General features: G+C 71.0%; 57 protein-coding genes (1 of these 57 running past the window's edge). 28 read left to right on the top strand and 29 right to left on the bottom strand.

All coding sequences use genetic code 11. The annotated features are described in order from the left end of the window. Positions 1-26 precede the first annotated feature (26 nt). A complete protein-coding gene (locus ACWD04_RS02615) occupies positions 27-743 on the bottom strand; it encodes a L,D-transpeptidase (RefSeq protein WP_451127279.1) in 717 nt (238 codons plus the stop codon). 90 nt (positions 744-833) lie between these two features. Next, positions 834-2,141, bottom strand: coding sequence for an MFS transporter (locus ACWD04_RS02610; protein WP_451127277.1), 1,308 nt, complete (start codon positions 2,139-2,141; stop codon positions 834-836). A 62-nt stretch (positions 2,142-2,203) separates the two neighbouring features. On the opposite strand from ACWD04_RS02610, the gene ACWD04_RS02605 reads away from it, so the two are divergent. Continuing rightward, positions 2,204-3,157 carry a LysR family transcriptional regulator gene (locus tag ACWD04_RS02605; protein ID WP_451127275.1) on the top strand — a complete coding sequence of 318 codons (954 nt, stop codon included), beginning with the start codon at positions 2,204-2,206 and terminating at the stop codon, positions 3,155-3,157. Between the two features lie 23 nt (positions 3,158-3,180). Here the strand turns inward: ACWD04_RS02605 and ACWD04_RS02600 are convergent, their stop codons facing one another. Next, positions 3,181-3,939, bottom strand: coding sequence for an alpha/beta hydrolase family protein (locus ACWD04_RS02600; RefSeq protein WP_451127273.1), 759 nt, complete (start codon positions 3,937-3,939; stop codon positions 3,181-3,183). A 103-nt stretch (positions 3,940-4,042) separates the two neighbouring features. Here ACWD04_RS02600 and ACWD04_RS02595 point away from each other — a divergent pair, with 103 nt between their 5' ends. Together ACWD04_RS02595 and ACWD04_RS02590 are read left to right on the top strand one after the other, a co-directional pair. Next, positions 4,043-5,197, top strand: a complete 1,155-nt coding sequence (locus tag ACWD04_RS02595) for an adenosine deaminase (RefSeq protein ID WP_451127271.1) — start codon at positions 4,043-4,045, stop codon at positions 5,195-5,197. 134 nt (positions 5,198-5,331) lie between these two features. Next, positions 5,332-5,628, top strand: a complete 297-nt coding sequence (locus ACWD04_RS02590) for a hypothetical protein (RefSeq protein WP_451127269.1) — start codon at positions 5,332-5,334, stop codon at positions 5,626-5,628. A gap of 74 nt (positions 5,629-5,702) precedes the next feature. On the opposite strand, the gene ACWD04_RS02585 is transcribed toward ACWD04_RS02590, so the two are convergent. The 5 genes from ACWD04_RS02585 to afsQ1 form a co-directional block, all read right to left on the bottom strand. Then, the gene (locus ACWD04_RS02585) at positions 5,703-5,906 is read right to left on the bottom strand and encodes a PspC domain-containing protein (protein ID WP_451127267.1); all 204 of its coding nucleotides are present in this window, start codon (positions 5,904-5,906) and stop codon (positions 5,703-5,705) included. 92 nt (positions 5,907-5,998) lie between these two features. Continuing rightward, positions 5,999-6,583 (bottom strand): VanZ family protein, encoded by a 585-nt coding sequence (locus ACWD04_RS02580; RefSeq protein ID WP_451127265.1) that lies wholly within the window; start codon positions 6,581-6,583, stop codon positions 5,999-6,001. A gap of 97 nt (positions 6,584-6,680) precedes the next feature. Continuing rightward, positions 6,681-7,331, bottom strand: a complete 651-nt coding sequence (locus ACWD04_RS02575) for a hypothetical protein (RefSeq protein WP_451127263.1) — start codon at positions 7,329-7,331, stop codon at positions 6,681-6,683. After that, positions 7,328-8,860 carry an ATP-binding protein gene (locus ACWD04_RS02570; RefSeq protein WP_451127261.1) on the bottom strand — a complete coding sequence of 511 codons (1,533 nt, stop codon included), beginning with the start codon at positions 8,858-8,860 and terminating at the stop codon, positions 7,328-7,330. The genes ACWD04_RS02575 and ACWD04_RS02570 overlap by 4 nt, the downstream gene beginning before the upstream one ends. Further along, a complete protein-coding gene (gene afsQ1 / locus ACWD04_RS02565; protein ID WP_015578482.1) occupies positions 8,857-9,534 on the bottom strand; it encodes a two-component system response regulator AfsQ1 in 678 nt (225 codons plus the stop codon). Before afsQ1 ends, ACWD04_RS02570 begins: the two co-directional genes overlap by 4 nt. A 181-nt stretch (positions 9,535-9,715) precedes the next feature. Here afsQ1 and ACWD04_RS02560 point away from each other — a divergent pair, with 181 nt between their 5' ends. After that, a complete protein-coding gene (locus tag ACWD04_RS02560; RefSeq protein WP_451127259.1) occupies positions 9,716-10,462 on the top strand; it encodes a SigE family RNA polymerase sigma factor in 747 nt (248 codons plus the stop codon). Positions 10,463-10,619: 157 nt separating this feature from the next. On the opposite strand, the gene ACWD04_RS02555 is transcribed toward ACWD04_RS02560, so the two are convergent. Then, positions 10,620-11,324, bottom strand: coding sequence for a uridine kinase family protein (locus ACWD04_RS02555; protein WP_451127453.1), 705 nt, complete (start codon positions 11,322-11,324; stop codon positions 10,620-10,622). Positions 11,325-11,386: 62 nt separating this feature from the next. Here ACWD04_RS02555 and ACWD04_RS02550 point away from each other — a divergent pair, with 62 nt between their 5' ends. Continuing rightward, complete coding sequence (locus ACWD04_RS02550) at positions 11,387-11,812, top strand: hypothetical protein (RefSeq protein ID WP_451127257.1); 426 nt, start codon at positions 11,387-11,389, stop codon at positions 11,810-11,812. Between the two features lie 60 nt (positions 11,813-11,872). On the opposite strand, the gene ACWD04_RS02545 is transcribed toward ACWD04_RS02550, so the two are convergent. The 3 genes from ACWD04_RS02545 to deoC are packed head-to-tail and all read right to left on the bottom strand — an operon-like array spanning position 11,873 to position 15,179. Beyond that, complete coding sequence (locus tag ACWD04_RS02545; protein WP_451127255.1) at positions 11,873-12,769, bottom strand: aldehyde dehydrogenase family protein; 897 nt, start codon at positions 12,767-12,769, stop codon at positions 11,873-11,875. Further along, a complete protein-coding gene (locus tag ACWD04_RS02540) occupies positions 12,762-14,225 on the bottom strand; it encodes an aldehyde dehydrogenase family protein (RefSeq protein WP_451127253.1) in 1,464 nt (487 codons plus the stop codon). The genes ACWD04_RS02545 and ACWD04_RS02540 overlap by 8 nt, the downstream gene beginning before the upstream one ends. Before the next feature lie 6 nt (positions 14,226-14,231). Beyond that, entirely contained in the window at positions 14,232-15,179 is a 948-nt protein-coding gene (gene deoC / locus ACWD04_RS02535) for a deoxyribose-phosphate aldolase (RefSeq protein WP_451127251.1), read from the bottom strand. A gap of 122 nt (positions 15,180-15,301) precedes the next feature. On the opposite strand from deoC, the gene ACWD04_RS02530 reads away from it, so the two are divergent. Beyond that, entirely contained in the window at positions 15,302-15,940 is a 639-nt protein-coding gene (locus tag ACWD04_RS02530) for a PH domain-containing protein (protein ID WP_451127249.1), read from the top strand. A gap of 23 nt (positions 15,941-15,963) precedes the next feature. Beyond that, a complete protein-coding gene (locus tag ACWD04_RS02525; protein WP_451127247.1) occupies positions 15,964-16,131 on the top strand; it encodes a hypothetical protein in 168 nt (55 codons plus the stop codon). A gap of 85 nt (positions 16,132-16,216) precedes the next feature. On the opposite strand, the gene ACWD04_RS02520 is transcribed toward ACWD04_RS02525, so the two are convergent. The 3 genes from ACWD04_RS02520 to ACWD04_RS02510 form a co-directional block, all read right to left on the bottom strand. Continuing rightward, on the bottom strand, positions 16,217-17,857 hold the full coding sequence (locus tag ACWD04_RS02520) for a phospho-sugar mutase (protein ID WP_451127245.1): 1,641 nt from the start codon (positions 17,855-17,857) through the stop codon (positions 16,217-16,219). A 152-nt stretch (positions 17,858-18,009) separates the two neighbouring features. Then, complete coding sequence (locus ACWD04_RS02515) at positions 18,010-18,834, bottom strand: purine-nucleoside phosphorylase (RefSeq protein WP_451127243.1); 825 nt, start codon at positions 18,832-18,834, stop codon at positions 18,010-18,012. A 102-nt stretch (positions 18,835-18,936) separates the two neighbouring features. After that, positions 18,937-19,374: a gamma-glutamylcyclotransferase gene (locus ACWD04_RS02510; protein WP_073746014.1), complete on the bottom strand. Its 438-nt coding sequence runs from the start codon at positions 19,372-19,374 to the stop codon at positions 18,937-18,939. A gap of 251 nt (positions 19,375-19,625) precedes the next feature. Here ACWD04_RS02510 and ACWD04_RS02505 point away from each other — a divergent pair, with 251 nt between their 5' ends. Together ACWD04_RS02505 and ACWD04_RS02500 are read left to right on the top strand one after the other, a co-directional pair. Next, on the top strand, positions 19,626-21,065 hold the full coding sequence (locus ACWD04_RS02505) for an NAD(P)H-quinone dehydrogenase (RefSeq protein ID WP_451127241.1): 1,440 nt from the start codon (positions 19,626-19,628) through the stop codon (positions 21,063-21,065). Between the two features lie 147 nt (positions 21,066-21,212). Next, the gene (locus tag ACWD04_RS02500; RefSeq protein WP_451127239.1) at positions 21,213-22,157 is read left to right on the top strand and encodes a DeoR/GlpR family DNA-binding transcription regulator; all 945 of its coding nucleotides are present in this window, start codon (positions 21,213-21,215) and stop codon (positions 22,155-22,157) included. Positions 22,158-22,201: 44 nt separating this feature from the next. Here ACWD04_RS02500 and ACWD04_RS02495 read toward each other — a convergent pair whose 3' ends face one another. Together ACWD04_RS02495 and ACWD04_RS02490 are read right to left on the bottom strand one after the other, a co-directional pair. After that, positions 22,202-22,822 carry a TetR/AcrR family transcriptional regulator gene (locus tag ACWD04_RS02495; protein ID WP_451127237.1) on the bottom strand — a complete coding sequence of 207 codons (621 nt, stop codon included), beginning with the start codon at positions 22,820-22,822 and terminating at the stop codon, positions 22,202-22,204. 91 nt (positions 22,823-22,913) lie between these two features. After that, positions 22,914-24,668, bottom strand: a complete 1,755-nt coding sequence (locus ACWD04_RS02490; protein WP_451127235.1) for an acetyl/propionyl/methylcrotonyl-CoA carboxylase subunit alpha — start codon at positions 24,666-24,668, stop codon at positions 22,914-22,916. A gap of 368 nt (positions 24,669-25,036) precedes the next feature. Here ACWD04_RS02490 and ACWD04_RS02485 point away from each other — a divergent pair, with 368 nt between their 5' ends. After that, on the top strand, positions 25,037-25,474 hold the full coding sequence (locus ACWD04_RS02485) for a hypothetical protein (RefSeq protein ID WP_451127451.1): 438 nt from the start codon (positions 25,037-25,039) through the stop codon (positions 25,472-25,474). 9 nt (positions 25,475-25,483) lie between these two features. Here ACWD04_RS02485 and ACWD04_RS02480 read toward each other — a convergent pair whose 3' ends face one another. The 4 genes from ACWD04_RS02480 to ACWD04_RS02465 form a co-directional block, all read right to left on the bottom strand. Further along, positions 25,484-26,095 (bottom strand): nucleoside triphosphate pyrophosphatase, encoded by a 612-nt coding sequence (locus ACWD04_RS02480; RefSeq protein WP_451127233.1) that lies wholly within the window; start codon positions 26,093-26,095, stop codon positions 25,484-25,486. 21 nt (positions 26,096-26,116) lie between these two features. Continuing rightward, the gene (mmpB, locus tag ACWD04_RS02475) at positions 26,117-26,245 is read right to left on the bottom strand and encodes a morphogenic membrane protein MmpB (protein ID WP_451127231.1); all 129 of its coding nucleotides are present in this window, start codon (positions 26,243-26,245) and stop codon (positions 26,117-26,119) included. A gap of 70 nt (positions 26,246-26,315) precedes the next feature. After that, positions 26,316-26,522, bottom strand: a complete 207-nt coding sequence (locus ACWD04_RS02470; RefSeq protein WP_451127229.1) for an acyl-CoA carboxylase epsilon subunit — start codon at positions 26,520-26,522, stop codon at positions 26,316-26,318. 15 nt (positions 26,523-26,537) lie between these two features. Beyond that, positions 26,538-28,118 carry an acyl-CoA carboxylase subunit beta gene (locus ACWD04_RS02465; protein ID WP_451127227.1) on the bottom strand — a complete coding sequence of 527 codons (1,581 nt, stop codon included), beginning with the start codon at positions 28,116-28,118 and terminating at the stop codon, positions 26,538-26,540. Between the two features lie 174 nt (positions 28,119-28,292). Between ACWD04_RS02465 and ACWD04_RS02460 the strand changes: the two genes are divergently transcribed. The 5 genes from ACWD04_RS02460 to hutH all read left to right on the top strand — a co-directional run bounded on the left by ACWD04_RS02460 (position 28,293) and on the right by hutH (position 34,308). Continuing rightward, positions 28,293-29,162: a biotin--[acetyl-CoA-carboxylase] ligase gene (locus ACWD04_RS02460; RefSeq protein ID WP_451127225.1), complete on the top strand. Its 870-nt coding sequence runs from the start codon at positions 28,293-28,295 to the stop codon at positions 29,160-29,162. 152 nt (positions 29,163-29,314) lie between these two features. After that, positions 29,315-30,505 carry an adenylate/guanylate cyclase domain-containing protein gene (locus ACWD04_RS02455; protein WP_451127223.1) on the top strand — a complete coding sequence of 397 codons (1,191 nt, stop codon included), beginning with the start codon at positions 29,315-29,317 and terminating at the stop codon, positions 30,503-30,505. A 129-nt stretch (positions 30,506-30,634) separates the two neighbouring features. After that, positions 30,635-31,447, top strand: a complete 813-nt coding sequence (locus ACWD04_RS02450; protein ID WP_451127221.1) for an enoyl-CoA hydratase/isomerase family protein — start codon at positions 30,635-30,637, stop codon at positions 31,445-31,447. A gap of 86 nt (positions 31,448-31,533) precedes the next feature. Further along, positions 31,534-32,691: a diguanylate cyclase domain-containing protein gene (locus tag ACWD04_RS02445; protein WP_451127219.1), complete on the top strand. Its 1,158-nt coding sequence runs from the start codon at positions 31,534-31,536 to the stop codon at positions 32,689-32,691. Between the two features lie 66 nt (positions 32,692-32,757). Continuing rightward, positions 32,758-34,308, top strand: coding sequence for a histidine ammonia-lyase (hutH, locus tag ACWD04_RS02440; protein WP_451127217.1), 1,551 nt, complete (start codon positions 32,758-32,760; stop codon positions 34,306-34,308). A gap of 72 nt (positions 34,309-34,380) precedes the next feature. Here hutH and ACWD04_RS02435 read toward each other — a convergent pair whose 3' ends face one another. Further along, a complete protein-coding gene (locus ACWD04_RS02435; RefSeq protein WP_451127215.1) occupies positions 34,381-34,701 on the bottom strand; it encodes a hypothetical protein in 321 nt (106 codons plus the stop codon). Between the two features lie 153 nt (positions 34,702-34,854). Here ACWD04_RS02435 and ACWD04_RS02430 point away from each other — a divergent pair, with 153 nt between their 5' ends. The 4 genes from ACWD04_RS02430 to ACWD04_RS02415 all read left to right on the top strand — a co-directional run bounded on the left by ACWD04_RS02430 (position 34,855) and on the right by ACWD04_RS02415 (position 39,501). Next, complete coding sequence (locus tag ACWD04_RS02430) at positions 34,855-35,211, top strand: hypothetical protein (protein ID WP_451127449.1); 357 nt, start codon at positions 34,855-34,857, stop codon at positions 35,209-35,211. 181 nt (positions 35,212-35,392) lie between these two features. Further along, a complete protein-coding gene (locus ACWD04_RS02425) occupies positions 35,393-36,664 on the top strand; it encodes a L,D-transpeptidase (RefSeq protein WP_451127213.1) in 1,272 nt (423 codons plus the stop codon). Positions 36,665-37,215: 551 nt separating this feature from the next. Then, complete coding sequence (gene gdhA / locus ACWD04_RS02420; RefSeq protein ID WP_451127211.1) at positions 37,216-38,595, top strand: NADP-specific glutamate dehydrogenase; 1,380 nt, start codon at positions 37,216-37,218, stop codon at positions 38,593-38,595. Positions 38,596-39,126: 531 nt separating this feature from the next. Then, positions 39,127-39,501 carry a helix-turn-helix domain-containing protein gene (locus ACWD04_RS02415; RefSeq protein WP_451127209.1) on the top strand — a complete coding sequence of 125 codons (375 nt, stop codon included), beginning with the start codon at positions 39,127-39,129 and terminating at the stop codon, positions 39,499-39,501. A 90-nt stretch (positions 39,502-39,591) separates the two neighbouring features. On the opposite strand, the gene msrA is transcribed toward ACWD04_RS02415, so the two are convergent. Both msrA and ACWD04_RS02405 read right to left on the bottom strand, forming a co-directional pair. Continuing rightward, on the bottom strand, positions 39,592-40,302 hold the full coding sequence (gene msrA / locus ACWD04_RS02410; protein WP_451127207.1) for a peptide-methionine (S)-S-oxide reductase MsrA: 711 nt from the start codon (positions 40,300-40,302) through the stop codon (positions 39,592-39,594). A gap of 208 nt (positions 40,303-40,510) precedes the next feature. Then, entirely contained in the window at positions 40,511-41,614 is a 1,104-nt protein-coding gene (locus ACWD04_RS02405; protein WP_451127205.1) for a hypothetical protein, read from the bottom strand. A 78-nt stretch (positions 41,615-41,692) separates the two neighbouring features. Here ACWD04_RS02405 and ACWD04_RS02400 point away from each other — a divergent pair, with 78 nt between their 5' ends. After that, complete coding sequence (locus ACWD04_RS02400) at positions 41,693-42,838, top strand: cystathionine gamma-synthase (RefSeq protein ID WP_451127203.1); 1,146 nt, start codon at positions 41,693-41,695, stop codon at positions 42,836-42,838. A gap of 157 nt (positions 42,839-42,995) precedes the next feature. Here ACWD04_RS02400 and ACWD04_RS02395 read toward each other — a convergent pair whose 3' ends face one another. After that, complete coding sequence (locus tag ACWD04_RS02395) at positions 42,996-43,187, bottom strand: DUF1059 domain-containing protein (RefSeq protein WP_031092876.1); 192 nt, start codon at positions 43,185-43,187, stop codon at positions 42,996-42,998. A gap of 80 nt (positions 43,188-43,267) precedes the next feature. Next, positions 43,268-43,798 carry a MarR family winged helix-turn-helix transcriptional regulator gene (locus tag ACWD04_RS02390; protein ID WP_451127200.1) on the bottom strand — a complete coding sequence of 177 codons (531 nt, stop codon included), beginning with the start codon at positions 43,796-43,798 and terminating at the stop codon, positions 43,268-43,270. Positions 43,799-43,957: 159 nt separating this feature from the next. On the opposite strand from ACWD04_RS02390, the gene ilvA reads away from it, so the two are divergent. From ilvA to ACWD04_RS02375, 3 genes are all read left to right on the top strand, one after another. Beyond that, positions 43,958-45,187 carry a threonine ammonia-lyase gene (ilvA, locus tag ACWD04_RS02385; protein ID WP_451127198.1) on the top strand — a complete coding sequence of 410 codons (1,230 nt, stop codon included), beginning with the start codon at positions 43,958-43,960 and terminating at the stop codon, positions 45,185-45,187. A 144-nt stretch (positions 45,188-45,331) separates the two neighbouring features. Continuing rightward, positions 45,332-46,336: an ATP-binding cassette domain-containing protein gene (locus tag ACWD04_RS02380; RefSeq protein WP_451127196.1), complete on the top strand. Its 1,005-nt coding sequence runs from the start codon at positions 45,332-45,334 to the stop codon at positions 46,334-46,336. Then, positions 46,333-47,190, top strand: a complete 858-nt coding sequence (locus ACWD04_RS02375) for an ABC transporter permease (RefSeq protein WP_451127194.1) — start codon at positions 46,333-46,335, stop codon at positions 47,188-47,190. The genes ACWD04_RS02380 and ACWD04_RS02375 overlap by 4 nt, the downstream gene beginning before the upstream one ends. Positions 47,191-47,251: 61 nt before the next feature. Here ACWD04_RS02375 and greA read toward each other — a convergent pair whose 3' ends face one another. Both greA and ACWD04_RS02365 read right to left on the bottom strand, forming a co-directional pair. Beyond that, entirely contained in the window at positions 47,252-47,749 is a 498-nt protein-coding gene (gene greA / locus ACWD04_RS02370; protein WP_033297886.1) for a transcription elongation factor GreA, read from the bottom strand. Between the two features lie 191 nt (positions 47,750-47,940). Continuing rightward, on the bottom strand, positions 47,941-48,345 hold the full coding sequence (locus tag ACWD04_RS02365) for a DUF4307 domain-containing protein (RefSeq protein ID WP_451127192.1): 405 nt from the start codon (positions 48,343-48,345) through the stop codon (positions 47,941-47,943). 97 nt (positions 48,346-48,442) lie between these two features. On the opposite strand from ACWD04_RS02365, the gene mca reads away from it, so the two are divergent. Continuing rightward, positions 48,443-49,324 (top strand): mycothiol conjugate amidase Mca, encoded by an 882-nt coding sequence (gene mca, locus ACWD04_RS02360; protein WP_451127190.1) that lies wholly within the window; start codon positions 48,443-48,445, stop codon positions 49,322-49,324. A gap of 1 nt (position 49,325) precedes the next feature. Next, positions 49,326-49,598: a hypothetical protein gene (locus tag ACWD04_RS02355; protein WP_451127188.1), complete on the top strand. Its 273-nt coding sequence runs from the start codon at positions 49,326-49,328 to the stop codon at positions 49,596-49,598. A gap of 45 nt (positions 49,599-49,643) precedes the next feature. Here ACWD04_RS02355 and ACWD04_RS02350 read toward each other — a convergent pair whose 3' ends face one another. Further along, the gene (locus tag ACWD04_RS02350; RefSeq protein WP_451127186.1) at positions 49,644-52,862 is read right to left on the bottom strand and encodes a tetratricopeptide repeat protein; all 3,219 of its coding nucleotides are present in this window, start codon (positions 52,860-52,862) and stop codon (positions 49,644-49,646) included. Positions 52,863-53,084: 222 nt separating this feature from the next. On the opposite strand from ACWD04_RS02350, the gene ACWD04_RS02345 reads away from it, so the two are divergent. The 3 genes in view from ACWD04_RS02345 to ACWD04_RS02335 are tightly spaced (at most 48 nt apart) and all read left to right on the top strand, a layout consistent with a single transcriptional unit that may run on beyond the window. Beyond that, entirely contained in the window at positions 53,085-53,675 is a 591-nt protein-coding gene (locus ACWD04_RS02345) for a DUF6232 family protein (RefSeq protein WP_451127184.1), read from the top strand. Continuing rightward, positions 53,672-54,028, top strand: a complete 357-nt coding sequence (locus ACWD04_RS02340; RefSeq protein ID WP_451127182.1) for a hypothetical protein — start codon at positions 53,672-53,674, stop codon at positions 54,026-54,028. Before ACWD04_RS02345 ends, ACWD04_RS02340 begins: the two co-directional genes overlap by 4 nt. A gap of 48 nt (positions 54,029-54,076) precedes the next feature. Next, on the top strand, positions 54,077-54,839 hold the 5' end (the start) of the coding sequence (locus tag ACWD04_RS02335) for a thioredoxin domain-containing protein (protein WP_451127180.1). It continues 1,274 nt past the right edge of the window; the window shows 763 of its 2,037 coding nt (coding positions 1-763); the start codon lies at positions 54,077-54,079; the stop codon falls past the right edge of the window.

Here is a 54,839-nt window from a genome sequence, read left to right as displayed (position 1 = left end):
GGGGCGGGAAGCGTGGAAACCGCTGCTCAGGTGCCGGGCTTGCGTCCGTAGACGAAGACGTCGTCGCCGTTCTTCAACAGGTTCCAGTATGACTTCGCGTCCGCCGGGCGCATGTTGACGCAGCCGGCCGATCCCGGGTTGTTGTACATGGATTTGGTGACCGAGTGGAACGCCTGCCCGCCGTCGAAGAACTGGGCGTACGGCATGCGTACGTCGTACAGCGTCGACCAGTGGTCGATGTTGCGCCAGTAGATCTTCGTGGCGCCGGTCCGTGTCTCGTCACCGTTACGGCCTGTACGCACCGGCACCGGGCCGAACTTCAGCTTGGCACCGTCCTGGATCCAGCTCAGCTGCCTGGTCAGGTCCACGCAGGCGATGCGGCCCTTGTTCGTGGGGCACTTCTTCGCCTTGTTCGGGGTTTTCCCGGCTGCCTTCTGGGCGGTGATCGTCTTCATCGTGCGCCAGGTGACCGGCCCCGCGTATCCGATGGCCGGGGTGATGCCCTTCGAGATCTGGAACGAGCGGATCGCCTTGCAGTCGGCCACCGACTGCCGGCCGTCGGCCGTCCGCTTCAGGTACTTCTCCACCTGCTTCTGGTAGGGGCCCTTCGACGCCGTGCAGGACGCCGCCTGGGCAGCTGTCCCCGTGCCCAGCACCAGTGCCGGTGCGGCCACCAGGCCGGCGACGGACAGGACGGCTCCGCGCCGCACCCCTGCGCCGCGTATTCTCCCCATGATTCTCATGTACGCCTGCTCCCCTTCGCGTTCGCCCGCGGTGTGTGACTCCGCTTGTTGGACGTGCGTCGGGGAGCAGCGGTTGTGCGGATGCGGGTCTCAGTTGTGCACAGGTGACAGGGACGCGGCGCCGAGCCGCTCGGTCCGGGCAGCCCGGGTCCCGAAGAGGGTGATCGACAGGACACCGAGGACCGCCAGGACACCCAGCGTGACCGTGCCGGCCCAGCCCCCGGCGTGGAAGGCGACCGCTCCGAGCGTGCCGCCCGCGCTGGAGCCCAGGTAGTAAGCCGACTGGTAGAGCGCCGACGCCTGGGCGCGGCCCGATGTCGCGGTACGGCTCACCGAGGACGAGGCGACCGCGTGTCCGGCGAAGAAGCCGGCCGTGATGAGGACGAGGCCGGCCAGGACGGCCGCCAGCTGGTCGGCCAGGGAGAGCAGCAGACCCGCGGCCGTCGTGGAGAGGGCGAGGTAGAGCGCGCCCCGGCGGCCCAGCCGGGCGACCAGCCGGCCCGCGGCGGCGGAGGAGACCGTGCCGACGAGGTAGACCAGGAAGACCGAGCCGACGATGCCCTGCGGGAGCCCGAAGGGCTCCCCGACGAGCCGGTAGCCGATCACGGTGTAGACCGCGCCGAACACCGTCATGAACAGGGCGCCGATCGCGTACAGCCGGCGCAGCAGCGGGTTGGAGAGGTGACCGCGGACGGTCTTCGCCAGGGTCTTCGGGTTGAGCGAGGCGGGGCTGAAGTGCCGGGCCTTGGGGATCATGAAATGGAAGACCACCGCGCAGGCCACGGCGAGCAGCCCGATCGCCCCGAGTGCCATCCGCCAGCCCCACAGCTGGGCGACCCAGCCGGCCAGGACGCGGCCGCTCATGCCGCCGATGCTGTTTCCCGCCACGAACAGTCCGATCGCGGCCACCAGAGCCTTGGGCCGCACCTCCTCGGCCAGGTAGGCCATCGCGGAGGCGGGCAGTCCGGCCAGTGCCGCGCCCTGGATCGCACGCAGTGCGATCAGCCAGCCGAGCGACGGGGCGAAGGGGATGAGCAGCCCGATCACCACGGCGACCGCCAGGGAGGCCGTCATCATCTGGCGCCGCCCGAAGCGCTCGGAGAGCGCGCTCAGCGGCAGGACGCACAGCGCCAGTGCACCGGTCGCCGCGGAGACCGTCCAGCTCGCCTGCCCCGCCGTCGCGCCGAAGGACGCGGAGACGGCGGGAAGCAGGGCCTGGGTGGAGTAGAGGAGGGCGAAGGTCGCGATCCCCGCCGCGAAGAGCGCGAAGCTCATCCGGCGGTAGCCGGGACCACCAGGGGTGAGGCGGTCCGGGACGGTCGGGGAGGCGGCAGCGGCGGATGACGGAACGGCGGCGTCCAGCACGATGGTGGACGCCCCGGTACTGGCAGGAGGCATACGGCGAACGTAGACCGCACGGTTTCATGCGTCCAATGCATGAAACAGCGATAATCGTTCCCATGGTGCATCAATACAGCTCACAGCCTCGACTGTCACCGAGCAGTTACGAAGAAGACATCCGAGCCGTACTCGCGCCACGCCTCGCGTACTTCGAGGCGGTCGCCCGCCACGAGCACGTCACCCGTGCCGCGCACGAGCTCGGCGTCCCGCAGTCGACGCTGTCGCGGGCCATGGTGAGACTGGAACAGGACCTGGGTGTCGCCCTGTTCGCCCGCCGCGGCCGGACCGTCTCGCTCACTCCCGCGGGCCGCGCCTTCCTCGGCTCCGCCGAACGCGCGCTGGCGGAGGTGGAGAAGGCCGCCGACTCGGTACGGGCCGACGCCGATCCCACGGCGGGCAAGGTCGCCTTCGGGTTCCTGCACACCATGGGCTCCGAGACCGTGCCCGCCCTGATCCGCGCCTTCCGCGCCGACCACCCCCGGGTCCGCTTCCAGCTCGTCCAGAACTACGGCGAGGCGATGATCGAGCGTCTGCGCGCGGGCGGCCTCGACCTCTGCCTCACCTCGCCCGTCCCGGACGCCCCCGATCTCGTCGCCATGCGTCTGGACGAGCAGCAGCTGCGCCTGGTCGTCCCCGACGACCACCGGCTGGCGGGACGCCGGCGCGTCCGGCTCGCCGAGGCCGCCGACGAAACGTTCGTCACCCTCGAACCCGGTTACGGGCTGCGGCGGATCACGGACGACCTGTGCGCCGAGGCGGGCTTCAGCCCGCGGGTCGCGTTCGAGGGTGAGGAGGCGGAGACCCTGCGTGGCCTGGTCGCGGCCGGGCTCGGGGTGGCGTTGCTGCCGCCGCCCGCCGTCGCCCGGCCCGGCGTGGTCGAACTGACGGTGACGGCGCCGCGCGCGGCCCGTGAGATCGGTGTCGCCTGGCTGGACGGCCACCCCGACACGCCGCCGGTGGCCGCCTTCAAACAGTTCCTGCTGTCGCGCCGGGGGAGCCTGCTGCCGGACTGAGGCCGGTGCGCGCCTTCGCGGCCTCAGTGCCGCAGCGAGCGCCCGAACCCCGCCGCGAGCGGCATCCGCAGCCCCAGCGGCGGCGGCGCGGCGAACGCGTCGGCGACCGGGCGTGCGTACGACCGGGCGAACAGTGAACCCCGTATGAAGTCCGAGGCCAGCGCCATCACTTCGGACCGGTGCTGGCGCAGTGCGTGCCCGTCCGAGTGGACCTCGAAGCGGCAGGTGTCCCGGTTGGCCTTCTTGGCCCGCTCGGCCAGCCGGTAGGAGAGCTCGGGGTTGGTCCGCGCGTCGTTCGTGCCGTGCACGATCAGGACCCGGCGCCCCGCCAGGTGTTTCACCGGTTCGAGTTCCGGCTCCGCGTCCTCCGGGAGCCAGGGGGCCATCGCCAGTACGGAATTGACGGCGGCGTGCCCGGCGCCGCGCAGGGCCGCCCTGCCCCCCATGCCGTGCCCGACGAGGCACACGGGGACGTCGCCGTAGCGACGTAGGACCTCGTCGGCCGCCCAGTGGGCATCGGCCGCCGGATCCGCGCCGGCGTTCCAGCCCCGGGTCCGGTAGCGCACGACGTGCACCGCGAGCCCCTCGCCCTGGCCGCCACGGGCCAGGGCGAGGGCGAACGGCAGCTGCGCCGCGTACGAGAAAGCGGAAGGACGGCGCCGGGAATCGCTCTCGCCGTCCGGGAGCAGCAGGACCACGCCGCTGACCTCGGGTACTGCTCCGGCCGTGAGGACGGCCCGTCCCAGCCTGGCGGCAGGCAGGGGAAATACGCGCTGTGCCATGACAGAACAGTGTCAGAAGGGGAGGTGTATTCCACCTGGCTTCGCGGTCACTGTTACGCATCGACGCCAAGCGCTCTACGCGCGTAGGCGCTAGAGTGCCCGAATGACGAGCCAGACCCTCAATGTCCCCGGTCCCGACCAGATCCGCCGTGCGCCCAAGGTGCTGCTCCACGACCACCTCGACGGCGGCCTGCGCCCCGGCACGATCATCGAACTGGCGCTCGCGCAGGGCTATGACGAGCTGCCCGAGACCGAGCCCGACAAGCTCGGCATCTGGTTCCGCGAGGCGGCCGACTCCGGTTCGCTGGAGCGCTACCTGGAGACGTTCGCCCATACCTGCGCCGTCATGCAGACCCGTGAGGCGCTGGTCCGGGTGGCCGCGGAGTGCGCCGAGGACCTGGCCGAGGACGGTGTCGTCTACGCCGAGGTGCGGTACGCGCCCGAGCAGCACCTCACCGCGGGCCTGTCCCTCGAAGAGGTCGTCGAGGCGGTCAACGACGGCTTCCGTGAGGGTGAGCGCCGGGCCCGCGTGAACGGCCACCGCATCCGCGTCGGCGCCCTCCTCACCGCGATGCGGCACGCCGCCCGTGCGCTGGAGATCGCCGAACTCGCCAACCGCTACCGCGATCTGGGTGTGGTGGGCTTCGACATCGCGGGCGCCGAGGCGGGCTACCCGCCCACCCGCCACCTGGACGCGTTCGAGTTCCTCAAGCGCGAGAACAACCACTTCACCATCCACGCGGGTGAGGCCTTCGGTCTGCCGTCGATCTGGCAGGCCCTGCAGTGGTGCGGCGCCGACCGGCTGGGCCACGGCGTCCGCATCATCGACGACATCGAGATCGCCGAGGACGGCGCCGTGACGCTGGGGCGTCTCGCCTCCTACGTGCGCGACAAGCGGATCCCGCTGGAGCTCTGCCCGACCTCCAACCTCCAGACCGGCGCCGCGGCCTCGTACGCCGAGCATCCCATCGGGCTGCTGCGGAGGCTGCATTTCCGCGCCACCGTGAACACGGACAACCGGCTGATGAGCGGGACGAGCATGAGTCAGGAATTCGAGCGACTGACCGAGACATTCGGATACACGCTCGACGACATGCAGTGGTTCACAGTCAATGCGATGAAATCAGCGTTCATTCCTTTCGATGAACGTCTAGCGATGATCAATGACGTCGTGAAGCCCGGGTATGCGGAGCTGAAATCAGAATGGCTCTTCCGTCAAACGGCTGTGACCAGCAGCTCTGCTTCCCTCGCGGGCTGAGGGAGCCGAAAGCGTAACGGCCGGCGTCACCGAATTCCGGCTGTTTCCCGTGTCCTGGCATGTTTGCGGGAGGGGTGCCGGGCTGATTACGTTGCGGAGCCGCTTACATCCCCTTCCCCAAGGATGAGTCTCACATGAAGCAGTCTGTCTTCAGGACCCTCGGTGTCGTCGCTGTCGGTGCCGCTTTCGCCGCCGTCGGCGCGGGCAGTGCCTCCGCAGCCCCCCTGCCCGTCGACCCCGCGGCCGCCGCGCTGCCCGCCGCCGTCACGCTTGACTCCGTGGCCGAGGCGCTGCCCTTCGTGCAGCAGGTGGCCGGCGGATTCCTCGACCAGCAGCAGCGCGGCAGCGGCGAAGTCTCGGCGCCCGGCACCAACCTGCTCGGCGGCCTGCCCGCCGGCGGCCTGACCGGCGACCTGCCGATCGGCGGCTGATTCACCGCGCACGCATGTGGGGCGCACACCCGGCCCGGGTGTGCGCCCCACGGTTTTCCCCGTGGTCCCGATGGTCACCAGGCCGTCGCGGCCGGGCTCTTCTCCGACGGCAGCAGTATCCACAGAGCCAGGTACAGCAGGAACTGAGGGCCGGGGAGCAGGCACGACACCAGGAAGATGACGCGCATCGTTCCTGCGGAGGTGCCGAAGCGCTGTGCCAGCGCTGCGCACACCCCAGCGATCATGCGTCCCTCACGGGGGCGGACAAGTGCGGCCATGGTGAGCTCCTTCGCAAACCGTTGCGGGGAGCAGCTCCGTCGTGCTCCCGGTACCTCCATAGTGGCTCCGCGAAGGGGTACAAAGCATCGCTCTACGGGGCGATACCGACCCTGGTAATCGTCGGGGTCGACCCCTGAGGGGCCTGGGAGGCCTCGCCCCGGGCCGTGCGGACCCCGTTCCCGATGCGGGACAGGTCGCCGTCCCCCGCCCGGTCGCCCCGGCGCAGCCGTGACCGCGACATCGGCACGACCAGCAGGTGAGCCAGCGCGACACCCGAGGTGTTCAGGAGCAGCGAGTCGACATCGACGACCTGGCCCGGCACCCCCGTCTGCGCGAGTTCGATGGCCATCGATATCAGCGCCCCGGCCGCGACCGTACGGGCCAGCGAGGCCCACGGGGAGACCAGCAGCCTGCCGCCGGCCATCGGCAGCAGTATGCCCAGGGGCGCCAGGAGTAGCAGGCCCTCACCGATGCGGCGTACCGCCTCGGCCGGGCCCAGGGCCAGATCCGCCCTGATCCCGGCGAACGGCTGAAAGTTCGCGGCCGTCATCCAGGCCACGTCCAGCGGGCGCAGCGTCAGCCAGCCGACGAACAGGAGATGCGCGAGCAGGAGGGCTACCCCCGCCGCGCGGAAGCGGATGACGGCCGGGCCGTCCGAACTGTGACGCACGTGCACCTAGACGCCACGACAGGCAGGATCGGTTCCGCCCGGTTCGGGGAAGGGCGCTGTGACGAGCGGCACGGGCCTCCACGGGCCTCTGGCCGCGTAGACCTCAGGACAGCTCGACCGCGCCCAGCGTGGGCACCTCGCCGGGCCGGCTCTTCGTCTCCGTCGTACACAGATAGCCCCGTGGGGCGTAATTCCCCGGCCCGCCGAGCAGCACCGAACCCCCGGAGCTGAGCGACTCGCTCTCCGCGTACGAGCACACCACCTGCGCGAGCGCCTCCGCCGGCAGGTCGTCCGGCGGCTCGCTGAGGCGCAGCGTGCCCTCCGGGTCGCCCTTGAGGGCGCCGCCGACCGTCAGCCCCGGCGGCACATCGGTGGAGATGCCGGCGCGCCGCTCGTCGGCGTCCGGCTCCCGCCGCAGCTCGTTCAGGAGCGCCTGCGCGGTCCGGAAGGAGCCGAACCGGGACTCGTCGACCTTGACCGTGCGCTCCACCGTCACCAGCTGTGAGGCGCAGACCAGATAGATCCGCACGGTGACACTCTCCGGCGGCGGCGTGGTCGCCTCGGCCGACGAGGTCCGGCACGGCATCCGCGACGGCGCCGCCCCGGCATCGACCGGCACCGAGGTGCTGCGGATGCCGCAGCCCGAGGCCAGTGCCGCACAGGCCGTCACGGCGGCCAGCACGGCGACGGCCCGGCCGGGGCGCCGCAGCCGGAGCCCGCGCGGGACGGCGTACGCCCGCTCACTGCAAATCACTTCGCGTCGCCCTTCTCGTTCCGGTCCGGGTCGTCGTCGTCCGGGGCGCCGGTCAGCGCCTCCGCGTCGCGCGGGAGCCGCAGCACGAACATCGCGCCCTCGCCGTCCGGGAGATTCGAGGCCGTGATGTCACCTCCGTGGATGTGCGCGTTCTCCACCGCGATGGAGAGGCCGAGACCGCTGCCTTCGGAGCGCGGGCGGGAGGCGCTCGCCTTGTAGAAGCGGTCGAACACATGGGGCAGGACTTCTTCGGGGATGCCCGGGCCGTGGTCGCGTACCTCGATGACCAGCTCGTCCTCGTCGGTCCGTACGGACACCCGCACCGGTGATCCGCCGTGCTTGAGGGCGTTGCCGATCAGATTCGCCAGGATCACGTCGAGCCGGCGCGGATCCAGCCGCACCATGATGCCGCGCTCCGCGTCCAGATCGACCGCGTCGAGCCAGGCACGGGCGTCGATGCAGGCGGTCACCTGGTCGGCGACATCGACCGTGTCCAGCACGAGGCGGGCCGTACCGGCGTCGAAGCGGGTGACCTCCATGAGATTCTCGACCAGGTCGTTCAGCCGCCGGGTCTCGCTCACCACCAGGTGCACGGCCGGGGCGATCATCGGGTCCAGGCTGTCCGCCTCGTCCTCCAGCACCTCGGCGACCGCCGTGATCGCGGTCAGCGGGGTGCGCAGCTCGTGCGACATGTCGGCGACGAACCGGCGGCTCGACTCCTCCCGCGCGCTCATGTCCGCGACCTTCTTCTCCAGCGAGCTCGCGGCCTTGTTGAACGTATGGGAGAGATCGGCGAGTTCATCGGTGCCGGAGACCGCGAGACGGGTGTCGAGCTTGCCCTCGCCGAGCTTGCGGGCCGCGTCGCCGAGCCGCTGCACCGGGCGCAGCACGGTCGTCGCCGCGGCCTGGGCGAGGAGCGCCGAGCCGACGAGGGCCAGCGCCGTGGCGATCCCCAGGGACCACGCCAGCGAATTGAGGTCCTCGCGCTCCTGGTCGAGCGACTTCAGCATGTATCCGGCGGGACCACCACCGATGATCTTCGTCCCGGCCACCAGGTAAGGCGTGTTGCCCAGGTTCGTACGCTGCCAGAACAGGTGGTACTCAAAGGTGTTCGTCGACGTCAGCGGCTGCTTCTTGTTCACCTGCTTCTGCAGCGAGGTGGGCACGTCGGCCTTGGTGAAGGAGTCGAGGTCGGAGGACCCGGTGACCGGCTTGCCCTCGTTGGTCCCGATCAGCAGGACGTGGTAACCCGGGCCGCTGCTCGCCATCTGCTCGGCGGCGTCGCGAAGTTCGTCCGCCGTCGGCTGCAACGGCAGCGAGGCCGCCCGGTTCTGCATCTGGCGGCGGAAGTCGCCGAGCGCCGTGTCCTGCGTACGCGTCAGGACGGCCTCGCGGTTGAGCCAGTACGCGATGCCCGACGCGGACACCGCCGCCGTCAGGGCCACCAGCGCGAACACGATCAGAAGCCGCAGCCGCAGGCTGGTCCAGCGAAGACCCGCGAGTATGGAACGCTTCGCGGAATCGCTCACTGAGGCGAATCCAGTCGGTAGCCCACACCCCGCACGGTACGGATCAGAGTCGGCGAGGACGGCACGTCCTCCACCTTCGCCCGCAGCCGCTGCACGCAGGCGTCGACCAGCCGCGAGTCACCGAGATAATCGTGCTCCCACACGAGACGCAGCAACTGCTGCCGGGACAGGGCCTGTCCGGGCCGGCGGCTCAGTTCGAGCAGGAGCCGCAGCTCGGTCGGCGTGAGCTGCAGGTCCTCCCCGTTCTTCGTGACGGTCATCGCCGAACGGTCGATGACGACACTCCCGAACGTCGCGGAGTCGGTGGACTCCCTCTCCCCGCGGCGCAGGACCGCGCGGATACGGGCATCGAGCACCCGGCCCTGTACGGGTTTCACGACATAGTCGTCCGCGCCGGACTCCAGTCCCACCACGACGTCGATGTCGTCGCTGCGCGCGGTCAGCAGAATGATCGGCAGCTGGTCGGTACGCCGGATCCGCCGGCAGACCTCGAAACCGTCGATCCCGGGCAGCATCACATCCAGCACGACCAGGTCCGGCCGCTGCTCCCTCAGCAGCTCCAGGCCGTCCTCTCCCGTCGCAGCGGTGGCCACACGGTGGCCCTGGCGTGACAGCGAGAGTTCGAGGGCCGTGCGGATGGCGTCATCGTCCTCGATCAGCAACAGGAAAGGCACGGGGGCCATTCTGGCCCATGGTGCTGCCACGTTTCGACAAACCCCCCGACTTGATCCGCCGAGTTGATCCCCGACATGCCCTGTGACAGCCCTGTGACAGTCAAGGGACAGCGTCATGAAACTGCCCCGGCAAGCTCGTTGTCACACGGAACGAACGGACTCCACCGATGGGGGGCGCCAGATGAACGCACTGCACAGCACCACTTCAAGCGCAGTTGTCACGCGCCTTCACGACATCGGGCGGAGTCAGGAGAAGTCCGGCGCCGGAGTACGGGGGTGCGTTCGTGGCGCCGGGCGTCAGCACGCGTCGTACCTGACGATGGTTGACGCGCCCACGGGGGAAAACGGGGGAAGCGCGTACGGGGAGGTCCCGGGGGAGCGGAAGCCCCTGGAACGGGCGGAGGACGCCGAAGCGGCGTTCACCGCCTACGTCCAGGAGCGCCGCGCCTCCCTGTACGCAACCGCCTATCACCTGACCGGCGACCGGTTCGAGGCCGAGGACCTGCTGCAGAGCGCCCTCTTCTCGACGTACCGGGCGTGGGACAGGATCAGCGACAAGGCGGCGGTCGGCGGATACCTCCGCCGCACCATGACCAACCTGCACATCAGCGCATGGCGCAGGCGCAAGCTCAACGAATACCCGACCGAGGAGCTGCCGGAGACGGTGGGCGACACGGACGCGATGCGGGGCACGGAACTGCGGGCGGTGCTCTGGCAGGCGCTCGCACGGCTGCCGGAGATCCAGCGCACGATGCTGGTGCTCCGCTACTACGAGGGCCGCACGGACCCGGAGATCGCGTCCATCCTCGACATCAGTGTCGGCACGGTGAAGTCGAGCATCTGGCGGTCGCTCCGCCGGCTGCGCGAGGACGAGGTCCTCAGCTTCGGCCGTGACGAGGAAGAGTCCTTCGGCGAGCTGGTGGCCTGAGGTCTACGGGGGGCACGGGGGAACACGGGGGATACGGACCGCCACTTCGGGGGAGGCGGCGGTACGGGGGAGAACGCAGCGGGGCCGGACGGGCCGGGGGGTCCTGTCCGGCCCCGCCGCGTTGCCCGCCCTGCCCTGATGCGGCACGCGGACCCGCCTAGTTCGCCACGCGGTTCTGTGGGGTACGGCAGCGTCCCGCCGCCGCGGCGGCCAGGCGGCCCAGGGCCTCCTGCTTGGCGCAGGGATACGCTCCCAGCGCGGTCTGGCGGGCCACGATGCGCCGCTCGGCGCGCATCAGCCGCCAGCCGCGCCGCAGCAGGAACGGCACCGACTTCCGGCCCTCCCGCAGGTCCCGCACCAGCCGTCGGCGGAACGTCGTCGACGGCCGGCCGCGCAGGCACAGCGCGTCCGCGAGCAGGCCCAGCTCCTGGCAGCGCTCCACGATGTCCGCCGCGAAGATGCCCTCGGCGACGAAGAGAGGGGTGCGTTCGATGTCGAGCGTCTCGTGGCCGGTCCGCGAGCTCGTGGCGATGTCGTACAGCGGGACGTCGGTGCGCCCCGTGCCGCACAGCTCCGTTATGGCGGAGACCGCGCCGTCCGCGTCCCAGGACAGGGCCGAGTCCCAGTCGATGTCCGCGCTCCCGGTGACCCGGGGCAGTGTCGGATCGTTTCCCTCCTTGTAGAAGTCGTCCAGGCGCAGCACCGGGAGACCGCTGCGGGCCGCGAGGGACGACTTGCCGGAGCCGGACGGACCGGCGAGCAGCACGACGCGCGTGGGGATCGGTTGGGGACTCACAGAACAGAAGTGTGAGGCATTGACCCGCGCAGGGGATCCCCGGGAGGTCCTGTTGGTATCGAGCAGCACACCTCAACTACTCTGCGCGCACGGATGATTACCCGATACTCCTGATCAGGTGGGAAAACATGGCACGTCATGCACTGTCCAAGCCCCGTAGACGCGCTCTGCTGCGCGCCGGTCTGACCCTCACCGCGCTGGGCGCGGCGCTCGGCGCGGGAGGCGCGGCCGCCCAGGCCGCGTCGCTGCCCGCCCCGCCCGCCACCGGCTCGGACACCGCCGACAGCACGCTGGCCGCGGTCAAGGAGGCCGCGGCGCCCGCGGTGACCAGCGCGCTCGGTTACGGCCTCGCCGGGGCCGTCGAGCCCGTCACGGAGCTGCAGCTCGACCCGCTGGCCGGGACGGGCGTGGACCCGCTGGACAACGCGGTGGGCACCCAGGTCGCCGACTTCAAGCCCGTGAGCACGGCGCTGGTCACGGACCCGGTGACCAGCGGCGCGGCGCTCGGCGACCTGCCGGTGGCCGGAGAGGCGACCGGCCTGGTCACCGGCTGAACTGCCGTACGCACGCGTGTGTGGGGCCGCCCGGAGGCGGCCCCACATACGCGTGCCGGGTCAGTACGAGGAGCCTGAGGCTCCCAGGGCGCCCGTGGGGTGCCAGACCGTCTTGGTCTCCAGAAAGGCCGTCAGGCGGTGCGTGCCGGGATCGGCCGACCAGTCCTCTCCCCCCACAGCCCGTGGGCGACGGACCCGCTTCAGGTTGTCCGCCGCCGCGATCTCCAGCTCCTTCGCCAGACCGGCGTCGGCTCCCGTGAGGTCGATGGCGTTGACGTCCTGGTGGGACGCCAGCGGGGCCGCGAGCTCCGCCGTCCTCCCCGACAGGATGTTCACCACACCGCCCGGCAGGTCCGAGGTCGCCAGGACCTCGCCCAGTGAGAGCGCGGGCAGCGGCGCGTCGGCCGAGGCGATGACGACCGCCGTGTTCCCCGTGGCGATCACCGGGGCGACCACCGAGACGAGACCCAGGAACGACGACTCCTGGGGAGCCAGAACCGTGACCACACCGGTCGGCTCCGGGGTGGACAGGTTGAAGAACGGGCCGGCGACCGGGTTCGCCCCGCCCACGACCTGGCCGATCTTGTCGGTCCAGCCCGCGTACCAGACCCAGCGGTCGACCGCCGCGTCGACGACTGCCGCAGCCTTGGACTTCGACAGCCCCTCGGCGTCCGCCACCTCCCGCACGAACTGCTCCCTGCGGCCCTCCAGCATCTCGGCGACGCGGTAGAGGACCTGGCCTCGGTTGTACGCCGTCGCGCCCGACCAGCCGCCGAACGCCTTGCGCGCGGCCACGACCGCGTCACGCGCGTCCTTGCGGGAGGACTGCGGGGCGTTCGCCAGCCACTTGCCCTTCGAGTCCGTCACCTCGTACACCCGGCCGCTCTCGGAACGGGGAAATGCGCCCCCGACGTACAGCTTGTAGGTCTTGAAGACGCTCAGTCGCCCGTCAGACATCGAGGTAGGCCTCCAGACCATGACGGCCGCCCTCGCGGCCGAAGCCCGACTCCTTGTATCCGCCGAACGGCGAGGTCGGGTCGAACTTGTTGAACGTGTTGGCCCACACCACGCCGGCGCGGAGCTTGTTCGCCACCGCCAGGATGCGGGAGCCCTTCTCCGTCCAGATGCCCGCCGAGAGGCCGTACTGGCTGTTGTTGGCCTTCGCGACCGCCTCGTCCGGCGTACGGAAGGTCAGCACCGACAGCACCGGGCCGAAGATCTCGTCCCGCGCGACGGTGTGCGCCTGGGTGACACCGGTGAAGAGCGTCGGCGCGAACCAGTATCCGGCGGACGGAAGTTCGCAGGGGGCCGACCAGCGCTCCGCGCCCTCGGCCTCGCCCGTTTCCACGAGCGCGCTGATCCTGGAGAGCTGCTCCGCGGAGTTGATCGCGCCGATGTCGGTGTTCTTGTCCAGCGGATCGCCGAGCCGGAGCGTGGACAACCGGCGTTTGAGGGCGTGCAGCACCTCGTCGTGCACGGACTCCTGTACGAGCAGCCGGGAGCCCGCGCAGCAGACCTGGCCCTGGTTGAAGAAGATGCCGGTGACGATGCCTTCGACGGCCTGGTCGACGGGGGCGTCGTCGAAGACGATGTTGGCGCCCTTGCCGCCCAGTTCGAGCGTGGCCTTCTTGTCCGTGCCGGCGATCTGGCGAGCGATGGACTTGCCGACCGCGGTGGAGCCGGTGAAGGCGATCTTGTCGACGTCCGGGTGCTCGACCAGGGCCGAGCCCGCGTCGCCGTAGCCCGTCAGAATGTTGACGACACCCTTGGGCAGGCCCGCCTGACGGCAGATGTCGGCGAAGAACAGCGCGGACAGCGGAGTCGTCTCGGCCGGCTTCAGCACCACCGTGTTGCCGGTGGCGAGTGCCGGGGCGATCTTCCACGCGAGCATCAGGAGCGGGAAGTTCCACGGGATGATCTGGCCGGCCACGCCGAGCGGGCGCGGGCTCGCGCCGACGTGTCCGTCCGTCGTCCTCCTGCCGAACCCGGCGTGGTCGAGCTTGTCGGCCCAGCCCGCGTAGTAGAAGAAATGCGCGGCGACCAGCGGGAGGTCCGCGTCGCGGGTCTCCTTGATCGGCTTGCCGTTGTCCAGGGTCTCCAGGACGGCCAGCTCGCGCGAGCGCTCCTGGATGATCCGGGCGATCCGGAACAGGTACTTGGCGCGCTCGGAGCCTGGGAGCGCTGACCACTTCTCGAAGGCCCTGCGGGCCGCCTTCACGGCCCGGTCCACGTCCTCGGCGCTCGCCCGCGCGACCTCGGAGAGCACCTCCTCGGTGGACGGGCTGACCGTCTTGAAGACCTTGCCGTCGGCCGACTCGGCGAACTCGCCGTCGATGAACAGGCCGTACGAGGGCGCGATGTCGACGACGGAGCGGGACTCCGGAGCCGGTGCGTAATCGAATGCGGATGCCATGGCGTATCAGTCCACCGTCACGTAATCGGGGCCGGAGTAACGGCCGGTGCTGAGCTTCTGGCGCTGCATCAGCAGGTCGTTCAGCAGGCTGGAGGCGCCGAAGCGGAACCAGTGGTCGTCCAGCCAGTCCTCGCCCGCGGTCTCGTTCACCAGGACGAGGAACTTGATCGCGTCCTTGGTCGTGCGGATGCCGCCCGCGGGCTTCACGCCGACCTGCACACCCGTCTGCTCCCGGAAGTCGCGCACGGCCTCCAGCATCAGCAAGGTGTTCGCCGGGGTGGCGTTGGTGGCGACCTTGCCCGTCGAGGTCTTGATGAAGTCCGCGCCCGCCAGCATCCCGAGCCAGGAGGCCCGCCGGATGTTGTCGTACGTGGACAGCTCGCCGGTCTCGAAGATCACTTTGAGCCGTGCGGAGCCGCACTCGGCCTTCACAGCGGTGATCTCCTCGTAGACCTTGAGGTAACGGCCGGAGAGGAAAGCGCCGCGGTCGATCACCATGTCGATCTCGTCCGCCCCGGCCGCCACGGCGTCGCGGACGTCCGCGAGCTTGACGTCCAGCGCGGCACGTCCGGCGGGGAAGGCCGTCGCGACGGACGCGACCTTCACTCCGGAGCCGGCCAGCGCGGCGGCGGCGGTCGCCGCCATGTCGGGGTAGACGCAGACGGCCGCGGTGCGCGGGGCCGTGCGGTCGGTGGGATCGGGGTTGACCGCCTTGGCGGCGAGAGCCCGGACCTTGCCCGGGGTGTCCGCGCCTTCCAGCGTCGTCAGGTCGATCATCGAGATGGCGAGATCGATGGCGTACGCCTTGGCGGTCGTCTTGATCGATCGGGTGCCGAGGGCGGCGGCGCGCGCTTCGAGGCCGACGGTGTCGACGCCGGGCAGCCCGTGCAGGAAGCGGCGCAGCGCACTGTCGGACGCCGTCGCGTCGGAGAATGCGGGAGCAGTGGTGGGCATGGTCACCACCTGAGCATATCTACGCGCGTAGCGACCTGTACAGGGCCCCTCGCTTTCCGGGCCTTCATGGGTCGGGCAAGGCCGACCCGTGCCCCTGGCGCCGCTTCAGGCAGAATCGAGACATGACGAGCCCCACACCCCCCGCCGAGCCCGCCTACGCCGACCGGACCTTCCGGTCGGGCGCCGGGCTGGTCAGCGGCGTGCTGCTGATCCTGCTGGTCGGCTGGATCGGCGGCGACGCGGTGTTCCGGGGCGCCGGACGGACGCCGTGGGTGGCGCTCGCCGCGCTGCTGACGGTGATCCCGCTGATCGTGGCGTTCACCCTGCGGCCCGCGGTGTTCGCCGGCGAGGAACGGATCCGGATCCGCAACCCGTTCCGCACGATCGTGCTGCCCTGGACGGACGTCGCCACGGTGCGCGCCTCGTACTCCAGCGAGCTCTTCACCCACAGCGGCACGAAGTACCAGCTGTGGGCGGTCCCCGTCTCGCTGCGCGAGCGCAAGCGCGCGGCCAGGAAGGCCACTCGCCAGGCCACGGACGACCCGTACGGCCGGACCTCCGCGACCGCCGACGTCCGCGACACCCAGGCCCGCGCAGCGGCCGCCGACCGGACGGTGGCGGACCTGCGGGAGCTCGCCGAGCGCGCCGGCCACCGCAAGGAGCAGGGCACGACCACCGCGTCGGTCCGCTGGGCCTACGAGGTGATCGCTCCGGCCGCGGTCGGCGCGGTGCTGCTCGTGGTGCTGCTGGCCACCGCCTGAAATCTGTCGAACGCCGATGCGCAATGCAGCTCGAGGGCCTGAGCCGGGCCGAGGTCATCGCCCTTCGCTCACCCGCAGTGGCGGATCCGGGCCTGGTGCTCGCCGCCATCGACGTACTCGGCGAGGACCAGGCGCGACGGCTCTGCACCCACCACCTCGTGCGGCAGGCGCTGCGCCCGCAGAGCCGCTGACCGGCGCCCCTCGTCGTGGGGAGTTACGGACAGCGGTATGTGACCAAAACGGGCACCGATGTGTCCGCTTCTCCCCAACGACCCTTCAGATACCCGCGGCCGCCGCCAGGTCCCTCTTGATGCCCGCCAGCAGTTCGGCGCCCCTCGCCCGGGCCCCGGGCAGCTCCGCCGCCGAAGCGACCGGCACCACGACCTCCAGGTAGCACTTCAGCTTGGGCTCGGTGCCGCTCGGGCGGACGATGACCCTGGCCCCCGTCAGCTGGTAGCGAAGGCCGTCGGTGGGCGGCAGGGACTCCGAGCCCTGGGACAGGTCCTCGGCCGAGGTGACGGCGAGGCCCGCCAGGGTGGTCGGGGGCGTCTCGCGCAGGCGCCGCATGGCGTTCGCGATGACCGTCAGGTCCTCGACCCGTACCGACAGCTGGTCCGTGGCGTGCAGACCGTGTTCGAGCGCGAGGTCGTCGAGCAGGTCGAGGAGGGTTCGGCCTTTCTCCTTGAGCACCGAGGCCAGCTCGGCGATCAGCAGCGCGGCCGTGATGCCGTCCTTGTCGCGTACGCCCTCCGGGTCCACGCAGTAGCCCAGCGCCTCCTCGTAGCCGTAGCGCAGGCCGTCGACGCGGGCGATCCACTTGAAGCCCGTCAGCGTCTCCTCGTAGCCGAGGCCCGCCTTCTCGGCGATACGGCCCAGCAGCGACGACGACACGATCGACTCGGCGAACACCCCCGTGACGCCCCGGTCCACCAGGTGGGCGGCGAGCAGTGCGCCTACCTCGTCGCCGCGCAGCATTCGCCAGCCGCCCCCGGCCGACGCGTCCGGTACGGCGACGGCGCAGCGGTCGGCGTCCGGGTCGTTGGCGATGACGATGTCCGGGCCGGCCCGGCGCGCGGTCGCGAACGCGAGATCCATGGCGCCGGGCTCTTCCGGGTTGGGGAAGGCGACGGTGGGGAACGCGGGGTCGGGGTCCGCCTGTTCGGCCACCAGTACGGGCTGGGGGAAGCCGGCCCGGGCGAAGGCGGCCGTCAGGACCGAGGTCCCGACGCCGTGCATCGCGGTGTGGACGGTCCGGGCGGTGCGCGGCGAACCGGCGCTGAGGACGGCGTCCGTACGTGCGAGGTAGGAGTCCAGGACCTCGTCGCCGAGGGTCTCCCAGCCCGACTCCGGGCGCGGTACGCCGTCGAGCGGGCCGGCCGCCGCGATCGCGGCGGCGATCTCCGCGTCGGCCGGGGGCACGATCTGCGAGCCGTCGCCGAGGTAGACCTTGTAGCCGTTGTCACGCGGCGGGTTGTGGCTGGCCGTGACCTCCACTCCGGCGACGGCACCCAGGTGCCGTATGGCGTATGCGAGGACGGGGGTCGGCAGCGGGCGCGGCAGCACGGCCGCGCGCAGGCCCGCTCCGGTCATCACGGCGGCGGTGTCGCGGGCGAAGTCGGCCGATTTGTAGCGGGCGTCGTAACCGATGACGACGAGTCCGCCGGACCGGCCCCGCGCCTTCAGGTACGCCGCGAGTCCGGCGGCCGCGCGGATGACGACGGAGCGGTTCATCCGCATCGGCCCGGCGCCGATCTCCCCGCGCAGGCCGGCCGTGCCGAACTGGAGCGTGCCCGCGAAGCGGTCGGCGAGCGCGGCGAGGTCCCCGGCGTCGATGAGTCCGGCGAGCTCGGCGCGGGTCTCGGGGTCCGGGTCCTCGGCGAGCCAGCTCCTGGCCTGCGAGATGAGGTCCTGCTGCACGGTGTCCGCCTTTCTGCGGGTGCGGGTGCGGGTGCGGGTGCGGGGCGCGGGGCTGCCGGGGCTCTGCCTCCGGGCGCCTCAAACGCCGGAGGGGCTGGGTCCGGGCTGGGGTAGCCGGTCGGCGCGTCAGGCGCCGACGGGGCCTGATCCGCTCAGATCCGGTCGAGGACCCGCGCCAGCAGCGCACCCATCCGGGTCGCCGAGTCGCGGCCGGCCTGGAGGACCTCCTCGTGGTTGAGGGGTTCGCCGCTCAGGCCCGCCGCGAGGTTCGTGACCAGGGAGATGCCCAGCACCTCCGCGCCCGCCTCCCGTGCCGCGATGGCCTCCAGGACGGTGGACATGCCGACGAGGTCACCGCCCATGACGCGGACCATGTCGATCTCGGCCGGGGTCTCGTAGTGCGGGCCGGGGAACTGCACGTACACGCCCTCTTCGAGCGTCCCGTCGATCTCCTTGCACAGCGCGCGCAGCCGGGGCGAGTACAGGTCGGTCAGGTCGATGAAGTTCGCGCCCACGATCGGCGATGCCGCCGTGAGGTTGATGTGGTCGCTGATGAGGACGGGCTGGCCGGGGCGCATGCCCTCGCGCAGACCTCCGCAGCCGTTCGTCAGGATGACCGTCCTGCAACCCGCCGAGGCGGCCGTACGGACGCCGTGCGCGACGGCGGCGACGCCGCGGCCCTCGTAGTAGTGCGTGCGGCCCAGGAAGACCAGGACGCGCTTCTCCCCGATCAGGTACGAGCGGATCGTGCCGCCGTGGCCCTCCACGGCCGGGGCCGGGAAACCGGGCAGTGCGGTGACGGGGAACTCGGCCTCCGGGATGCCGAGCGCATCGCCGGCGGGGGCCCACCCGGAGCCCATCACGAGAGCGACGTCGTGGGTCTCGGCGCCGGTCAGCTCGCGCAGGCGGGCGGCGGCGTCGGCAGCGGCGGCGTACGGGTCGCCCTGGATGTGGTCCGGAATAACAGATGCGTTCACGCGGATGAGGGTAACCGCTGAATCCCTACGCGCGTAGATGTGGCCTGGGAGAGTCTGGCCGGTCGTGTTCGTATTTTCCTACAGAAGCGGCCCGGGGGCCGGCTAGCAGGGGTGCTTGCGGAGGTTCATCACGTAGTCGTGAGGTGCTCCCGCGGACTCGGCGGCGTCCGCCACCTCGCCCAGGTAACGGGCCGAGGGCAGCCCGCCCTCGTAGCCGTTGAGGACGTACATCCAGGCCGGCTCCTCGCCGTCCAGCGTATGCACCCGCACCCGCATGCGCCGGTAGATGTCGAGGCCGACGCCCTCCCAGCGGTCCATGGAGTCCTCGTCCATCGGAGCCAGGTCGTACAGCGCGACGAACACCTGCGACCGGGGCGCCTCCACCACCGTGGCCAGCGCGCCCTCCCAGCCCATCTGCTCCCCGCCGAACGTCAGCCGCCAGCCGTTGAGCCAGCCCGTGCCGCGCAGCGGGGAGTGCGGTGCGCGGCGCGTCATCAGCCGCGCGTCGAGGTTGCCGGCGTACGCGGCGTAGAGCGACATGGGGTCGAGGGTACGGGAGGTGGCGGTGGGCGTGGCGGTTCCGGCGAGGAAAGACCCCCGGTCGTGGGGGTGCGTGGGAGCCGGAGGCCCTGCCCCGGCCAGGGGCGTTCCCGTATGGAGGGCCCCGGGGCGAAGCGGCTCGGCGCGTGCGGGAGAATGAATTACGTACTGCATACGCCGGGGCGATCCCCCGGACCCCCGGCCGGGGCGGCAGACGGCCGTGGGATGACACCACGCGAGGCGGACTTTTCGTGACCCGGATCGTGATCATCGGCGGCGGCCCCGGCGGCTACGAGGCGGCACTGGTCGGCGCCCAGCTCGGCGCGGAGGTGACCGTCGTCGACTGTGACGGCCTCGGCGGCGCGTCGGTCCTCACCGACTGCGTGCCCTCCAAGACCCTGATCGCGACGGCCGAGGTGATGACCACCTTCGACTCCTCCTACGAGGAACTCGGCATCATCGTCGCCGACGACACCCCGCACAAGGAGCAGGCCGCCCGGGTGGTCGGGGTCGACCTCGGCAAGGTCAACCGACGGGTCAAGCGTCTCGCGCTCGCCCAGTCCCACGACATCACCGCCTCCGTCACCCGCGCGGGTGCCAGGGTCATGCGCGGCCGCGGCCGGCTGGACGGCCTCCAGGCCGCCGACGGGTCCCGCCAGGTCGTGGTGACCGCGGCCGACGGCACCGAGGAGCGGCTCACCGCCGACGCGGTGCTGATCGCGACCGGCGGTCACCCCCGGGAGATCCCCGACGCCCAGCCCGACGGCGAGCGCATTCTCAACTGGACCCAGGTCTACGACCTGGACGAGCTCCCCGAGGAGCTCATCGTGGTCGGCTCCGGCGTCACCGGCGCCGAGTTCGCCGGCGCCTACCAGGCGCTCGGTTCGCGGGTGACCCTCGTCTCCTCCCGTGACCGGGTGCTGCCGGGCGAGGACCCGGACGCCGCCGCCGTCCTGGAGGACGTCTTCCGGCGCCGCGGCATGAACGTCATGGCCCGCTCCCGCGCCCAGTCCGCCGAGCGGGTCGGCGACCGTGTCGAGGTCACGCTGGCCGACGGCCGCGTCATCTCCGGCACGCACTGCCTGATGGCGGTCGGCGCGATTCCCAACACTGCGGGCATGGGCCTGGAGGAGTCCGGGGTGCAGCTCAAGGAGTCCGGGCACATCCGGACCGACCGGGTCTCCCGCACCAGCGCCCCCGGCGTGTACGCGGCCGGTGACGTCACCGGGATCTTCGCCCTGGCCTCGGTCGCGGCGATGCAGGGCCGGATCGCGATGTACCACTTCCTCGGCGACGCGGTGGCTCCGCTGAACCTGAAGACGGTCTCCGCGAACGTCTTCACCGACCCCGAGATCGCCACCGTCGGTTACAGCCAGGCCGATGTGGACTCCGGCAAGATCGACGCCCGTGTGGTGAAGCTGCCGTTGCTGCGCAACCCGCGCGCCAAGATGCAGGGCATCCGGGACGGCTTCGTCAAGATCTTCTGCCGGCCCGGTACCGGCATCGTGGTCGGCGGCTGTGTCGTCGCGCCGCGTGCCAGTGAGCTGATCCATCCGATCTCGCTCGCCGTCGACAACAACCTGACGGTGGAGCAGATCGCCAACGCCTTCACCGTGTACCCGTCACTGTCCGGCTCGATCGCCGAAGTAGCCCGGCAGTTGCACACCCGTAAGACCGCGGGCGAGGCGTAGCGCCGACGGTTCGTCACGACGGCGGGGCCCCCTATATCACTAGGGGGCCCTGCCTGTGTACAACTTCGCTTATTCGGCGCAAACTGCTGAAAAGCAACCCACGGTCAAGTTACTGTCAGTTTCGTGTTCGCTGCAGAACGTCGTCAAATGATCCTCGAAATGGTGCGCGCCAACGGGGCGGTTTCGCTCCGTGAGCTCGCCCGCGTCGTCCAGACCTCCGAAGTGACCGTACGGCGGGACGTGCGGGCACTGGAGGCAGAAGGGCTCCTCGACCGCCGGCACGGCGGTGCGGTCTTGCCGGGCGGTTTTACGCGGGAGTCCGGCTTGCCGCAGAAATCCCATCTCTCCGCCGCGGAGAAAACGGCCATCGCCGACCTGGCGGCCAGTCTGGTCCGTGAGGGCGAGGCCATCGTGGTCGGCGCCGGAACGACCACGCAGGAACTGGCCCGCAGGCTCGCGCGGGTGCCGGGCCTGACCGTGGTCACCAACTCGCTGCTGGTCGCCCAGGCGTTGGCCCATGCCAACCGGGTGGAAGTGGTGATGACGGGCGGCACCCTGCGCGGGAGCAACTACGCGCTGGTCGGCAGCGGTGCCGAGCAGTCCCTCCAGGGGCTGCGGGTGAGCCGGGCCTTCCTCTCCGGGAGCGGGCTGACCGCGGAGCGCGGTCTGTCCACGTCCAACATGCTCTCCGCGAGCGTGGACAGGGCACTGGTACAGGCCGCGGCCGAGGTGGTGGTCCTGGCGGACCACACGAAGCTCGGCTCCGACACCATGTTCCAGACGGTACCCACGGAGCTGATCACCCGTCTGGTGACGGACGAGCCGCCGGCCCACGACGAGCGTGCCGCCACGGAGCTGCAGGCCCTGGCAGATCAGGGCGTGGAGATCACGGTGGCGGGGCCCGCCACGCGGTCCGCGGCCGGTGACGCCCTGCCGCCCGGACGGCAGGCCCGGCAGGAGATGCCGCTGCCGGGCCAACGCCGCACCCAAGGCGGCCACGGGGGGCCGGGAGGACTCGGTCCGCAGTTGCGGAGCGCCGCCGCACTGGCGGAGGGACCGGTGGGACGGGTCGCGGATCTACGGCGCCGGTAGCGGCTGCGGCGGCGGGCCGCCGGGCGGGTTCCGCGGAAACGCCTTCAGTCGCCAGGTGAGCCCGGCGGTGCGTGGCCGGCCGGGTCGGCCTTCACGCCGCGCAGCGTCAGTCGCAACAGGCGGTCGGCCAGGGCAGGATCGGCCGGGGTCTGCTCCGCGGCCAGCGCGATCGCGTTCGTCAGTTGCAGCAGGTCGTCGATCGACACATCCGCCCGCACCGAGCCGCTCGACTGTGCTCGCGTCAGCAGTCGCGCGCCGGCCTGACGCAGCGGCACATGACATGAGGTCAGTGCCGACGTCTCGTCCCCCGAAGCCGACATGAGGGCTTGTGCCAGACCGCGGTACTCACCCGCATGAGTGACGATCGCACCCAGCCACTCCACCAGAGCGGTGCACGGGTGGTCGGCCAGTGCCAGTTCGCGGGAGCGGGCGAGCAGTGCGGTCAGGGCCTCCTGGAACACCGCGTTCATCAGGGCCTGACGGTTCGGGAAGTGCCGGTAGAGCGTGCCGATGCCGACGCCCGCCCGCCGGGCGATGTCCTCCAGCGAGGCATCCGTGCCCTGCGCGGCGAAGGCCGTGCGGGCCTCGCTCAGCAGCCTGTCGTAGTTGCGGCGCGCATCGGCGCGCATCGGCCGGGCCGGTGTCGGTGCCGTACTCATCGCCATCGCCCTGTCCTCCTGGTGTCCGCTCCGCATCCCAAGGATGCCACTGGGGGCCCGGCAGGTGCCGGGCCCCCAGGTCGGGGTGAACGCGCGCTCAGTCCTTGATCTCGCAGATCACGGCGCCGGACGACACCGAGGTGCCGACCTCCGCCGCCAGGCCCTTGACGGTGCCGGAGCGGTGGGCGTTGAGGGGCTGTTCCATCTTCATGGCTTCGAGGACGACGATGAGGTCGCCTTCCGTGACCTCCTGGCCCTCCTCTACCGCGATCTTGACGATCGTGCCCTGCATGGGCGAGGCGAGGGTGTCGCCGGAGGCGGCGGAGCCGGTCTTCTTCGCCGCGCGGCGCTTGGGCTTCGCACCGGCCGCCAGACCCGTACGCGCCAGGCTCATACCGAGCGAGGAGGGCAGCGAGACCTCCAGGCGCTTGCCGCCGACCTCGACGACGACGGTCTCGCGGCCGGACTCCTCGTCCGCCTCCGCGTCCGCGGGCGCCGCGAACGGCTTGGTCTCGTTGACGAACTCCGTCTCGATCCACCGGGTGTGGATGCGGAACGGGTCCGCGGTGAACGCCGGATCGGTCACGACCGCACGGTGGAACGGGATGGCGGTCGCCATGCCCTCCACCTGGAACTCCGCCAGCGCACGCCCGGCCCGCTGCAGGGCCTGCTCACGGGTCGCACCGGTCACGATCAGCTTGGCCAGCAGCGAGTCCCACGCCGGACCGATGACACTGCCGGTCTCGACACCCGCGTCAAGGCGGACACCGGGGCCGGTCGGCGGGGCGAACAGCGTGACGGTGCCCGGGGCGGGCAGGAAGCCACGGCCCGGGTCCTCACCGTTGATCCGGAACTCGAAGGAGTGCCCGCGCACGGCAGGGTCGTCGTAGCCGAGCTCCTCACCGTCGGCGATACGGAACATCTCGCGGACGAGGTCGAGACCGGTGACCTCCTCGGTGACCGGGTGCTCGACCTGGAGACGGGTGTTCACCTCCAGGAAGGAGATCGTGCCGTCCACACCGACGAGGAACTCGACCGTGCCCGCACCGACGTAGCCGGCTTCCTTCAGGATCGCCTTCGACGCCGCGTACAGCTCCGCGTTCTGCGCCTCGGACAGGAACGGCGCGGGGGCTTCCTCGACCAGCTTCTGGTGGCGGCGCTGCAGTGAGCAGTCACGGGTGGACACGACCACGACGTTGCCGTGTGTGTCGGCCAGGCACTGGGTCTCCACGTGCCGCGGCTTGTCGAGGTAGCGCTCCACGAAGCACTCGCCCCGGCCGAACGCCGCCACGGCCTCGCGAACCGCCGAGTCGTACAGCTCGGGGATCTCCTCCAGCGTGCGGGCCACCTTCAGCCCGCGCCCGCCACCACCGAACGCCGCCTTGATCGCGATCGGCAGACCGTTCTTCTCCGCGAACTCCACGACCTCGGCCGAACCTGACACCGGGTCCGGCGTGCCGGCCACCAGCGGGGCACCCGCGCGCTGCGCGATGTGCCGGGCCGCGACCTTGTCGCCGAGGTCCCTGATGGCCTGCGGCGGCGGCCCGATCCACGTCAGACCCGCGTCGAGCACGGCCTGGGCGAACTCCGCGTTCTCCGAGAGGAAGCCGTAACCGGGGTGGATCGCGTCCGCCCCCGAATCCTTCGCGGCCTGGAGCACCTTGGCCATGTCCAGATAACTGGCGGCCGGAGTGTCACCGCCCAGAGCGAACGCCTCGTCGGCCGCGCGCACATGCAGAGCATCCCGGTCCGGATCGGCGTAGACGGCTACGCTCCCGATTCCGGCATCCCGGCAAGCCCGAGCAACACGGACAGCGATTTCGCCACGGTTGGCGATGAGCACCTTGCGCACGATGACTCCCTCCTTGAGAACAAGCTGAGTTTAGGGACTACCGACACGGCCGTACGACCCGTCCCCAATAGTGAACTTGCCCACACGGAGTGTGATTCGAGGCTTGCTCGAGTCGCGAAATCCCTTGTCGCACCACGGTACGCCGGGATCCTCAACCGCACAGTAGCCACGAAGTGTGGCCCAAGTCTCTGTCCGGACGGTCAACGCCGCGCGGCGTTTCTTTGTGGAGTCCCAACGAACGGCCGAGGAAAACTTTGCCGCGGCCCCGAGGACGGCCCCGTCCGTACGCGACCCCTTGTCCGAACCATTACCGGTTAGTAGGGTCCGCGCTACCGAACGTACTGCAGGTAACAGGGGGTGGCGCCGTGGTGCGCAGACCAGTGGCCTTCGTGACCGCGATCGTTCTCTTCGTGGAAGCCGTGGGCATCGTCATCGTCAACGGCGTCCTCGCGACGGTCGCCGGGAACCAGAGCATGTCCCTGGCCGGGATGGATCCCGACGCCATGGTCACCGGTACGTGGGTGATGGGCGGCGCCTCCGGGGTCCTGCTGGCGCTCTGCGGGCTGGTTCCCCTGCTGGCCGGAATACACGACCGGGCCCCGGGCCGCTTCGCCAGGATCGCCCTCATCGGGTGCGCGGTCGTCCACGGGGTGCTGGGAGCACTGGCGGTGGGGCTGCTCGGCTGGGCGGCCTTCGTGTTCCTGATGGTCGTCCTGGCCCTGATCGTGCTGACGCTGGTGGCGTACGTCCGGCCCGGACCCGAAGCGGGGAAGGCCGTCGCCGGACAGGCTCCGGCGCCGGTGTGACGGCGTCGCTCAGACCCACAAGTCGGTGACTGAGATGCCCAGTTCGCCGAGCAGCCGACGCAGCAGCGGCAGCGAGAGCCCGATGACGTTGCCGTGGCTGCCCTCGATCGACTCGACGAACGGCGCCGAGCGGCCGTCCAGGGTGAACGCCCCGGCGACGTGCAGCGGCTCCCCCGAAGCGACGTAGGCCGCCACCTCGGCGTCCGTCGGCTCGCCGAACCTGACCACGGTGGACGCGGTCGCCGACGCCGTGCGGCCGGTGGCCGTGTCGATGACGCTGTGCCCCGTCTGCAGGATGCCCGACCGGCCGCGCATGGACTTCCAGCGTGCGGTGGCCTCCTCGCTGTCGGCGGGCTTGCCGAGCGCCTCTCCGTCCAGCTCCAGCACCGAGTCGCAGCCGATGACGAGCGCGCCCGCGGCCTCGGGACGGGCCGCCACCGCGGCGGCTTTCGCCTCGGCGAGGACGAGCGCCAGCTCACCCGGGCTCGGAGCGGTGAGCGCGTCCTCGTCCACACCGCTGACGATCACCTCGGGGGCGAACCCTGCCTGACGCAGGAGACCGAGACGGGCAGGGGAGGCGGAGGCGAGCACGAGGCGGCGCTGATCAGTCATACCGGCCATCGTAGGCGGGGCCGACCGGTCTCAGCGGGTGCCCAGGACGAACATCGCCACGACCATGGCCAGCGCGAGCAGCAGCCCCGCGCGACGCATCATGTCCTGGGCGTCGCGCAGTTCCTTGGACGGCTTGTTCTCGGGGTCGGACCACAGCATGCTTCCGATGGTGCTCCGGACACGCCTGCGGCGCCTGAGTACGCGTACTCAGGCGCCGCTCGACGGGTCTTCAGGAGGGCCAGTACGTCCGCGCCCACGAGCGGGGCCCCGGCCGCAGCGCGCCCCGGCGGGCGATCCTGCCCGGGTCCGACCACTCCTCGGGCGGCAGCGGAGCACCGGACGGCACCGCGGCCACCGCCGCCGCGCGCGCCCGGACCACCGCGAGGGCGGCGGCGAGCTCCTCCGGGGTCGGATTGCCCCGTACGACCTTGATCATGGTGGCTCCCGGTGGCTAGAGGGGGATGTTGCCGTGCTTCTTCGGCGGCAGTGATGCGCGCTTCGTACGGAGCTGGCGCAGGCCCTTCACGAGGTGAGCCCGGGTGTCGGACGGCATGATCACCGCGTCGACGTAGCCGCGCTCGGCCGCGACGTACGGGTTGAGGAGGGCGTCCTCGTAGTCGGCCATCAGTTCGGCGCGGGTGGCGTCCGGGTCGTCGGCAGCGGCGATGGTCCGGCGGTGCAGGATGTTCACCGCGCCCTGCGCGCCCATCACCGCGATCTGGGCGGTCGGCCAGGCCAGATTCAGGTCGGCGCCCAGGTGCTTGGACCCCATGACGTCGTACGCGCCGCCGAACGCCTTGCGCGTGATGACCGTGATCAGCGGGACGGTCGCCTCGGCGTAGGCGTAGATCAGCTTGGCGCCGCGGCGGATGATGCCGCCGTACTCCTGGTCGACACCCGGCAGGAAGCCGGGGACGTCGACGAAGGTGAGGACCGGCACGTTGAACGCGTCGCAGGTGCGGACGAAGCGCGCGGCCTTCTCGCTGGCGTCGATGTCCAGACAGCCGGCGAACTGCATCGGCTGGTTGGCGACGATGCCGACCGGGAAGCCCTCGACGCGTCCGAAGCCGGTGATGATGTTCGGCGCGAACAGGGCCTGCGTCTCCAGGAACTCGCCGTCGTCGAGCACGTGCTCGATGGCGCTGTGCATGTCGTACGGCTGGTTCGCCGAGTCCGGGATGAGGGTGTCGAGCTCGCGGTCCTCGTCCGTGGTCGCCAGGTCCGCCTCCTCCGGGAAGGCGGGGGCCTCGGAAAGGTTGTTCGACGGGAGGTAGGACAGCAGGGACTTGACGTATTCGATGGCGTCCTTCTCGTCCCCCGCCATGTGGTGGGCCACGCCGGACGTGGTGTTGTGCGTGCGGGCGCCGCCCAGTTCCTCGAAACCGACGTCCTCGCCGGTGACCGTCTTGATGACGTCCGGGCCGGTGATGAACATGTGCGAGGTCTGGTCGACCATGACCGTGAAGTCGGTGATCGCGGGAGAGTAGACCGCGCCGCCCGCGCACGGCCCGACGATCACGGAGATCTGCGGGACGACACCCGAGGCGTGCACATTGCGGCGGAAGATCTCGGCGAACAGCCCGAGAGCGGCCACACCCTCCTGGATGCGTGCGCCGCCGCCGTCGTTGATGCCGATCACCGGGCAGCCGGTCTTCATCGCGAAGTCCATGACCTTGACGATCTTCTCGCCGTAGACCTCGCCGAGCGAGCCGCCGAAAATCGTGAAGTCCTGCGAATACACGCAGACGGGACGGCCGTCGACCGTGCCGTACCCGGTGACGACACCGTCTCCGTAGGGGCGGTTCTTCTCGATTCCGAAATTGGTGGACCGGTGTCGTGCGAACTCGTCGAGCTCCACGAAAGAACCTTCGTCGAGCAGGAGACCGACCCGTTCCCGGGCGGTCAGCTTGCCCTTCGCGTGCTGTTTCTCGACGGCGCGGGCGGTACCTGCGTGTGTGGCCTCTTCGATACGGCGCTGCAGGTCCGCGATCTTGCCGGCGGTGGTGTGGATATCGCTCTGCGGCTCGGACATCGGGTGGCGGCTCCCTGCCTGATCACGGGGACGGCTGGTTCATCCAGCAGTAGTGCTGTCCCATGAGTGCTCGACGGCTGCATGCTCGTCGGCTGGTGTCAGCTACTGATCCGTAGCGTATCGGCGCGGATACGGTTCGGCAGTGCGTCGTTTGCCACACCTAATGTGGGTTGCATGACACCTCCTGATGCGCCGCACAACCGCTGGTCGGACCTCGACAGGCCGCCCCTGAACGTCGCGGCGCTCCGCCGCGGGCTGCTGAAGCCCGACGGCCTGTGGACCTCGCTCGACATCGTCGAGGCGACCGGCTCCACCAATTCCGACCTCGTGGCCCGGGCCGCCGGCGGCGGTCTGGCCGAGGGGGCGGTGCTGGTCGCCGAGGAGCAGACCGCGGGCCGCGGACGCCTCGACCGGAGCTGGACGGCGCCGCCTCGCTCGGGCCTCTTCCTCTCGGTGTACCTGACCCCCGGCGACGTACCCGTCGAACGGTGGGGGTGGCTTCCGCTGCTCACCGGTGTCGCGGCCGCGACGGGCCTCGCGCAGTCGGCGGGCGTCGACATGGCACTGAAATGGCCCAACGACCTCCTGGTGACGATCGGCGGCACAGAACGCAAGACCGGCGGCATACTGGCCGAGCGGGCAGGGGACGGCGTCGTCATCGGCATCGGCCTCAACGTGTCGTTGCGCGCGGCCGAGCTGCCCGCCCCGCACGCGGGTTCACTGGCGCTCGCCGGAGCGGTCTCCACCGACCGCGAGACCCTGCTCCGGGCCGTCCTGCGATCAGTGGAGCAGTGGTACGGGCAATGGCGCGACGCGAACGGTGACGCCGCCGACAGCGGGCTCCAGGCGGCCTACGCGGCGGGCTGCGCCACGCTCGACCGGACGGTGCGGGCCGAGCTGCCGGGCGACCGGTCCGTCGTCGGTGAGGCCGTCGCGATCGACGGCGACGGACGGCTCGTACTGGCCACGGGCGACGGCCTCCAGGAGCCCGTATCGGCCGGGGACATCGTCCACCTGCGCGGGGAGGAAGGCGGTCTCGTCTGATCCGGCGGCCCGCACATACGGGTGATGTCACGGGAGACAGGGCCCTGAACCGCGCCACCAGGACGTGAGCCAGGGCACACCTGCCGTATCGTTGAGGCGATCCAGCGACAGATCGGCAGGGCAGTGCGCAGGGAACGGGCAGGAGGCGGCCGGTGACCGTCGACGACACGAACTCCGACGACGGCGCGGAGCCCTCGTCGGGACCGTCCGTTTACTCGACACCGCATCACGAGGTCGACCACACGGCCGAACCGACGGACGATCCGCTCGCCATCCGGCTGGAGGCCCTGATCCTGGGTGCCGACCGCCGTTACACGCCGTTCCAGGCGGCCAGGACCGCCGGCGTCTCCATGGACCTGGCGTCCCGCTTCTGGCGGGCGATGGGCTTCGCCGACATCGGGCAGGCCAAGGCGCTCACCGAGGCCGATGTGCTGGCGCTGCGCCGGCTCGCCGGTCTGGTCGAGGCCGGGCTGCTCAGCGAGCCGATGGCGATCCAGGTGGCCCGGTCGACCGGGCAGACCACCGCCCGGCTCGCGGAGTGGCAGATCGACTCCTTCCTGGAGGGGCTGACGGAGCCTCCCGAGCCCGGCATGACCCGGACCGAGGTCACCTACCCGCTGGTCGAGCTGCTCCTGCCCGAGCTGCAGGAATTCCTGGTGTACGTGTGGCGGCGCCAGCTCGCGGCCGCCACGGGCCGGGTCGTGCAGGCGGCGGACGACGAGGAGATGGTCGACCGCCGGCTCGCCGTGGGCTTCGCGGACCTCGTCGGCTTCACCCGGCTGACCAGGCGGCTGGAGGAGGAGGAGCTCGGTGAGCTGGTCGAGGCCTTCGAGACGACCTCGGCCGACCTGGTCGCCGCGCACGGCGGACGGCTCATCAAGACCCTGGGTGACGAAGTCCTCTTCGCCGCGGACGACGCGGGCACGGCGGGTGAGATAGCGCTCCGGCTGGTCGAGGCGATGGCCCAGGACACGACGATGCCCGCGCTGCGGGTCGGCATAGCGTTCGGCACGGTCACCACGCGTATGGGCGACGTGTTCGGTACGACGGTGAATCTGGCCAGCCGGCTCACATCGATAGCGCCCAAGGACGCGGTGCTGGTCGACGGCGCGTTCGCCACGGAGCTGATCAGGAACGGCGACGCACCCGCGTCCGAGGCGGAGGAGGCCGCGGCCGCGGCCGAGCGGGCCAGGCTGGCGAAGATGGAGGGCCACCGTCCGGACGACGAGCCACCGCCGCCGACGTACCGCTTCGGGCTGCAGCCGATGTGGCAGCGGCCGGTGCGGGGGCTGGGCGTGGTGGAACCGTGGCTGCTGGCCCGGCGCGGCAAGGCGTCGACCTGACGCGGCCCCGGGGACGGCGGTGCGGGGCCCCCGTGGACCGAATCCCTCCGCCGATCGAGGAGCGGGGTCCGGGGCCGCGGCCCCGCGCCTAGGATTCCGGTAACGCTCGTTAACCGGAGGGGTGCAGTCATGGGTGTCACGTCGGAGCAGAGGTTCGGGGAATTCGTCGTCGTACGGCGGGACGAGGGCCGGGACCACGTCGCCGAGCTCGTGCTCGACCGGCCCGAGGCCATGAACGCCGTGAGCACCGCGATGGCGCGCGCCGTCGCCGACGCCTGCGCCGCGCTCGGCGCCGATCAGGGCGTGCGGGCGACCGTGCTCACCTCCAGCCATGAGCGGGCCTTCTGTGTGGGCGCGGACCTCAAGGAGCGGAACTCCTTCACCGACGCCGAGCTCGTGCGGCAGCGGCCCACGGCACGGGCCGCGTACACCGGCGTGCTGGAGCTGCCGATGCCGGTCGTCGCCGCCGTGCACGGCTACGCCCTCGGCGGCGGCTTCGAGCTCGCGCTGGCCTGCGACGTGATCGTGGCCGACCGTACCGCCGTGGTCGGTCTGCCCGAGGTGTCCGTCGGCGTCATCCCGGGCGGCGGCGGTACGCAGTTGCTGCCCCGGCGGGTCGGCGCTGCACGCGCCGCCGAGCTGGTCTTCAGCGCACGGCGTGTGGAGGCGGCAGAGGCGCGCGAGCTGGGCCTGGTCGACGAGCTGGTCGAGGCGGGCCGGGACCGGGAGGAGGCGCTGGCCCTCGGTGCCCGGATCGCGGCGAACTCACCGGTGGGACTCCGGGCCGCGAAGCGGGCGCTGCGGCTGGGGCAGGGGCTGGACCTGAGGGCCGGGCTCGAGGTGGAGGACGCCGCCTGGCGTTCCGTGGCCTTCTCCGGGGACCGGGCCGAGGGCGTCGCCGCGTTCAACGAGAAGCGGAAGCCCAGCTGGCCAGGCGAGTGATCCCGGGCCGACGGGAAGATCAACAGTGCAAGATCATCAGCTCTGCCGACTGATCACATCACTACGGTCATACATAAGCTAGGGCGATGGGCGGTGATGATGCGCGGCTGCGCGCCGTGGTTGCGCTGGCACAGACGATGGCGGCGGCCTGTACCCCGCGAGAATCCTGGCATGCCGCGGCAGCGGGGGCGTGCGAGGCGCTGGGGGGCAGCTTCGCCGCCCTCTCCGTGTGGGAGCGGGAGCGGGGCAGGCTTCGCGTGCTGGTCAACGCGGGGGAGCGGGCCGAGGGGGAGGAGGAGTTCCCCGAGGCCGAGGCCTACCCCGTGCACCAGTTCCCGGAGATCACCGAATTCCTGCACGAGCGCTGGGCGGGCGGCGGTGAGCCCGATGCCTGGGTGGAGACCGCCGACGGCGCCCCGGCCGCCGGTGCTCCGGCCCGGGGCGCCCGTCCGTACTGCCCCCGGCGCGTCGCGGCGCTGCGCATGCGCGGGCGGGGCAGCTGCGTGGTGGCTCCGATCGTGCTGCACGGGCGGGCGTGGGGGGAGCTGTATGTGGCCCGTCCGCCGGGTGCTCCGGTGTTCGACCGGGACGACGCGGACTTCGCGACCGTCCTTGCCGCCGTCGTCGCGGCGGGTATCGCGCAGACCGAGCGGCTGGAGGAGGTCCGCAAGCTGGCCTTCACCGATCCGCTGACCGGCCTGGCGAACCGCAGGGCAGTCGACCTCCGCCTCGACGAGGCGGTGGACCGGCACCGCACCGAGGGTGCCGTGGTCAGCTTGGTCGTGTGCGATCTGAACGGGCTCAAGACGGTCAACGACACGCATGGCCACGCGGTCGGCGACCGGCTGCTGGAACGTTTCGGCTCCGTGCTCTCGCTCTGCGGCGCGATGCTCCCGGGCGCGCTGTCCGCGCGCCTGGGCGGGGACGAGTTCTGTCTGCTCGCCGTGGGCCCCCCGGCGGACGACGTGGTCCGGGTGTCCGAGGAGCTCTGTGCGCGGGCCGTCGCCCTGGAGCTCGGCGACGGGGTCGCCTGCGGGGTCGCGTCCACGGGCGACGACATCGGCCCGGTGCCGTCCGCGCGCCGCCTCTTCAGGCTGGCGGACGCCGCCCAGTACCAGGCGAAGGCCGCCCACTCCAGGAGGCCGGTGGTCGCGGGGCGGGACGGTGACGTGATCCAGCTCGCCGACTCCCCGCCCAGGTCCCCCCACGACCGCCGCAGACTGCGCGGCAATCCGCCCGGGTGAGGTCGTAAGGGGTCAACCGCTCGACCACTCGTGACATGAAGGGTTTCAGTCCGTACGCTTCTGAATATGGATATGCATACAGTCGTGGTGGGGACGTCCGGGACCACCGCTGAGGACGTCGTCGCCGTGGCCCGCCAGGGGGCCCGGGTCGAGCTCTCCGCAGCCGCCGTCGAGGCGCTCGCCGCCGCACGGGGGATCGTCGACGCCCTCGCCGCCAAGCCCGAGCCGGTCTATGGCGTCTCCACCGGCTTCGGCGCCCTCGCCAGCCGGCACATCAGCCCGGATCTACGGGCGCGGCTGCAGCGCAACATCGTCCGCTCGCACGCGGCGGGCATGGGGCCCCACGTCGAGCGCGAGGTCGTCCGTGCGCTGATGTTCCTCCGGCTGAAGACGCTGGCATCCGGCCATACCGGCGTACGCCCGGAAGTCGCGCAGACCATGGCCGACGTGCTCAACGCGGGCATCACCCCCCTCGTCCACGAGTACGGTTCGCTCGGCTGCTCCGGCGACCTCGCCCCTCTCTCGCACTGCGCCCTGACCCTGATGGGCGAGGGCGAGGCGGAGGGCCCCGACGGCACCGTGCGGCCGGCCGGTGAACTCCTCGCGGCGCACGGCATCACCCCCGTCGAACTGCGCGAGAAGGAGGGCCTCGCCCTCCTCAACGGCACCGACGGCATGCTGGGCATGCTCGTCATGGCCCTCGCCGACCTGAAGAACCTCTACACCAGCGCGGACATCACCGCCGCGCTCTCCCTCGAGGCACTGCTCGGTACGGACAAGGTCCTCGCCCCGGAGCTGCACGCCATCCGCCCGCACCCCGGCCAGGGCGTCTCCGCGGACAACATGCTGCGCGTGCTCGCCGGGTCCGGCCTCACCGGCCACCATCAGGACGACGCCCCCCGGGTCCAGGACGCCTACTCCGTACGCTGCGCACCCCAGGTCAACGGCGCCGGGCGCGACACCCTCGCACACGGGCGGCTCGTCGCGGACCGCGAGCTCGCCTCGGCCGTGGACAACCCGGTCGTGCTCCCGGACGGCAGGGTCGAATCCAACGGCAACTTCCACGGCGCGCCCGTCGCGTACGTCCTCGACTTCCTGGCGATCGTCGCCGCCGACCTCGGGTCGATCACCGAGCGCCGCACGGACCGGCTGCTGGACAAGAGCCGCTCGCACGGGCTGCCGCCGTTCCTCGCCGACGACGCCGGGGTCGACTCGGGCCTGATGATCGCCCAGTACACGCAGGCCGCGCTGGTCAGCGAGCTGAAGCGGCTCGCGGTCCCGGCGTCCGTGGACTCGATCCCGTCCTCCGCGATGCAGGAGGACCACGTCTCCATGGGCTGGTCGGCCGCGCGGAAGCTGCGCACCGCCGTCACCGGCCTCGCGCGGATCGTGGCAGTCGAGCTGTACGCCGCCACGCGTGCCGTCGAGCTGCGCGCCGCCGAAGGGTTGACCCCCGCGCCCGCCTCGCAGGCCGTCATCGGGGCCCTGCGGGCCGCCGGTGTCGAGGGGCCCGGCCCGGACCGCTTCCTGGCCCCGGACCTGGCCGCCGCCGACGCCTTCGTACGGGAGGGAAAGCTGGTCGCGGCCGTGGAGACGGTGACCGGCCCGCTTGCCTGAGCCCATGCGCACGCGAAGGGCTGCCGCACCCGGTTACGGGTACGGCAGCCCGGCGTACCTGGTGCCGAGCCCTCAGAGGCGGGTGCTCAGCGTCCCGCCCCGGCGTACCGAGTACACGACGAACCCCGCGCCGACGCACAGCGAGGCCGTGCCGCCGATCAGGTAGGGAGTCGTGTCGATGCCCGCCCCGGTGTCGGCGAGCGTGTCGTCGGAGGTGAAGTCCTCCGTGACGGAGGCCTGTCGGGCCTCGGTGGAGGAACCGGCGGACGAGCCGGTGGAACCACTCTGCGGGCCTGTTCCGTCGGTCGCTTTCGCGGAGGGGACGAACCAGAGAGCGCAGAGCAGGGTGCCTGCCGCTGTGGTGGTCAGCAGCGTGCGACGAGCGATGGACACAGAATCGATCCCCTTGCGACAGCCATCAGTTAGCCCCGTAGGCCGATGCTAAGCAAAGCAGCGGGTCGGAGGAAACCCAAAGCTCCCCAGGGCCTTACGCTCCGGCGTATGAGAACTTCGGAGACACCCTCATTTGTTCGGCTTCGCGTGGAGATGGTGCTGGAGATCAGCAACGCGGACGCCCTGACCGGAACGGCGCTGGAGAGCATCGCCGCCGATTTCACCGTCGGCGGAGTCTCCGCCGACGAGTCCGCCGAGGAACGTACGCATGCCGAGGAGACGGTCAGGGAAGACGCGGCGGAGGCCCTCGCCTCGCTGATCGACCCGTTCGATCTGGTCAGCCAGGTGCCCGGGGTCGAACTCGCCCAGGCCTCGTGGAGCAGCGAGTCGATCGACTACGACCCGGACGCCGAGGACTGGGCCGCCGGAGAGGACGGGGACGAGGCGTACTACGGGATCGAGGACAATGAGACGGACGACGAAGAGGGCGGCGGGAACACGGAACGCTGACGCCCACCGGGCACCCCTCACGGGTGGCGGGAACCGCCGCGGTCCTCGGTGCGTCGATGAGTGGTGTTCCCCACATCTTCGGTGGATGTGGAACGGAGGGCCCGGTCGCGGTGTTCTTGGAACATTGACGGGGAATCGCCGTCGGGTGACCCTGTCCGGGGACCTTGGGGAGTCGGCAACGATGGAGAAGCGTGTGATGACGTACAGCAAGCGGCGCAGGGGCCTCATGGCCGCGTCCGCACTGCTCGGCGGGGTGCTGGTGCTTTCGGCCTGCAGCGACGACAGCGGTGCGGACACGGGCGCGAGCGCCGACAGCTCGAAGACGTCACAGGCGCAGGTGGACGAAGCGGCAGCGAAGGATGCCTCCGAGGCGCAGATAACGATCGCGCCGAAGAACGGCGCGGCCAACGCGAGCATCAACAACGCCGCGATGGTCACCGTCGCCAAGGGCAAGCTGACCGAGGTCACGATGACCACGTCGGCCGGAGACGCAGTCGAGGGCGCCCTCGCCGCCGACGGTTCGAACTGGAAGCCCTCCGGTCAGCTGGAGCGCTCGACGACGTACAAGATCAGCGCCACGGCGGTCGACTCCGACGGCCGTGAGGCGCACGCCAACAGCTCGTTCACGACGGTCTCGCCGGAGAACAGCTTCATCGGCAACTTCACCCCGGAGGACGGTTCCACCGTCGGCGTGGGCATGCCGGTGTCGATCAACTTCAACAAGGAGATCACGAACCGGAAGGCCGTGCAGGACGGCGTCACGGTGACATCGAGCAGCGGCCAGGAAGTCGTCGGCCACTGGTTCAACAACAAGCGCCTGGACCTGCGCCCCGAGGACTACTGGCAGGGCGGTTCCACCGTCACGCTGAAGCTGGCCCTGGACGGCGTCGAGGGCGCCGACGGCGTCGTGGGCGTGCAGCAGAAGACGGTCACCTTCAAGGTCGGCCGCAACCAGGTCTCCACCGTGGACGCCAAGGCGCACACCATGACCGTCACCCGGGACGGCAAGACGATCAAGACCATCCCGATCTCCGCCGGTTCGTCGGACAACCCGACGTACAACGGCCAGATGGTGATCTCCGAGAAGTTCAAGGAGACCCGCATGGACGGTTCGACGGTCGGCTTCACGGACGACGACGGCAAGGGTGAGTACGACATCAAGGACGTGCCGCACGCCATGCGGCTGTCCACGTCGGGCACCTTCATCCACGGTAACTACTGGGGTGCCAAGTCGATCTTCGGCAGCACCAACACCAGCCACGGCTGCGTCGGCCTGTCCGACACGAAGGGCGCCGACGACCCGGGTACGGCCGGTGCCTGGTTCTACAACAACTCCATGATCGGCGACGTGGTCGTCGTCAAGAACTCCCCGGACAAGACCATCGCGGCGGACAACGGCCTCAACGGATGGAACATGAACTGGTCGGAGTGGACGGCGGGTTCCGCCGCCTGATCCCCGATCGCCCTCCTTTCCCCTCCGAAGGCGGCGGCTCCCGGATTCTTCCGGGCGCCGCCGCCTTCGGCGTTCGGGTGCCCGCAGTGTTCTCATCCGGCTCGACGCGCTCGCCGGTGTCGATCGACCATCGAGGGGGCCGATCTCGCCGAGCTTCCCGAGTCCCGGATCACCAAGGCCCGCCCGCGCCCGCAAGACACCCCGGGTGGCGGCCATCCGTAAGGGAAAGGTCACCGTGACGGAGAACGCGGCGGCCTGATCCGAGGCGGCGCGAACCTCACAGCCGTAGCCTTCCGCCTGTGAGGTTCGCCACCCGCACGGCCCCGTGACGCGGGCGCCCAGCGGGCCCTTCGCCTCGGCGGGAGCGGGTGTACGGGGACAGAAGTGCCCGTACCGGGCGAACAACCCTGGCCCCTCTGCGGATGTCGCCCTGGCAGGGCCGGAGCGCGCTGCGAGACTTGCCGGGTGCAACGGTCCCCACGGGCCGGTGGCGCCTCCGGGGGACAGGGGCGCCGACGCGCATGAGCCCACCCACGGAAGGTCTTGATCAGATGCCGACCAGTTCCGACTCCCTCTCCCCGCGCACCGCCGAGAACCGTGTCATCGAGCCGCTCTACGCGGAGATCCTGCGGCGCAACCAGGGCGAGGGCGAGTTCCACCAGGCGGTGCGCGAGGTCCTCGAAACGCTGGGCCCCGTACTGGCGCAGCGCCCGGAGCTCGTCGACGCCCGCATCATCGAGCGCATCTGCGAGCCCGAGCGCCAGCTCATCTTCCGGGTGCCGTGGTCGGATGACGCCGGCGACATCCACGTCAACCGCGGCTTCCGCGTCGAATTCTCCAGCTCGCTCGGCCCGTACAAGGGCGGACTTCGCTTCCACCCCTCCGTCAACCTCGGCATCGTGAAGTTCCTCGGCTTCGAGCAGATCTTCAAGAACGCCCTCACCGGCATGCCGATCGGCGGCGGCAAGGGCGGCGCTGACTTCGACCCCAAGGGGCGGTCCGACGCCGAAGTCATGCGCTTCTGCCAGTCGTTCATGACCGAACTCCACCGCCACCTGGGGGAGTACACCGATGTCCCCGCCGGTGACATCGGTGTCGGCGGCCGGGAGATCGGTTACCTCTTCGGCCAGTACAAGCGGATCACCAACCGCTACGAGTCCGGTGTGCTCACCGGGAAGGGCCTCGGCTGGGGAGGCGCCCAGGCGCGCACCGAGGCGACCGGCTACGGCTGCGTCCTGTTCACCGCCGAAATGCTTCGCGTGCGCGGCGAGACCCTCGACGGCCAGCGCATCTCGGTCTCCGGCTCCGGCAACGTGGCCATCTACGCCATCGAGAAGGCCCAGCAGCTCGGCGCGACCGTCGTGACCTGCTCCGACTCGGGCGGCTACGTCGTGGACGAGAAGGGCATCGACCTCGACCTGCTCAAGGAGATCAAGGAGACGGGCCGAGGCCGGATCTCCGAGTACGCCGAACGGCGCGGCGACCACGTGCGGTACGTCGAAGGGACGGGCGTCTGGAGCGTCCCCGTGGACGTGGCCCTGCCCTGCGCCACCCAGAACGAACTCCACGAGGCCGACGCGCTCGCCCTCGTACGCAACGGGGTGAAGGCGGTCGCGGAGGGCGCCAACATGCCCACCACCCCCGAGGCCGTCAACATCTTCCAGGAGGCGGGCGTCGCCTTCGCCCCCGGCAAGGCGGCCAACGCGGGCGGCGTGGCCACCAGCGCCCTGGAGATGCAGCAGAACGCCTCCCGCGACTCCTGGACCTTCGCCCACACGGAGGAGCGCCTGGCGCAGATCATGCGCCACATCCACGACTCCTGCCACACCACGGCCGAGAAGTACGGCAGCCCGGGCAACTACGTGGTGGGCGCGAACATCGCCGGTTTCGAGATCGTCGCGGACGCGATGCTGGCGCAGGGGCTGATCTGACCCTGCCTCGCGCACGGTCCGGGGCGGCGAGCCCCGGACCGGCGGACTACCGTCTTCACGGCCGGCACCCCCGCGAGAGGCAGCGGGAAACGGGCGCGGGGAGCGGCGAACAGGCACCACAGTGCGACAGCGGCGCGGGCGCCCCCGTCCCCAGCGCCACCGATGCCGCCACGCCTTTCGGGGCCGGGAAGCCCCACCAGGCCGTCCCGACTCGACGTCCCTGCCGGAGTGTGGCCGAGCCGTACTACGTCGGCACGCCGCGTCCCTGACCCGGACCGGCAGCCTCCGTGTCTCCTGCGCCGGCAAGCAGCGGACCCGCGGGACGACCTTCAAGCCGTCCGACCACTACGGCTACACCCTGGGCCCGGCCGCGGGCGTCCCCGCCCTGCTCAAGCAGTACGCCGGGCCGCAAAGCAACATCGGCAGCTGACGTGGCACCCCGCGGCAGTCCCCGTTCTGCCGACAGCAGATCCGTCCGGCGCGGAAGGCTTTCCCCTCCTGCGCCGGGCGCACCGCTCCTAGACTGGGGCGATGAGCAGCCACGCGACCGACCGAGCCCGCGTCATCCCCCTGCGCCCCGTATCCGCGACACCGGCCCCCGCGGCCGGAGAGCCCCTCTGGCGGGACGTCGTCGGGGATGTCCTGCGCCGCGAGCGGCTCGCGCAGGAGCGGACGCTCAAGGACGTGGCGGAGACCGCGCGGATCTCCCTGCCGTATCTCTCCGAGGTCGAGCGAGGCCGCAAGGAGGCGTCGTCCGAGGTGCTCGCGGCGGCGGCCCGCTCGCTCGGACTCGGCCTGGCCGATGTGCTGTCCCTGGTTCACGGAGAGCTCACGCGCCGCAGCACGACCTCCCGTATGTCCCCGGCCCGGCGGGCCTCGACAAATGAGGTGCGGCTGGCCGCCTGACCCTCCGCGATCGGCCACGGGCAGAGCGGCCACCACCACGGATCCCGGCTCCCGCCGAGGAGACGGGAGCCAGGAGGCGGCCGGGTGGTGTCAGTCGCCTGCGGTCGGCGCCGGCGCGATCCCCGTCGGGCAGGCGCGGCCCCAGTTGGTCTCCGAGGGGGACTCCAGGGTCGCCCCCGTGCCACCGATGCCGCAGTAGCCGTCGGGGTTCTTGTCGAGGTACTGCTGGTGATATCCCTCGGCGGGCCAGAAGGCGCGGCCCTCCGCCGGGAGGATCTCCGTGGTGATCGTGCCGAAGCCGGCACCCGTCAGCACCTGCTGGTACGCCACGCGGGACGCCTCCGCGGCCTCCGCCTGCTCCGGGGAGCGGGGGTAGAGCGCCGAGCGGTACTGCGTACCCACGTCGTTGCCCTGGCGGAAGCCCTGAGTCGGGTTGTGGGACTCCCAGAAGAGCTTCAGCAGGTCGGCGTAGCTCACGACCTTCGGGTCGAAGACGACGCGGACCGCCTCCGTGTGGCCGGTCAGGCCCGAGCAGGTCTCCTCGTACGACGGGTTCTCGGTGTAGCCGCCCTGGTAGCCGACGAGCGTCGTCCAGACGCCCTCCGTCTGCCAGAACTTGCGCTCGGCGCCCCAGAAACAGCCCAGCGCGAAGTCGGCGACCTCCAGTCCCTGCGGGTACGGGCCGGCCAGCGGGTTGCCGAGGACCGTATGGCGGGACGGCACCGTGAATGCGGGGGTGGGGCGACCGCGCAGGGCCTCCTCCGGGGTGGGGAGCTGCGGGGTGCGGTGGGTCAGGAACATGCGGGGGCTCCTCCGGGGGTCGGGGTTCGCTCCGTACAACGCCGCGAGGGCGCCGTGGATTCCGGGGTCTCAGGCCGTGGCGGTGTCTCAGGACGCGGGCGCTCTCAGGCCGCGGGGGCCGGCGGATCGCGATGCTCGCAGGAGAGCGTGTACGCGACGGTCTTCTTACGGGCCCGCAGCCGGAACCGGACGCCAAGGGCCAGCAGGATCAGTGGAGCAGCGTCGCGGGGCTGCCGCCGTTCGCCTCGTACCCGGCGACGGCCAGCGCCCGGTACACCGTGTACTCGGCGGCCGGGTCCGGGTTCTGGGTCCAGGGCAGTGCGCCCACATGGCCGTCGATGTGGACGAGCTGCTGCATCGCCTCCGACCAGCGCTGCATACGGACGAGGAAGAGGATCAGCAGGTGCCGGACATGGGCGAGCATCGGGTCGTCCGCGCGTGCCGCGTGCACCGCGAACATCGCACCCTCGACCGCCTTCGTCACGACGACGCCCCGGTAGAAGCCCTGCACGAGATTGACGTCAGGGAGATGCTCGTACACCGCGAACAGCGGCAGCGCGGCGAGCAGCGATCCCTGCGGGGCGCGGGCGGCGGCCGTCGTCGCGAAGCGCTCGGCCTCCTCGCGGGAGCCGTGCCACTTCTCGCACCAGAAGTGCAGGGCCGCGATGTGCGCGCCCATGTGTGCGGGGGCACGATCGATGATCTTCGCCCAGATCTGGTCGAACTGCTCGTGGGAGTAGCCCAGTCCACGGGCGACGGCCAGCTCCACGATGTACGGGACGGGGTCGCCCGGAGCCAGCAGGGCCGCCTCGCCGCAGACCGTGCGGGCCTCCTCCAGGATGATGCGGAAGTCGTCGGTGCCCACGGTGCCGGTGCGCCACGCCTGCTGCACCAGGAACTCCGCGTGCACCGCCGCCCCGCCCGCGTCCTTCGGGGCCTCGGCCCGCCACTCCCTCAGCCACGCCCCGCCCGCGCCGGGCCGCTGGGCCAGCTCCAGGGACGCCGCACCGGCGAACGCCTGTACCCGCTGCCAGCGGACCTCGCTCTCCTTCGGTGTACCCGCGAGCAGCTGGGACGCGGCCCGCCAGCTCTGGGTGCCCTGGACGACATCGAGGACGTCCAGGAGGTCCTGGTCGGGTCCGGGCATCCGGACGTCCAGCTCCTCCTGGCGCGCGAAGCCGTAGGTGTCCGGGTCGGCGGCATCGGGCGAGCCGGGCGCGACCTGGCGGATACCGCCACGGCGCCGCAGCATGATCGGGCCGACGAGGGCGACGAGCATGCACAGGGCGAGCAGGAACCACAGAATCTCCATGCGGTCCATTGTCCCCGGACGGATATCCGGGCGGCGAGTGGCCCGTAACTTCCGTTCCGACGAACTACGCTCGGCTCCATGAGCGACCAGCACAGCTTCGAGACCCTTGCGATCCACGCCGGCAACACGGCGGATCCACTCACCGGCGCCGTGGTCCCGCCGATCTACCAGGTGTCCACGTACAAGCAGGACGGTGTCGGCGGACTGCGCGGCGGTTACGAGTACAGCCGCAGCGCCAACCCCACCCGCACCGCGCTGGAGGAGAACCTGGCGGCACTGGAGGGCGGCCGCCGCGGGCTCGCCTTCGCGTCGGGCCTCGCCGCCGAGGACTGCCTCCTGCGTGCGCTGCTGACGCCCGGGGACCACGTGGTCATCCCGAACGACGCCTACGGCGGTACGTTCCGGCTGTTCGCGAAGGTGGCCTCGCGCTGGGGCGTGGAGTTCTCCGTCGCCGACACCTCGGACGTGAGCGCGGTGCGGGCGGCGCTCACCCCGCGCACCAAGGCGATCTGGGTGGAGACACCGTCCAACCCGCTGCTCGGCATCACCGACATCGCGGCCGTCGCCGGAGTGGCCCGGCAGGCCGGCGTGCGGCTCGTCGTCGACAACACCTTCGCCAGCCCCTACCTGCAGCAGCCGCTCTCGCTCGGCGCCGACGTGGTGGTGCACTCCACCACGAAGTACATGGGCGGCCACTCGGACGTCGTCGGCGGCGCACTCGTCGTCAGCGACCCGGAGCTGGCCGAGGAACTGGCGTACCACCAGAACGCGATGGGCGCGGTGGCCGGGCCGTTCGACGCGTGGCTGGTGCTGCGTGGCATCAAGACCCTCGCGGTCCGCATGGACCGCCACGACGAGAACGCCACGAAGGTCGCCGACCTGCTGACCCGGCACCCCAAGGTGACGAAGGTCCTCTACCCGGGTCTGCCGGACCACCCGGGCCACGAGATCGCCGCCAAGCAGATGAAGGCTTTCGGCGGGATGGTCTCGTTCCGGGTCACGGGCGGTGAGGAGGCGGCGGTCGAGGTCTGCAACCGGGCGAAGCTGTTCACGCTCGGGGAGTCGCTCGGCGGCGTCGAGTCGCTCCTGGAGCACCCGGGCCGTATGACGCACGCCTCCGCGGCGGGTTCTCCGCTGGAGGTGCCGGCCGACCTGGTCCGGCTGTCCGTCGGCATCGAGAACGCCGACGACCTGCTGGCCGACCTGACGCAGGCCCTCGGCTGACAGCGAGGCCGGAACCGTCCGGCGGCCGGGGACGATCCCGGCCGCCGGGCGGTGCGCACCAAGGGTGCCGGGCGGTGCGCACCAAGGGTGCCGGACGGTGCGCACCAAGGGTGCCGGGCGGTGCGCACCAAAGGTGCCGGACGGTGCGCACCAAGGGTCAGGCAGCGACCTTCTCGTCCTCCAGCGAGGCACGGATCTGCTCCCGCATCTCCGGGCTGTCCGTGTGCTCGTGGACCGAGACAGCGTGCTCGGCGGCGGCCCGGACGACTTCGTCCTCCTCACCCGAAATGGTGAGCGAGCAGTTCGAGACGCTCGGATACCTACGACAGTCGGCGATCTTCCGTGTCATGACGGGCCTCCTCGACTCGCGAGTGCAGGCCCTTCCAGGGTAGATCCGACCGGCCGGACGAACACGCCGGGAAAGTCCTGTCAGCTCTCCTGCGCCGGCTGGTTCGCCGTCTGCCGGGCCGCCAGCGAGGCGTTGAACCGGGTCAGCAGGTCGCAGAACGTGTCGCGCTCCTCCGCGGTCCACTCGCCGGTCACCTGGGCCATCAGCTCACGCCGCGAGGCGCGGACCTCATCCAGGCGTGCCTGGCCGCGCGGTGACAGCTGCAGCACGACCGCGCGCCCGTCCTCCGGGTGCGAGGTGCGCTTGACGAGGCCGGTGTCGACGAGCGGCGCGACCTGCCGGGTCACGGTCGAGGAATCGATCCCCATACCCGCGGCCAGCGCCTTGACCCCCATGGGGCCCTCCACGTCGAGCCGGTTGAGCAGCAGATAGGCCGCCCGGTCCATCGAGTTGCGGACCTGGCCGACCCCGCCGAGACGGGTCTGCTCGGCACGGCGGGCGAAGACGGCCACCTGGTGCTGGAGAGAGTCGAGCAAGGGGTCCGTTCCCGGATGTCCGGGGGCCGCGCCCCCGGAAGGAGACGCAGCAGTCGTCATGTCCTGAGGGGGCATGGCCGGGGGCTCTCTTCGTGCGGTGTCGGATGGGGTGGGGGACAGAGTACGCGGCCACGGGGCAGCGCGTACGAGCACTGCACAAACCTGTGGACACCACCGCAGGCCGCCATGAGATGCGAAGGCCCCCGACCGCGCCGAGCTGCAAGACTTGCTGTCATGACCTTCCGTACGTCAGGCCCCTTTCCTCCGCTGATCCTCGACGACGTCCGAGGAGCGCAGAAGATGCTGTCCGGGGTGGCCAGAACGACAGGAATGGAGGGCAGCCGCCATCTGAGCGCCCTGGTCGGCGCCCCGGTCCACTTCAAGTGCGAGAACCTCCAGCGCACCGGGTCGTTCAAACTGCGTGGCGCGTACGTGCGGATCGCCGGCCTGAGCCCCGTCGAACGTGCGGCCGGAGTAGTGGCCGCGAGTGCCGGAAACCACGCGCAGGGTGTCGCACTCGCCTCTTCGCTGCTCGGCGTACGTTCCACGGTCTTCATGCCCGTCGGCGCGCCTCTGCCGAAGGTCGCCGCGACCCGGGAGTACGGGGCCGAGGTCCGGCTGCACGGGCATGTGGTGGACGAGACGCTCGCCGCCGCGCAGGAGTACGCCGAGAAGAGCGGCGCCGTCTTCATCCACCCCTTCGACCACCCGGACATCATCGCGGGCCAGGGCACCGTGGGCCTGGAGATCCTCGAACAGTGTCCGGAGGTCCGCACGATCGTCGTCGGCATCGGCGGCGGCGGTCTCGTCGCGGGGATCGCGGTCGCGGTGAAGGCGCTGCGCCCCGACGTCAGGATCGTCGGCGTGCAGGCGGCGGGCGCGGCCGCCTATCCGCCCTCGCTGTCCGCCGGGCATCCGGTGGCGCTCGACTCCGTGCAGACCATGGCCGACGGGATCAAGGTGGGCCGGCCCGGCGATCTCACGTTCCCGCTGGTCCAGGAGCTGGTGGACGAGGTCCGTACGGTCTCCGAGGACGAGCTCTCCAGCGCGCTGCTGCTGTGCCTGGAGCGGGCCAAGATGGTCGTCGAGCCGGCCGGGGCGAGCCCGGTCGCGGCGCTGCTGAGCGATCCGAAGGCGTTCCGCGGGCCAGTCGTCGCCGTGCTGTCGGGCGGCAATGTGGACCCCCTGCTGATGCAGCGCGTCCTGACGCACGGCATGGTCGCGGCGGGCCGCTACCTGAGTCTGCGGCTGCGGCTCACCGACCGGCCGGGAGCGCTGGCCGCGCTGCTCGCCACGCTGACCGTCGCCGACGCCAACGTGCTCGACATCAGCCACGTGCGGACCGACCCACGGCTCGGACTCACCGAGGCCGAGGTGGAGCTCCACCTGGAGACCAAGGGACCGGAGCACTGCGAGGAGGTCGCCGGGGCACTGCGGGAGGCCGGCTACCTGGTGAGGGTCTGAGCGCCGGGATCGCGCCCGGTAGTTGTCGGTCGCGATGTGTCGCGTCACCTTGCATCGCCGAACATCCCGGTGTTCCCGGCCTCAGAGGGTCGAAAACTCTACGATCCGCAGGAAAGCACGCGAGAGCAACTGGGGGAGTCCCGTATGCCAGGCGCCATCTACGCCGAAGGTCTGGTGAAGACCTTCGGCGATGTACGAGCACTGGACGGCGTCGATCTCGACGTACCCGAAGGCACCGTCCTCGGCCTGCTGGGGCCCAACGGCGCAGGAAAGACGACAGCCGTGCGTGTCCTGACCACCCTGCTCCGGCCCGACAGCGGGCGGGCCGTCGTGGCAGGCATCGACGTACTGAAGAACCCCGACGAGGTACGCCGATCGATCGGCCTCTCCGGCCAGTTCGCGGCCGTCGACGAATACCTCACGGGCCGCGAGAACCTCCAGATGGTCGGGCAGCTCTACCAGATGAGCGCGCGTGACGCGAAGAAGCGGGCCGGGGAGCTGCTGGAGAAGTTCCACCTCGCCGACGCGGCCGACCGTACCGCGAAGACGTACTCCGGAGGCATGCGCCGCCGCCTCGACCTGGCGGCGGCGCTCGTCGTCTCACCGCCGGTGATGTTCATGGACGAGCCCACCACCGGGCTCGACCCACGCAACCGGCAACAGCTGTGGGAGGTCATCGAGGAGCTCGTGGCGGGCGGCACGACGCTGCTGCTGACCACGCAGTACCTGGAGGAGGCCGACCACCTCGCCCACGACATCTGCGTCATCGACCACGGCAAGGTCATCGCCCGCGGGACCTCCGACCAGCTCAAGGCCCGCACCGGCGGCGAGCGCGTGGAGGTCGTCGTGCACCAGCCCGACCAGATCGGGCCGGCCCGATCGGTGCTCGCCACGTACGGCAAGGGGGAGATCTCCGTCGCCGAACACACCCGCAAGCTGACCGTCCCGGTCACCGGCGGGGCCAAGCTGCTCGCCGAGGTCATCCGCGACCTCGACACCCACGGCGTGGAGATCGACGACATCGGTCTGCGCCGCCCCACCCTCGACGACGTCTTCATCTCGCTCACCGGCCATGCCGCCGAGCTGGAGAAGAACGGCGAGAACGCATCGACCGAGGCCGCACAGGGCCGGAAGGAGGACGGGAAGTGAGTGCCGTCACGGACGCGCCGAACCGGGCACCGCTAAGACCCCGCGGAGCGATCAGCCGCTCGGTGGCCGACTCGCTGGTCGTCGCCCGGCGCAATCTGATCCGGATGGCCAGGATCCCCGAGATGGTGATCTTCGGCCTGGTGCAGCCCATCATGTTCGTGGTGCTGTTCACCTACGTGTTCGGCGGTTCCATCAAGGTGGGCAGCTCCCTGTCGTCCACGGCGTACAAAGAATTCCTGATGGCCGGGATCTTCGCCCAGACCGTCACCTTCGCCACCGCCGGTGCCGGAGCGGGCATCGCGGACGACATGCACAAGGGGCTGATCGACCGCTTCAGGTCACTGCCGATGGCCCGGGGAGCCGTCCTCACCGGACGTACCCTCGCCGACCTCGTGCAGACCGCGCTCACGCTCGTCGTGCTCGCCGGTGTCGCCCTGATCATCGGCTGGCGGACCCACGAGAACATCGGCAGGGTGCTGCTGGGCTTCCTGCTGCTGCTCCTGCTCGGCTACGCGTTCTCCTGGATCGGTGCGCTGATCGGCCTCGTCGTGCGCACCCCGGAGGCGGCCACGTCCGGGGGACTGATCTGGCTCTTCCCCCTGACGTTCATCTCGAACGCCTTCGTGGACGCCAACCAGATGCCGACCGTCCTCCGCCACATCGCGGAATGGAACCCCTTCAGCGCCACCGTGGCGGCCTGCCGCGAGCTGTTCGGCAACGTTCCGCCCGGCTTCGTCACGTCGGACGCCTGGCCGATGCAGCACCCGATCCTCGCCTCGGTGATCTGGTCGGCCCTGATCATCGTGGTCTTCCGGACGCTCGCGGTCCGCAGGTACCGCTCGGCCACCGCCTGACCCGTGCGACGACAGAGCCCCGGCCGCCCACGCGGCCGGGGCTCTCCGCGTGCTGCGGGGGTCAGCCCTGGTACGGCTTCGCCGAGACGATCTTCACCGTGGCCTTCTTGCCGTTCGGCAGCTCGTACTCCGCGTCGTCGCCCACCCGCTTGCCGTTCACGCCCGTGCCGAGCGGGGACTGGGGGGAGTAGGTCTCGATGTCGGTGCTCGCGTACTCACGGGAGGCGAGCAGGAAGGTGACGGTGTCGTCCGGGTCGCCGTCGAAGGCGATCGTCACGACCATGCCGGGCTCGACCACGCCGTCGTCGGCTGGGGCTTCGCCGACCTTCGCGTGCTCCAGGAGCTGGGTCAGCTGGCGGACCCGGAGCTCCATCTTGCCCTGCTCCTCCTTGGCCGCGTGGTACCCGCCGTTCTCGCGGAGGTCACCCTCCTCGCGGGCCGCCGCGATCTTGACGGAGATCTCCGTGCGCGCGGGACCAGACAGGTACTCCAGCTCCGCCTTCAGCTGGTTGTACGCCTCCGGCGTGAGCCAGGTGACGTTATCGCTGGTCTGGGTCACAGGGTGCTCCTCGTCGGTGCTGGGAATACAAAGCAACGCCCTACCCCAAGCATGCGCTGCCACGGGTGGGCGAAAGAACGAGCCTAACAATTTCGCGCGAAAAGGGGGAGAAGGTAAAACGTCACACGCGTGTTCGCGCAGGTCAGACCCGGAGCGTGAGCATCAGGGGCGGCGCGCGCCCTCCGGTGCGGTCAGCTCCCCGCGGTGCACCCCTTGAGCTCCACCGCCGTCGCCCTGGAGGTGGTGCGCAGGGAGACGACCTCGTCGATCCGCTCGGAGCGCTCGTCGAAGGAGAAGTCCGCCCGCCCGACCTCTCCGCCGTCCTCGCTCAGAGCTCGGAGCGTGCAGCGCCCGTCGGTGTCCCGGTCCTTGCGGACCTCGAGGTGGGCCTCGGCGCGGCTGTCCGAGACGATCTTGGACTTGATGAGTTCGGCGCTGACGTCCTGGCCGGCCACGTAGTCGTAACCGAACCAGCCGATCATGGCGAGGAAGGCCACACCCAGCACCGAGCCGGTGATCCGCAGCTTGCGGTCCGCCCGCTGATCCTGCGACTGGCCGTAGCGCCCTTCGGGCAAGGCCTCGCGAACCGCTGCCATGATCGTTCCTCCCGTACCGGGGATCGAGGAATTTTCCACCCCCCGGTTCAGTCACTATAGAAGCCGACCACTGCGACCAATCACTGAGGACCGAGTCTTGACCGAGCAGCTGCGACTGATGGCCGTTCACGCCCACCCCGACGACGAGTCGAGCAAGGGCGCGGCCACCATGGCCAAGTACGTGTCCGAGGGGGTGGACGTCCTGGTCGTCACCTGCACAGGGGGCGAGCGGGGATCCATCCTCAATCCGAAGCTCCAGGGGGACGCGTACATCGAGGCGAACATCCACGAGGTGCGCAAGAAGGAGATGGACGAGGCCCGGGAGATCCTGGGCGTCAAGCAGGAATGGCTCGGCTTCGTCGACTCGGGTCTGCCCGAGGGTGACCCGCTGCCCCCGCTGCCCGAGGGCTGCTTCGCACTGGAGGGCGACGAGACGGCGGCGGGGCGTCTCGTCGCGAAGATCCGTGCGTTCCGGCCGCAGGTGATCACCACGTACGACGAGAACGGCGGGTACCCCCACCCCGACCACATCAAGACGCACACGATCTCGATGATCGCGTTCGAGGGCGCCGCGGACACCGAGAGGTTCCCCGAGGCGGAGTTCGGCCCGGTCTGGCAGCCGCAGAAGCTCTACTACAACCAGGGCTTCAACAAGCCGCGCACGGTCGCCCTGCACGAGGCTCTCCTCGCCCGGGGGCTGGAGTCCCCCTACGGCGAGTGGCTGGAGCGCTGGAAGGAGTTCGAGCGCGCCGAGCGCACGCTGACCACGCACATTCCGTGTGACGACTTCTTCGAGATCCGTGACAAGGCGCTGATCGCGCACGCCACGCAGATCGACCCGGACGGCGGCTGGTTCCGCGTGCCGATGGACGTCCAGCGGGAGGTCTGGCCGACCGAGGAGTACGAGCTGGCCAAGTCTCTGGTCGCTACGTCCCTCCCCGAGAGCGACCTCTTCGCGGGCATCCGCGACAATGCCTGATATGTACGCGACCCAGGCACTGACGCAGTTCGTTCCGCTCGCCGCCAAGGAGCTCGACGAGAACAAGGTGACCCCCGGCGTTCTCGGCTTCCTCGTCTTCGCGGCGCTCGCCGTCGGGGTGTGGCTCCTGATGAAGTCGATGAACCGCCACATGGGCAAGGTCGACTTCGAGGAGGCCCCCGACCCGGCCGCGGTGCCCGCGGGCACCGACGGGAAGGCGGAGGCCGCCGCCTCCGGCACGGAGGCGACGGCGACCGCCCCGGGCAAGGGCTGACACCGACGGGGCCGGGCCGGCCGGCCCGCCCCGCCACGGGCCCGCTCAGGGCCGTACGCCCACCGGCACCCCCATCACCTCGCGGGCGTGCCGGGACGGCGTCAGGCCCAGGCGCCAGGCCTGCCAGCCGTCGTCCAGGTCCACGCCGCGGTTCAGGACGACCCGGAAGGCCTCCGCGCAGTCCTCGAGCTTGGCGTCCCGCAGCGGGTGGGCGGCCTCCAGCAGGTCCGCGAGCTCCTGCTGGGCCACCGCCGTGCCCACCTCGCTGCCGCCCGGTGAGGCGTACGGCAGCAGCGTGCACCGCAGGAACGCCGCCCAGTCGCCGCCCCGGACATCGCCGTACGAGGCGAACAGCGTGATCGCCTCGCCGCAGAGCTCCAGGGCCTGCGCCGCGCGATTGTTCCCCCCGTCGACCAAGGCCAGCTCCAGGCAGGTCCAGGCCTCGCCGTGCGCCACCCCGATCCGCCGGAAGTCGGCCCGGGCGTCCGCCAGGAGCTGCCGGGCGAAACCGGAGTTGCGCAGGTTGCCCGTCTGCGCGGCCCGCTGGTCGCGCGTGACGCGCCCCGAGTGGTGGCGGGCGCAGGCCAGCCCGTACACGTCCCGCATCCGGGAGAACATCGTGCGGGCCCGCTCCAGCTCCCGTACCGCCTGGTCGGTGTCGCCGTCCTCCTCCAGCGCCTGCCCCAGGTAGTACCGGGTCCACGCCTCGCCCCGGGCGTCCTCGTTGGCCCGGTGCCTGGCGAGGGCGCCACGCAGATCCTCCACCGCCGGGGCGGGATCGCCGTCCAGCAGCCGGGCGCGGGCCAGCTGGGTCAGGGCCCAGGCTTCCCCGCGCTCGTCCCGGGTGCGGCCGTAAAGCTCCAGTGCGGTGGACAGCTCCTCCTCGGCCCTGGCGACCTCGCCGAGGCGCAGGCAGACCTGGCCGAGCTGGAAGTGGGACCAGGCCTCGCCGTGCAGCGACTCGCCCTCGCGGTGCAGGGCCAGCGCGGTGTCCAGCAGGGTCAGGGCTTCGGCCGGATTGGCCCGGTCGCGTTCGACGGCGGCCAGGGCGTGCAGGGACCAGGCCCGGTCCTCCGCCTGCTCCGGCGAGGCCTGCAGGGCGAGCGCCTCGCGCAGCCGCGCCGAGGCCTCCGTCAGATTGCCCTGGTGGTGCAGGGTGATGCCGAGCGAGCAGAGCGCGAGGGCGGCGCCCGCGTCGTTCTGCGCCTCGCGGTAGAGGCCGACGACCGACGACAGCGTGGTGCGGGCCTTGTCGAGCTCCCCGAGCTGCCGGGCCGCGATGCCCGTGCGCCACTGGACCGACCGCTCCAGGAGCCCCTGGTCGACGGCCTGCGTCAGCTCGCTGATCTCACCGAGCCGGTAGAGGTCGCCGCGCAGCAGGCAGTAGTCGCACAGGGCGCCCAGCAGATGGAGCACCGCCCCCTGGTCGACGCCCTCCGTGTGCCGCAGCGCCGAGGTGATGAAGCTCGACTCGTCGTCCAGCCAGCGCAGGGCGGCGTCCAGTGAGCTGAAGCCGTGCGAGCCGAACTGCCCGGCGCGGGTGGACATCTTGCCGTCCACCATGCGGATCACCGCGTCGGCGAGCTCCGCGTAGTTCTGGATGAGGCGTTCCTGCGCGGCCGTACGGTCGGCCGCCGGTTCCTCGTCGAGCAGCCGCGCCAGGGCGAAGTCCCGTACGAGGTCGTGCAGCCGGTACCGTGCGCCCCGTACATGGACCAGAAGCCCGGCCCGGGTCAGGGACTCCAGCAGACGGGCGGCCTCCTGCTCGTCGGATGACAGCAGCGACGCCGCCGCGGCGGCACCGAGACTGGCGCGGCCGGCCAGGGCGAGGCGCCGCAGCAGCCGTCGGGCCGGTTCGGACTGGTCGGTGTAGCGCAGCCACAGGGCCCGCTCGACGGGCGCGACCGGACCGTACGCCCGGAGGGCTTCCGCGAGATCCGCCCGGGTTCGGGAGCCGAGGGCGGAGCCCACGACGCGCAGGGCGAGCGGCAGTCCGCCGCACAGCTCGACGACGGAGTCGGTCGACGGGTAGTCGTGCGGACCGGTCTCCTCGTCCTGCGCCGACTCGCGCAGCAACTCCTCGGCGCCCGCCGCGTCCAGACCGCCGACGGGCAGGTGGTGCACCCGCGCGGGGATGTCGGCGGGCAGTTCGAGGGGCTCGCGGGAGGTGACGAGGACCAGGCTGTCGGAGCGCTCGGGCAGGAGGGTGCGGACCTGGGCGGCGTCGGTGGCGTCGTCCAGGACGATCGTGACGGGCGTGCCCGTCAGATGCTGGTGGTAGAGCTCGCTCAGACGCCGTACCTGCTGTTCGGCGGAGGACCGCTCCCGGAAGAGCAGTTGTTCACGCGGTGCGCCCAGCCGGTTCAGCAGGTGCAGCAGGGCGTCCCGGGTCGGCAGCGGGGTCTCGTCGGAGACATCGCCCCGCAGATCGACCACGCACGCCCCACGGAACTGGTCCTTGAGCGCGTGCGCGGCCCGTACGGCGAGCGCGGTGCGCCCGGAGCCCGGAGTGCCGTGCAGGACGACGACGGTCGGCCTGGTCTCGGTCGCGGCGTGGGCGGCATGTACCCACTGGGCGATCTGCGCCAGTTCGGCGCGGCGGCCCGCGAACGGGCCGTCCCCGGCGGGCAGATGGCCGAAGGACTGCTCGAGAACCGACCGGGTGCGCGCGGCCGCGCTGCGGTCACCGCCACGCAGCTGCGCCACCACGGACGCGCCCGCCTTCTTCGGCGGCCGGGCGGAAGCCGCCAGCATCCGCTGCTGGTCGAGGAACGGGCGGATGCCCCGTACCTCCAGGGCTGTCAGCCACTCCAGCCGCAGCTGTTCGGGCCCGCCCGGCTGGTTGCGTTCGCCCGCCCTGCGATGTGCGGCAGGCCAGTGCGAGGCGGTCACCCGGGCCACGGTCGCGGTGGTCCCCGCGACGGCGACGGCCGCGCCCGCGCCCAGGGCGAGACCGGTCGCGGTGCCGAGCGCCAGATCCGCGCCGAAGGCCGCTGCGGCAGCAACTCCGGTCACCAGCAGTGGTGTTCCGAGCGTCGCTCTGCTGAACCGCGCCGACAGCGGCTGCTGGCCGGTCCCGGCGGCGTCCAACGCCTGTGTGTAGGCGGCGTATTCGGCGGCCGCTCCCGCCGCCATGGTGTCGAGCGCGGCCCGCGCACGCGCCAACAGTGTGCCGGAGTCGGTCCGGCCTCCCGAGCGCCGTGCCTCTTCCTCCACGGCACGTACCAACAGCCGTTCGGCTTCCGCCCGATGGCTGTCCCGCATGCGTCCCCCTAGGTTTCAGCGACTTCGACCCCGACCGGCTGTCAGAAGCCTCCAGTGTCCTGCGTGCGGCCCGTCAGCGCGAGAGAGCGAGGCCGCGGCGTCGAACGGGTTCGTTTCCGGCCTGGGGCCGGACATTGGCCGTATTCCTCCTCTCGTTGCACGACGCGGAAGCCACTAATGGTGGATACGCGCGTCGTGCGGCGGACGGCATACGGGGGGCTCATGGAACAGACGGGAACAACCGGGGCGCTACGGCCGATGCCGCAGGAGCCGCCGGCGGGGGCGAGTGTCGTACTCAAGGTCGGCAAGAAGCTGCTGTGGGTGGGTGCGGCCGCCTACCCGCTGCACAACATCACCAGGGTGCACACCTTCGAGCTCAAACCCAGACGGGCGGAGGCCGTTCTCTCGTTCCTGAAGTGGTCCGGGATCACCGTGGCGGCCTGTATCGCGCTCGGGGCGGCTGGTGGACAGTCGTCGTACGACGATCGTGTCGACGAGGGATCCGGCACCGGGCCGCTGCTGCTCGCGGCGACGGTGGTGATCGTTCTCTTCACGCTGATGGTGAAGGAATGCATCTCGCCGTCCCACCACGTGCTGGCGGTGGAGACATCCGGTGTCTCCACCGCGTTGGTGACGCTGCCCAATCCGGAGCAGTTGCGCCAGCTGGTGCACTACCTGGTCAACGCCATCGAGAATCCGGACGCCGAGTTCCAGGTGCAGGTGGAGCGGGTGCTCGTGAATCCGAAGAACTACCACTTCGGCGACCAGGTCAACATGTACGGCGGTCTCGGGAACACAGGGGTGAGCAAGTGAGCGCGGGAAACCACTACGGGGACAACCACTACGGCGACCGCACGCACTACGGCGACGAGGTCAAGATCTACGGTGGGACGAATGTCAGTGGCATCGTCAAGCACCAGACGCACGACCTGCCGACGGCTCTTCAGGAGCTGAGACGGCTCGTCGAGGCCCTGCGCGACCAGGTCGGGCCTGCCGAGGCCCAGGCGCTCGACGCCGACCTGCAGGTGGCCGTCTCCGGAGGGGACACGCCGGAGCAGCGGTACCGCGCCCTGGCGGCCCTGACCGCCGCGGCCGCGGCCGTCGGTGAGGTGGGCCGCCCCGTGATGGAAGTGGTCCAGCAGGTCCGCACGCTGCTGGGCGGCTGAGGCGAGGCGATGGGGCGGCGAGGAAGAGGTGTGCGCAAGGATTGGGGTATGGCCAACCGACTCGCGCAGACCACTTCCCCGTACCTCCTCCAGCACGCCGACAATCCCGTCGACTGGTGGCCGTGGTCGCCCGAGGCGTTCGAGGAGGCCCGCAGGCGCGGCGTCCCGGTGCTGCTCAGCGTCGGGTACGCCAGCTGCCACTGGTGCCATGTGATGGCACACGAATCCTTCGAGGACGCGACCGTCGCCGGCTATCTCAACGCACACTTCGTGCCGGTGAAGGTCGACCGTGAGGAGCGGCCCGACGTCGACGCCGTGTACATGGAGGCCGTGCAGGCCGCGACCGGCCAGGGCGGCTGGCCGATGACCGTCTTCCTCACCGCCGATGCCGAGCCCTTCTACTTCGGCACGTACTTCCCGCCCGAGCCCCGCCACGGCATGCCGTCCTTCCCGCAGGTCCTCGAAGGGGTCGTGGCCGCGTGGACCGATCGGCGCGAGGAGGTCGCGGAGGTCGCCGGGCGCATCGTCCGCGACCTCGCGAGCCGCTCCCTGGCCGCCGGGGAGGGGGGCATGCCGGGAGAGTCGGAGCTGGCGCAGGCCCTGCTGCGACTGACCCGGGACTACGACGAGAAGCACGGCGGTTTCGGCGGCGCGCCCAAGTTCCCGCCGTCCATGGTCATCGAGTTCCTGCTGCGCCATCACGCCCGTACGGGTGCGGAGGGCGCCCTGCAGATGGCCGCCGACAGCTGTGCGGCCATGGCGCGCGGAGGGATCTACGACCAGCTCGGCGGCGGTTTCGCCCGCTACTCGG

Source organism: Streptomyces sp. NPDC002911, assembly GCF_053591835.1.
The sequence above is the reverse complement of the archived record's forward strand: the minus strand, read 5'-3'. Positions and strand labels throughout refer to the sequence as shown.

Coding starts and splice junctions, on each gene's coding strand:
- ACWD04_RS02495 (WP_451127237.1), bottom strand. CDS start 22,822: ATGGCGATGAGTACGGCACCGACACCGGCCCGGCCGATGCGCGCCGAT.
- ACWD04_RS02530 (WP_451127249.1), top strand. CDS start 15,302: ATGACGAGCCCCACACCCCCCGCCGAGCCCGCCTACGCCGACCGGACC.
- ACWD04_RS02480 (WP_451127233.1), bottom strand. CDS start 26,095: ATGGCCGGTATGACTGATCAGCGCCGCCTCGTGCTCGCCTCCGCCTCC.
- ACWD04_RS02460 (WP_451127225.1), top strand. CDS start 28,293: ATGACACCTCCTGATGCGCCGCACAACCGCTGGTCGGACCTCGACAGG.
- ACWD04_RS02445 (WP_451127219.1), top strand. CDS start 31,534: ATGGGCGGTGATGATGCGCGGCTGCGCGCCGTGGTTGCGCTGGCACAG.
- ACWD04_RS02415 (WP_451127209.1), top strand. CDS start 39,127: ATGAGCAGCCACGCGACCGACCGAGCCCGCGTCATCCCCCTGCGCCCC.
- ACWD04_RS02425 (WP_451127213.1), top strand. CDS start 35,393: ATGGAGAAGCGTGTGATGACGTACAGCAAGCGGCGCAGGGGCCTCATG.
- gdhA (WP_451127211.1), top strand. CDS start 37,216: ATGCCGACCAGTTCCGACTCCCTCTCCCCGCGCACCGCCGAGAACCGT.
- ACWD04_RS02545 (WP_451127255.1), bottom strand. CDS start 12,769: ATGTCTGACGGGCGACTGAGCGTCTTCAAGACCTACAAGCTGTACGTC.
- ACWD04_RS02615 (WP_451127279.1), bottom strand. CDS start 743: ATGAGAATCATGGGGAGAATACGCGGCGCAGGGGTGCGGCGCGGAGCC.
- ACWD04_RS02550 (WP_451127257.1), top strand. CDS start 11,387: ATGGCACGTCATGCACTGTCCAAGCCCCGTAGACGCGCTCTGCTGCGC.
- ACWD04_RS02465 (WP_451127227.1), bottom strand. CDS start 28,118: ATGTCCGAGCCGCAGAGCGATATCCACACCACCGCCGGCAAGATCGCG.
- ACWD04_RS02470 (WP_451127229.1), bottom strand. CDS start 26,522: ATGATCAAGGTCGTACGGGGCAATCCGACCCCGGAGGAGCTCGCCGCC.
- ACWD04_RS02610 (WP_451127277.1), bottom strand. CDS start 2,141: ATGCCTCCTGCCAGTACCGGGGCGTCCACCATCGTGCTGGACGCCGCC.
- ACWD04_RS02595 (WP_451127271.1), top strand. CDS start 4,043: ATGACGAGCCAGACCCTCAATGTCCCCGGTCCCGACCAGATCCGCCGT.
- ACWD04_RS02590 (WP_451127269.1), top strand. CDS start 5,332: ATGAAGCAGTCTGTCTTCAGGACCCTCGGTGTCGTCGCTGTCGGTGCC.
- ACWD04_RS02380 (WP_451127196.1), top strand. CDS start 45,332: ATGCCAGGCGCCATCTACGCCGAAGGTCTGGTGAAGACCTTCGGCGAT.
- ACWD04_RS02500 (WP_451127239.1), top strand. CDS start 21,213: ATGATCCTCGAAATGGTGCGCGCCAACGGGGCGGTTTCGCTCCGTGAG.
- ACWD04_RS02585 (WP_451127267.1), bottom strand. CDS start 5,906: ATGGCCGCACTTGTCCGCCCCCGTGAGGGACGCATGATCGCTGGGGTG.
- deoC (WP_451127251.1), bottom strand. CDS start 15,179: ATGCCCACCACTGCTCCCGCATTCTCCGACGCGACGGCGTCCGACAGT.
- ACWD04_RS02345 (WP_451127184.1), top strand. CDS start 53,085: ATGGAACAGACGGGAACAACCGGGGCGCTACGGCCGATGCCGCAGGAG.
- ACWD04_RS02560 (WP_451127259.1), top strand. CDS start 9,716: ATGAACGCACTGCACAGCACCACTTCAAGCGCAGTTGTCACGCGCCTT.
- ACWD04_RS02510 (WP_073746014.1), bottom strand. CDS start 19,374: ATGTCGCTCTACGCCGCGTACGCCGGCAACCTCGACGCGCGGCTGATG.
- ACWD04_RS02350 (WP_451127186.1), bottom strand. CDS start 52,862: ATGCGGGACAGCCATCGGGCGGAAGCCGAACGGCTGTTGGTACGTGCC.
- ACWD04_RS02395 (WP_031092876.1), bottom strand. CDS start 43,187: ATGACACGGAAGATCGCCGACTGTCGTAGGTATCCGAGCGTCTCGAAC.
- ACWD04_RS02525 (WP_451127247.1), top strand. CDS start 15,964: ATGCAGCTCGAGGGCCTGAGCCGGGCCGAGGTCATCGCCCTTCGCTCA.
- ACWD04_RS02600 (WP_451127273.1), bottom strand. CDS start 3,939: ATGGCACAGCGCGTATTTCCCCTGCCTGCCGCCAGGCTGGGACGGGCC.
- ilvA (WP_451127198.1), top strand. CDS start 43,958: ATGACCTTCCGTACGTCAGGCCCCTTTCCTCCGCTGATCCTCGACGAC.
- hutH (WP_451127217.1), top strand. CDS start 32,758: ATGGATATGCATACAGTCGTGGTGGGGACGTCCGGGACCACCGCTGAG.
- ACWD04_RS02605 (WP_451127275.1), top strand. CDS start 2,204: ATGGTGCATCAATACAGCTCACAGCCTCGACTGTCACCGAGCAGTTAC.
- ACWD04_RS02365 (WP_451127192.1), bottom strand. CDS start 48,345: ATGGCAGCGGTTCGCGAGGCCTTGCCCGAAGGGCGCTACGGCCAGTCG.
- ACWD04_RS02390 (WP_451127200.1), bottom strand. CDS start 43,798: ATGCCCCCTCAGGACATGACGACTGCTGCGTCTCCTTCCGGGGGCGCG.
- ACWD04_RS02405 (WP_451127205.1), bottom strand. CDS start 41,614: ATGGAGATTCTGTGGTTCCTGCTCGCCCTGTGCATGCTCGTCGCCCTC.
- msrA (WP_451127207.1), bottom strand. CDS start 40,302: ATGTTCCTGACCCACCGCACCCCGCAGCTCCCCACCCCGGAGGAGGCC.
- ACWD04_RS02400 (WP_451127203.1), top strand. CDS start 41,693: ATGAGCGACCAGCACAGCTTCGAGACCCTTGCGATCCACGCCGGCAAC.
- ACWD04_RS02430 (WP_451127449.1), top strand. CDS start 34,855: ATGGTGCTGGAGATCAGCAACGCGGACGCCCTGACCGGAACGGCGCTG.
- ACWD04_RS02540 (WP_451127253.1), bottom strand. CDS start 14,225: ATGGCATCCGCATTCGATTACGCACCGGCTCCGGAGTCCCGCTCCGTC.
- ACWD04_RS02450 (WP_451127221.1), top strand. CDS start 30,635: ATGGGTGTCACGTCGGAGCAGAGGTTCGGGGAATTCGTCGTCGTACGG.
- ACWD04_RS02355 (WP_451127188.1), top strand. CDS start 49,326: ATGTACGCGACCCAGGCACTGACGCAGTTCGTTCCGCTCGCCGCCAAG.
- mmpB (WP_451127231.1), bottom strand. CDS start 26,245: ATGCTGTGGTCCGACCCCGAGAACAAGCCGTCCAAGGAACTGCGCGAC.